Source organism: Micromonospora avicenniae, assembly GCF_900156065.1.
Taxonomy (GTDB): domain Bacteria; phylum Actinomycetota; class Actinomycetes; order Mycobacteriales; family Micromonosporaceae; genus Micromonospora; species Micromonospora avicenniae.
On sequence record NZ_FTNF01000013.1, the window covers coordinates 1 to 57,671 of the forward strand.

Below are 57,671 nucleotides of genomic sequence, written 5' to 3' on the forward strand. Positions count from 1 at the left end.
TGCTCGTCGTCCAGGGCGATGTGCGACTGGGTGCCCTGGGTGCCGTGGGGGATCAGCTTCGCGGTGTCCACGGCCGGCTTCTTGTCCGACTGCACGACCGCGACGGGCTTGGCGTCCACCGCCGGGGTGGCGGCGTGGGCGGCGATCGGGCCGCCGGCGATGCCACCGGCGAACGCGAGACCAGCGATACCGAGAATGCTCTTCCGCATGATCGTGTTCATGATCAAAGCTCCTTCAGGGGTGATGACCCACCAAGGGGGGTGGGTCAGCGCCACGAACCGGCGCTTCGAAAGCAAGGGGGGAAGTCTGTGGGCACCCGTGAAACACCGGGGGGGTGTTCACGGGGGGCGGGTGTCCCGGGGTGAGGCGGGGAGGCTTCACCGCGCCGGGACCGTGTTCAACGACCCGCAGGCCGCCATCATTCCCGGGGCTTGCCGGGCTTGCCGCTGTGACACGGGGCCGGGGGTCGTGCGGCGCGAACCGTGTTCAACGACCGCGGGCCACCGTCATTCCCGGGGGCCTTGCCATACCCGGCGGATACACCACCGGGCGGGCTGCTACCTCGGCCGTCAGGGGGTGTTCAACGCCGGCGGCCCGGCCACGATTCCGGCCCGAGGATGCCACCGGTCACACCCAGAACCCCACCAAACCACCCAACGGGGCGGATCCGGCCATCCCGCCCCGGGCACGAACCGGACACGACCGCCCAGCCACCCCCACCCGACGCATGGTCAACTCGACATCCATGAAGTCGGGGCATCCGAGCGTCTCGGACACCCCGACATCAAGGAACCCGAGTCGATCAACCATCGGGGGGGCGTCCCCACGCCTTTGCCATCACGATCGGGAGCTGGTCGTTGTGCTGGCAGTCGGCCCGCTGACAGGCGCCGACCTGGGCGGTCAGGTCGGCCACGCCGGCAAGGACCGGCAGCTGCACGAAGGTGGGGCAGCGGGCGTGGTCGGGGCTGAGTGTGCGCCCCGGCCATCCGGGTCGGCCCGGACAACGACCTGGCCGACTGCATCACCTACGACGAGCACTGACGGACGACGAACTTCGACTGTCGAGTACGAGTGCGAGCTCAGGCCAGCCCGTTCGCCTCCCGGATCACGGTGACCAGTTCGTCCACGACGCCGGTGAGGGCGAAGTCCCTCGGGGTGAAGACCCGGGCCACCCCGGCGGCCCGTAGCTGCTCCGCGTCGGGGGCCGGGATGATGCCGCCGACCACCACCGGCAGGTCGCCCCGCCCGGCGTCGCGCAGACCGTCGAGCACGGCCGGCACCGCCGCGAGGTGTGAGCCGGAGAGGACGGAGAGCCCGACCAGGTCGACGTCCTCCTCCACCGCGGCCGCGACGATCTGCCCGGCGGTCAGCCGGATTCCCTGGTAGATCACCTCGAAGCCGGCGTCACGGGCGCGTACGGCGATCTGTTCGGCGCCGTTGGAGTGCCCGTCGAGTCCCGGTTTGCCGACCAGTAGCCGCAGCCGGCCGACGCCCAACTCGCGGGCGGTCGCGGCGACCCGCTGCCGGACCGCGGAGAGTCCGGGATCCGCGCCCGCTCCGGCGGCTCCGGTCAGGCCGGTGGGTGCCCGGTACTCGCCGAAGACCCGGCGCAGCGCGCCCGCCCACTCCCCCGTGGTCACGCCGGCCCGTACACACGCCATCGTCGCCGGCATCAGGTTCGTCGTGGTAGCCGCGTCGGCCCGCAGCCGGGCCAGCGCCGCGTCGACCGCCGCCGGGTCACGATCGGCCCGCCAGCGGCTTACGGCGATCGCCGCGTCCGCCTCGACCGCCGGGTCGATCTGTTCGATCGCCTCGGCACCGGTCGCGGTCAACGGCGAGGGCTCGGTCTCGGTGAACCGGTTGACGCCCACCACCACGTCCGAGCCGGCCTCGATCCGGCGTCGCCGCTTGGCCAACGAGGCGACCAGGGCGCTCTTCAGGTAACCGGTCTCGACCGCGGCGACCACGCCCCCCATCTCCAGCACCTTGTCCAGCTCGGCCCGCGCTCCGGCGACGATCTCGCCGACCAGCGCGGTCATCACGTGCGAGCCCGCGAAGAGGTCCGGATACTCGAGCAGGTCCGACTCGTACGCGAGCACCTGTTGCATCCGCAGCGACCATTGCTGGTCCCACGGACGGGGCAGACCGAGCGCCTCGTTCCAGGCGGGCAGCTGCACCGCGCGGGCCCGCGCATCCCGGGACAGCGTGACGCCGAGCATCTCCAGCACGATCCGCTGGACGTTGTTCTCCGGTTGCGCCTCGGTCAGGCCCAGCGAGTTGACCTGCACCCCGTAGCGGAACCGGCGCTGCTTCGGGTCGGTCACGTCGTACCGGTCGCGGGTGATCTCGTCCCACAGCGCGCAGAAGGCCCGCATCTTGGCGACCTCCTCGACGAAGCGCACTCCGGCGTTGACGAAGAACGAGATGCGCTGCACCACGTCGCCCATCCGCTCGGCGGGCACCTGGCCGCAGTCGCGGACCGCGTCGAGTACGGCGACCGCGGTGGCCAGGGCGAAGCCGACCTCCTGCACGGGCGTCGCGCCCGCCTCCTGGAGGTGGTACGAGCAGATGTTGACCGGGTTCCATCTCGGCATCGTCTCGAGGGTGTGGGCGACGAGGTCGGCGGTGAGCCGTAGGGACGCTGCCGGCGGGAAGATGTACGTCCCCCGGGAGAGGTACTCCTTGATGATGTCGTTCTGGGTGGTGCCGGAGAGCATCGAGGCGGTCCAGCCCTGCTCCGTGGCCACCGTGCCGTAGAGGGCAAGCAGCCACATCGCCGGCGCGTTGATGGTCATCGAGGTGTTCATCTCGGCGAGCGGGATGCCGTCGAAGAGGGCCCGCATGTCGCCGAGGTGGGCGACGGGGACACCGACGCGGCCCACCTCGCCGACGGCAAGCTCGTGGTCCGGGTCGTACCCGGTCTGGGTCGGCAGATCGAAGGCGACCGACAGGCCGGTCTGCCCCTTGGCCAGGTTGCGGCGGAAGAGGGCGTTGGTCGCGGCGGCCGAGCTGTGCCCGGCGTACGTGCGCATCACCCAGGGACGGTCACGCTCGGGCAACCGGCCAGGTAGACCCTTCTCGTCCATGGCGGGAGTCTAAGTTACCGTTCAGTAAAACGGGCTGTGGAAAACCACACACGTCCATGTCGAGGACACCCGGGCACGGACGACGTGACGTGGCTCCGACCACCACACCCCGCCCTGCCTACGACCGGGGCCACGCAGCACACTTGAGGGCATGGATGACGAGCTGGCGATCTCCGTGCGGGGGCTGCGCAAGGCGTACGGCGACAACGTCGCGGTGGCCGGCGTGGACCTCGACGTCCACCGGGGCGAGGTGTTCGCGTTACTCGGCCCGAACGGGGCGGGCAAGACCACCACGGTGGAGATCCTGGAGGGCTACCGCCGGCGCGACGCGGGCGAGGTACGCGTGCTGGGCAGCGACCCGGCCGCACCGGCCGGCGACTGGCGATCCCGGGTCGGCATCGTGCTCCAGGGCACCGGCGAGTTCGACGCGCTGACCGTGGGCGAGGTGGTGCGGCACTTCGCCGGCTTCTATCCGGACGCCGAGGACCCGGCGAAGGTGATCGAGCGGGTCGGGCTCGCCGACAAGGCACGGGCCCGTACGCACACCCTCTCCGGCGGGCAGAAGCGCCGCCTCGACGTGGCGCTGGGCATCGTCGGCCGCCCCGAGCTGCTCTTCCTGGACGAGCCGACGACCGGCTTCGACCCGGAGGCGCGCCGGGAGTTCTGGGAGCTGATCCGCGACCTGGCCGCGGCCGGCACCACGATCGTGCTCACCACCCACTACCTCGACGAGGCCGAGGCGCTGGCCGACCGGGTGGGCGTGATCGCCGGCGGCCGGCTGGTGGAGGTGGCCACGCCCGAGCAGCTCGGCAACCGGCAGGCGGCCCTGGCGACCGTCTCCTGGCGTACCCCGGCGGGCGCGGTGGAGAGCGCCCAGAGCGCGACGCCGACGGCGCTGGTGGCGGAGCTGGCCGAGCGCTTCGGCGGTGAGGTGCCGGGCCTGACCGTGACCCGACCAACCCTGGAAGACGCCTACCTCACGATGATCGGACACCGATGAGCACCACCACGAAGCCGGCGGCCCCGATCGCCACCTCTCCGGCCCGAAGGCCCGGTGCGGTCGCGCTGGGGCTCCGGCAGGGCCGGCTGGAGATCACCCAGTTCCTGCGCAGCCGGGAGTCCGTCGTCTTCACGATGGGCTTCCCGGTGATCATGATCCTGATCTTCGCGGCGATCTTCAACGACGAGATCGCCCCCGGGGTCAGCTACACCCAGTACTTCATCACCGGCATGATCGCCACCGGTCTGATGACTGTCAGCTTCCAGAACCTCGGCATCTGGATCCCCATCGAGCGGGACCGCGGGGTACTGAAGCGCTACCGGGGCACGCCGATGCCGAAGTGGGTCTACTTCGCCGGCAAGGTGGTCATGGTGGTGGCGATCGGCGTGGTGGAGACGCTGCTGCTGCTCGCCGTCTCGGCCGCCTTCTTCGACCTCGACCTGCCGGCCACCGCCGGGCGCTGGCTCACCTTCGTCTGGGTGGCGGTGCTCGGCGTGACCGCCTGCACGCTCTGCGGCATCGCCATCTCGTCGCTGGCCCGCACCGCGCGCAGCGGCTCGGCCGTGGTGACCCCGCTGGCGCTGGTGCTCCAGTTCATCTCCGGGGTGTTCTTCGTCTTCACCGAGCTGCCCGGTTGGATGCAGCAGGTGGCCGCGCTCTTCCCGCTGAAGTGGATGTGTCAGGGGCTGCGCTCGGTCTTCCTGCCGGACGGCTTCGGGGCGCAGGAGGCGGGCGGCTCGTTCGAGCTCGGCAGGGTCGCGCTCGTCCTCGGCGCCTGGTGCGTGATCGGCCTGGTGCTCTGCCTGACCACCTTCCGCTGGACCAGCCGCCGCGACGGCTGACCCAGGCCCGCCGGGCGCCGGTGGCGCTCCCGGACCGGGGAGCCCGCCACCGGAGCCTGCCGCAGGTTCCCGTCAGTACGTGTAGAAGCCCTTGCCGGTCTTTCGGCCCAGGTCGCCGGCGGTGACCATGCGCTGGAGCAGCTCCGGCGGGAAGAACTTCTCGTCGGCGGTGTCGGCGTAGATGTTCTTCGCGGCGTGCAGCAGCACGTCTGCGCCGGTCAGGTCGGTGGTGGCCAGCGGACCCATCGCGTGACCGAAGCCCAGCTTGCAGGCGGTGTCCAGGTCCTCGGCCGAGATGACGCCGGACTCGACCAGCTTGACCGCCTCGACCACGAGCGCGGCGATCAACCGGGTGGTGACGAAGCCGGCGATGTCCCGGTTGACCACGACCACCGTCTTGCCGATCTCCTCGGCGAAGGCCCGGACGGTGGCGAGCGTGGCGTCGCTGGTCTTGTAACCCCGGACCAGCTCGCAGAGCTTCATCATCGGCACCGGCGAGAAGAAGTGGGTACCGACGACCGACTCGGGGCGCTCGGTGACCGCCGCGATCTGGGTGACCGGGATGGCGGAGGTGTTGGTGGCGAGAACGGCGTCCGACTTGCAGATCTTGTCCAGCGCCCGGAACACCTCGTGCTTGATCTCGATCCGCTCGAAGACCGCCTCGACCACGATGTCCGCGTCGGCGGCCGCCTCCAGGTCTGTGGTGGGGGTGATCCGGCCCAGCGTCGCCTCGACCTCGGCCGCCTCGATCTTGCCCTTCTCGGCGAACTTCTCCAGCGACTTCCGGATGCCGTCGACGCCCCGCTTCGTGGCCGCGTCGTCCAGGTCCCGGAGGGTCACCTGCCAGCCCGCCTGCGCCGCCACCTGGGCGATGCCGGAACCCATCAGCCCGGCCCCGACGACCGCGAGTCGACCCGCCATCTGCTCTCTCCCTCGCCTGATTGAGTGCTTGCCAGCACCCTAGTCGGCGACGCTGAACGATGGCTAAGCCGGTTGCGCTCAGATGGTGAGGTCCGGTTCCTCGGGCGCGGTGCCGCGCTCGACCTCGACGCCCAGGGCCCGCAGGTCGGCGACGAAGTCCGGGTAACCGCGGTCGACGTGGTGCACGTGGGAGACCTCGGTGATCCCGTCCGCGCAGAGCCCGGCGATGATCAGTCCGGCCCCGGCTCGGATGTCGGTGGCCCGCACCGGCGCACCGGAGAGGTACTCGCGGCCGCGTACGACCGCGTGGTGGCCGTCGGTCTTGATGTCCGCGCCGAGCCGCATCATCTCGTTGGCGAACATGAAGCGCCCGTCGAAGATGTTCTCGGTGATCAGGGAGGCGCCGTCGCTCACCGCGGCCAGTCCGATCGCCATCGGCAGCAGGTCGGTGGCGAACCCGGGAAAGGGCAGCGTCACCACGTCCACCGCGTAGGGCCGGTCGTCCATGCGGATCCGGAACGCGTCCGCCCGCGTCTCCACCAGACCGCCCGCGGCGACGAGCTTGTCGAGCGCGACCTCGAGAAAGGCCGGGTCCGCCCCGGTCACCGTCACGTCGCCGCGGGTCATGGCGGCACCGAACGCCCAGGTGCCCGCGACGATGCGATCGCCGACGGTGGCGTGCCGCGCCGGCCGCAGCGTGGGTACGCCTTCGATGTGCAGGGTGGACGTGCCGGCGCCGGAGATCTGCGCGCCCATCTCCCGCAGCATGGTGCAGATGTCCACGATCTCCGGCTCGCGGGCCGCGTTGTCGATCACGGTGGCGCCGCGGGCCAGCACCGCGGCCATCACCAGGTTCTCCGTGGCGCCCACGCTGGGGAAGTCCAGCATGATCTCCGCGCCGTGCAGGCCGTGCGGCGCGGCGGCGATGACGAAGCCGTGCTCGCCGGAGATCTCGGCGCCCATCCGGGTCAGGCCGGAGATGTGCATGTCGAGCCCGCGCGAGCCGATGGCGTCGCCGCCCGGGTGGGCCACCCGTACGTAGCCCTGGCGGGCCAGCAACGGCCCGAGCACGCAGATGGACGCGCGCAGCCGGCGGACCAGGTCGTAGTCGGCGTCGGTGCCCAGCTGCTCGGGCACGTCGATGGTCACCGACCGGGACCGGGCCACCCCGCCCCGCGCCACCATCGGATCCACCGGGTCGTCCGCGTCGAACCGGACGTCACAGCCGAGCCGCCGCAGCACCTCGCCCATGATCGCGATGTCGGTGATCCGCGGAACGTTGGTGATCACACTGCGCCCCGGGGCGAGCAGCGCGGCGGCCATCAGCTTCAGCGCCGAGTTCTTCGCCCCGACCACGTGCACCGTCCCGGCCAGCCGGGCACCGCCGCGCACCCGGATGACGTCGACGTCGTTGACCGCGGTATCACCCGCGTCTCCGGGACCGACGGTGGCCGGCCACCCGGGCGCGCCCGGCCGCACCGGAATCGTCAGGTCCGGTATCCGTAGGCTGTGCGTCATGGCCGTCCACCTCACGCGCATCTACACCAGGGCCGGCGACGCCGGCACGACCAGGCTGAACAACAACGAGCAGGTGCCGAAGACCGATCCGCGGATCGCCGCGTACGCCGATGTCGACGAGTGCAACGCGTCGATAGGCGTCGCACTCGCCCTCGGTGAGCTCGCTGACGAGGTTCGGGCGGTGCTCGGGTCGATCCAGAACGACCTCTTCGACGTGGGCGCCGACCTGGCCACTCCCGTCGAGCCGGAGCCGAAGTATCCGCCGTTGCGCGTCACCGAGGAGTACGTCGAGCGCCTCGAGGGCTGGTGCGACGAGTTCAACGCGCGCCTGAGCAAACTCGACTCCTTCGTCCTCCCCGGCGGCACCGCGGGTGCGGCACTGCTGCACGTGGCGCGGACCGTCGCCCGGCGCGCCGAGCGTGCGGCGTGGGCGCTGGTCAGCCACGACCCGGAGCGGACCAGTGCTCTTCCGGCAAAGTATCTCAACCGGCTCTCCGATTTGCTCTTTATCCTGTCAAGAGCGGCGAATCCAGCCGGAGATGTGCTCTGGGTTCCGGGCGGGAAGCGCTGACCGGCGGCCTGCACCACGTCGAGGTGTGGGTCCCCGATCTGGCCGCCGCTGAACATTCCTGGGGCTGGCTTCTCGGCGAGTTGGGCTGGGAAATCTTCCAGGAGTGGCCGGCCGGCCGCTCCTGGCGGCTCGGCGAGACGTACCTCGTACTGGAGGAGTCCCCGGCGATGAGCGGGCGGCGGCACGACCGGCTTGCTCCCGGCCTGAACCATCTCGCCTTCCACGCGGGCCCGCCAACCGCCGTGGACCGGCTGGTCGCGGCGGCGCCGGCGTACGGCTGGACGTTGCTCTTCCCGGACCGGCATCCCCACGCCGGCGGCCCGCAGTCGTACGCCGGCTACCTCACCGACGGCCAAGGCTACGAGGTAGAACTGGTCGCCACCAGGTAACGGCAGTTGATCGAAACAGCGCCTGAACGGCGCACAGCCCCCGGCGAGGGTTTCCGGGGAGCCCGCCCGGCGCAGGGATCAAGCCTGACCGCCCGGAGCCGGGTGGGCTCCCCGGAAACCCCAACGGTGACCAGCGAAGACGGCTCAGGCCGCGGGCCAGTCCTGGGCGGCCAGACGCGACGAGACCGCCCCGGGTGGGGCGGCCTCGAGCCAGGAGAGGAAGCCGGTCACGGTCGACCGTGCCATGGCGATCTCGACCGGAGCGTGGTGACTGGTACACCGGAGAATCACCCAGTCGGCGGGCATGGAGAAGCGCTCCTGCCCCTCCGGCAGCCGCCGCCGCTCCACCACGAGCCCGTCGCGGTAGAGCACCCGCTTGGGACGCAGAGCGAAGCTGAACAAGCGGTACCAGCGCAGCTCGTCCCCGACGAACCTGCCGAAACCGGGCGACCAGCCACGGCCGTCGAGCAAGGTGGAGACCCGGACACTGAGCCGGATGGTGCCACCGCTACGGGTGAACAGGGCCCGCCGAGCGAAGAGGATCAGGAGAGCGCCGAGGACGACGGCGATTCCGATTCCGATTCCCTCGACGATCTCCATCGGCGGTGCTGGTCAGCGACCCTGTGCGGTGGAGGCCGGGGTGGCGCTCTCGGCGAGGACCGTGACGCCTTCGGCGCTCACGGAGAGGAAGCCGCCGGCCACCTCGTACGACACCTGCTCGCCACCGGCGAGCTTGATCCGCACCTGACCGGGCTCGGCGAGCTGGCCGAGCAGCGGCGCGTGCCCCGGCAGTACGCCGAGCTCGCCCTCGGTCGTCCGGGCGACGACCATCTCGGCCTCGCCGGACCAGACCCTCTCCTCGACGGCTACGAGCTCGACGTGAAGCTGCTGTGCCACGCTGTCTCCTTGCTGGGCGGCGGAATGGGCAAATTCTAGTCCTGCCACCACCGCTTACCCAACGCGGGTGGCGAGAGACGTGCCGCAGCTACTTGTTCTTGTTCTGAAAACTGGGGTGCTCGAGAAGGAACGCGTCGAGCTGCTCGTCATGCAGCGCGGTGAAGAAGTCGTCCACGCCGGCCTGGAACTTCTCCCCCTTGTACGTCTTGCCGTTGAAGACGGGACCTCCGGGCAGCTTGATCATCTGGATCGTGTTGGGGCGGATGTCCTTCAGCGCGAGAGCGAAGTCCAGCACGCTGTGACCCCGGCCGTTGAAGATCAGCGATTGGCCGCCCGCGCGGATCACCCGGTCCAGCTTGATCGGGTTGGTCACCACGTCGGCGCTGAACGCCTGCCCCACCATCGCCTTGATGAACTGCTGCTGGTGACGCTGCCGGCCGTAGTCCGCGTCCGGCACGCCGTTCTTCGGGTAGCGCTGCCGGACGTAGTCCAGCGCCTGCCAACCGTTGAGGTGGTGGTTGCCCTTGGTGTAAACCGCCTGCGGCCCGATGTAGCCCTCACCGTTCGGGTTGCCCTGTCGGTGCGTGCCATCCGGCTTGAGGTGTTCGGAGCGCACCTCGCGCTCGATGTACATGTCGACGCCGCCCATCGCGTCGACGATCTTCTGGAAGCCGGTGAAGTTGACGATCGCACCCGCGTCGAACCGCTTGATGCCGGTGATCTCCTGCACCGTGGTCGCCAGCAGTTCGAAGCCGCGGGCGGCGTCCGGGTTCTGCCCCGGCACCCGGCTGCCGAACGACATCGCGGCGTTCAACTTCGTGGTCTCACCGGGGAAGTCGGCCTTCGGGAACGCGGGGATGTCGACGTAGAGGTCGCGCGGCAGCGAGAAGAGATAGGCGCGGTCCATCGTGGCGGGCACGTGCAGCACCATGATCGAGTCAGCGAGCGGCGGCGTCTTCGGATTGCGCGGGTCGATGCCCACCAGCAGGATGTTGAGCGGCCCCTTGATGTCGCTCTTGGGCGGAGCGGCGGCGCCGGCTGCCTCATCGCCGAAGAGGTCGGCCTTGCCGACGGCCCCCTCGTACCGGGCCTTGAGCGCGGCGGTGCCGACCAGGGCAGTCCCGCTGAGCACCATCAGCACGGTGCCGAAGATGGTGCAGATCCGCGCCCAGCGCGGGATGCCCCGCCAGGTGGACCGCTTCCGGCCGTTCTTACCGGCCTTCGCCACAACTGTCTCCGTTCATCACGCCGCTTCCCTTGAACCTGAAGACGGCGCGCGTCCTCGAAAAGGTTGCACCGATCCACGTTGACCAGGTGTGAAGGTGCGATGAACGCTACCTCGCATCTGCGCCTTCGCCGAAAGCGAGGAACGGAGCAGTGGGGACCGTACAGGCCGAAGGTGAACAAAAGGCCGCCCCGGCATTGCCGGGGCGGCCTTTTTCGTCAGAGCTGAGTCAGCTCTTCATCAGTTCCTCTGCCTTGCGCTCCAGGTCATCCAACCCGCCGCACATGAAGAACGCCTGCTCAGGGAAGTGGTCGTACTCACCCTCGCTGATCTTGCGGAACGCCTCGATGGTCTCCTTGATCGGGACCGTCGAGCCCGGCACGCCGGTGAACTGCTCCGCGGCGTAGGTGTTCTGCGACAGGAAGCGCTCGATCCGGCGAGCCCGGCCGACCGTCACCTTGTCTTCCTCGGAGAGCTCCTCGATACCGAGGATGGCGATGATGTCCTGCAGGTCCTTGTAGCGCTGCAGGATCCGCTTCACCTCGGTGGCCACCGCGAAGTGCTCCTGGCCGACGAACTCCGGGGCGAGGATCCGGGACGAGGACGCCAGCGGGTCCACGGCCGGGTAGATGCCCTTGTCGGAGATCGACCGCTCCAGGTTGGTGGTCGCGTCCAGGTGGGCGAACGTGGTGGCCGGCGCCGGGTCGGTGTAGTCGTCGGCGGGCACGTAGATCGCCTGCATCGAGGTGATGGCCTGGCCCCGGACGGAGGTGATCCGCTCCTGGAGCTCGCCCATCTCGTCGGCCAGGGTCGGCTGGTAACCCACCGCGCTCGGCATGCGGCCGAGCAGCGTGGAAACCTCGGAGCCGGCCTGGGTGAAGCGGAAGATGTTGTCGATGAAGAGCAGCACCTCCTGCTTCTTGACGTCGCGGAAGTACTCCGCCATGGTCAGCGCGGAGAGGGCGACCCGCAGCCGGGTGCCCGGCGGCTCGTCCATCTGGCCGTAGACCAGCGCGGTCTTGTCGATGACGCCCGACTCGGTCATCTCGGCGATGAGGTCGTTGCCCTCACGGGTCCGCTCACCCACGCCGGCGAAGACCGACGTACCACCGAAGTTGCGGGCGACACGAGTGATCATCTCCTGGATGAGCACGGTCTTGCCCACGCCGGCACCGCCGAACAGGCCGATCTTGCCGCCCTTGACGTACGGGGCGAGCAGGTCGATCACCTTGATGCCGGTCTCCAGCATCTCGGTCTTCGGCTCCAGGTCGGCGAAGGCCGGTGCCTTGCGGTGGATGCCCCAGTGGTCGTCCGCCTGGAGCGTCTCACCCTCGGTGAGGTTGAGGACCTCGCCGATCGCGTTGAACACGTGACCCTTGACGCCGTCACCGACCGGAACGGTGATCGGCGACCCGGTGTCACGCACCACCGTGCCACGGACCAGGCCGTCGGTCGGCTGCATCGAGATGGCGCGGACCAGGTTGTCACCCAGGTGCTGGGCGACCTCCAGGGTCAGCGTCTTCTCACCGCCGGAGAGCGTCACGTCCACGTGCAGGGCGTTGAACAGGTCAGGCATGGCGTCGCGCGGGAACTCGGCGTCGACGACCGGGCCGATGACCCGGACCACGCGACCGGTGGCCGTCTTGGTCTCTACTGGGGCAGTCATCACACTTCACTTCCCGACGCGGCCAGCGCGTTCGCGCCGCCGACGATCTCGCTGATCTCCTGGGTGATCCCGGCCTGGCGGGCCGAGTTCATCTCACGCGTGTACTTCTCGATCATCTCTTCGGCGTTGTCGGTGGCCGCCTTCATGGCCCGACGCCGGGCCGCCGACTCACTCGCCGCCGACTCGATCAACGCCGCGTAGATCCGCGTGTTGATGTACTTCGGCAGCAGCGCGTCGAGCAGTGCCTCCGCCTCCGGCTCGAACTCGTACGCCGGGAGCAGACCCTCGGACCGCGGACGGTCCTCGACCTGCATCGGCCCGATGATCTTCGCGACCGGGTTCTGGGTCATCAGGGAGTGGAACTCGGTGTAGACGATGTGCAACTCGTCGATGCCGAGCACCCCGTCCGCCCCGGCGCCGCCGTCCACGTCGTCCGCACCGGCCGAGAACGCCTTGATCAGCGTCTCCCCCACCGCGCGGGCGTCCGCGAACGACGGCTGCTCCGAGAAGCCGGTCCAGTTCGCCTCGATCGGCCGGTTGCGGAACCGGTAGTAGCTGACGCCCTTGCGACCGATGACGTAGAGCACAGGCTCCTTGCCCTCAGCTGCGAGCCGGGCGAGCAGAGACTCCGCCGTCCTGATCGCGTTGGAGCTGTAACCGCCGGCCAGGCCCCGGTCGGCGGTCACCAGCAGGACGCCCGCCCGCCGCACCCGCTCACGCGGGGTGAGCAGCGGGTGGTCGATCCGCGCGTTGGACGCCAGCGCAGTGAGCACGCCGGTGATGGCCTGGGCGTACGGCAGGGACGCCTCCACCCGCGCCTGGGCCTTGGCGATCCGGCTCGTCGCCACGAGCTCCATCGCCTTGGTGATCTTCTTCATCCCCTTAGCGGAGCGGATCCGCTGACGAAGAACGCGTACCTGGGCCGCCATGAGTCAGCCCTACTCCGCCGGCCGGTCGGTCGCGCTGTCGCGGTAGCGGGTAACCGTCTCGCGGTTCTCCTCGCCCTCCAGCGGCGCGGCCGGGGCCTCGTTGATCGGACGCTCGTCCTCCTTGGCCAGGAAGACCTGCTTGAACTCGGTGATGGCCGAGTCCAGCGAGCCGATGATGTCGTCGTCCCACTTGTTGTCGGCGATCGCCGCCAGCACACCCGCGTGCTTGTGCCGCAGGTACTGCAGGAACTCCGACTCGAAGCGCCGGATCTCGCCCACCGGGACGTCGTCCAGCTTGCCCTCGGTGCCGGCCCAGACCGAGACGACCTGCTCCTGCACCGGGAACGGCGAGTAGTTCGGCTGCTTGAGCAGCTCGACCAGGCGGGCGCCGCGGTCCAGCTGGGCCCGGGAGGCCCGGTCCAGGTCGGAGGCGAAGGCGGCGAACGCCTCCAGCTCGCGGTACTGGGCCAGGTTGAGCCGGAGCGAGCCGGCGACCTTCTTCATCGGCTTGACCTGCGCGGCGCCACCGACCCGGGAGACCGAGGTGCCGACGTTGATGGCCGGCCGGACGCCCTGGTTGAACAGGTCCGTCTCGAGGAAGATCTGGCCGTCGGTGATCGAGATGACGTTGGTCGGGATGAAGGCGGAGATGTCGTTCGCCTTCGTCTCGATGATCGGCAGACCGGTCATCGAGCCGCCGCCCAGCTCGTCGGAGAGCTTCGCGCAGCGCTCCAGCAGACGGGAGTGCAGGTAGAAGACGTCACCCGGGTACGCCTCACGGCCCGGCGGGCGACGCAGCAGCAGCGACACGGCCCGGTACGCCTCGGCCTGCTTGCTCAGGTCGTCGAAGACGATCAGGACGTGCTTGCCGCCGTACATCCAGTGCTGCCCGATGGAGGAGCCGGTGTACGGGGCGAGGTACTTGAAGCCGGCCGGGTCGGACGCCGGCGAGGCGACGATGGTGGTGAACTCCATCGCGCCCGCCTCCTCCAGGAGGCCCTTGATCGAGGCGATCGTGGAGGCCTTCTGGCCGATGGCGACGTAGATGCAGCGGACCTGCTTCGTCGGGTCGCCGGAGCGCCAGTTCTCCCGCTGGTTGAGGATCGCGTCCAGCGCGACGGTGGTCTTGCCGGTCTTCCGGTCGCCGATGATCAGCTGACGCTGGCCGCGGCCGATCGGGGTCATGGCGTCGACGGCCTTGATGCCGGTCTGCAGCGGCTCGAACACCGACTGCCGGGCCATCACGTTCGGAGCCTGCAGCTCCAGCTCGCGGTAGCCCTCGTTGGCGATGTCACCGAGGCCGTCGATCGGCTGGCCGAGCGCGTTGACCACCCGGCCGAGGAAGGCGTCGCCGACCGGCACGGAGAGCACTCGCTCCGTGCGCTTGACGCGCTGCCCCTCCTCGATACCGGCGTAGTCGCCGAGAACGACGACGCCGATGTCCCGGACGTCGAGGTTCAGCGCCACGCCGAGCGTGCCGTCCTCGAACTCCAGGAGCTCGTTGGTCATGGTCGAGGGCAGTCCCTCGACGTGGGCGATACCGTCACCTGCGTCCGCGACGGTGCCGACCTCCTCGCGGGAGACGTCGGTCGAGTAGGAGGAGACGTAGCGCTCCAGGGCGCCGCGGATCTCGTCCGTCGAGATGGTCAGCTCGGCCATCCTCTGCTTCCTTATGTATCAGGGGCCCGGGATACCTAGTACCGACCGGTCCGAGTGGCGTCTGTCGTTCAGGGCGCTGTGCGGCGGAGCCGGTCAGCGCTTCGCGAGCGCGTTGCGGGTCTCGTTGAGGCGGCGCAGGACGGTGCCGTCGTACAGGTCGGATCCGACCCGCACGCTCACGCCACCCAGGACGTCGGGGTTCACCGTCTGTCGCACGGATACCTCCCGACCGTATATCGCGGAGAGCCGAGCGCCCAGCCGCTGCTCTTCCTCGTCACTCAACGGGGCGGCCACGGTCACGTACGCGACCTGCCGGTCCCGCCGGTCGGCGGCGAGCTCGACCAACCGGGTGAGCGCCCCGATGAAGGAGCGACCCCCGAAGCCGGCGAGCGCGACCCCGACGAGGTAGCCGGTGACCGGCCGGGCCTTACCGGCGAGCAGCTGGTCGACCAGGGTCGCCCGCCGCTCGGCCGGCACCATCGGGTCGGAGAGCGCGCTGGAGAGTTCCGGGGAACCGGAGACGACCTGCCCGAACCGGAACAGCTCGTCCTCGACCTCGCTCAGCTCGCCGGCGGAGTCGGCGCTGGCCAGCAACGCCTCCACACCCAGCCGCTCGGCACCTTCGAGCAGCTCGGACGGCGCCGACCAGCGGCCGGAGACCAGGACGCTGACCAGCGTCAGGGCGTCCGCGCCGAGCTTTCCGCGGAGCATGCCCTCGAGCAGCCCGGACCGGTCCTCGCCGGACCGGGCCGGGTCGGAGAGCGCCCGGCGCAGCCGCGGCTCCCGCCGCAGCAGGGCGGCGACGGAGAGGATGTCGTCGGCGGTGGTGGCCACCGCCGACGCCTCCGCGCCGCGGACGTACTCGTCGAGGCGATCGGCCGCGATCTTGTACGACTCCCGGCTGGCGGCCTGCATCAGCGGGCCCCCGTGCTCTCGAGGCTGTCCAGGAACCGGTCGACGGTGCCCTTACGACGCGCCTCGTCGGCGAGCGACTCACCGACGATCTTGCTGGCCAGGTCGACCGCGATCGTGCCGACCTCGGCGCGCAGCTCGCGCACGATGGTGGCCCGTTCGGCCGCGAGCTGGTCCTTGCCGGCCTGGATGACCCGGTCGGCCTCCTCCCGCGCCTTGGCGAGGATGTCCTGCCGGATGCCCTCTGCGTCGGCCCGGGCGTCGTCCCGGATCTTGGCGGCGTCGGTACGCGCCTCGGCGAGCTGCGCGCGGTACTGCTCGAGCAGCTGGTTCGCCTCGGCCTGGGCGGCCTCGGCACGCTTGATGCCACCCTCGATGGCGTCGACCCGGGCCTGGAACGTCTGCTCCATGCGCGGGAAGACGAACTTCATCAGCACGAAGCAGAGAATGATGAAGGCGATGCCACCGACCACGATCTCCTGCCAGAGCGGAAGGATCGGGTTGTGGGTCGTCTCACCACCCTCAGCGGCGAGGAAGTACATGGAAGACCTCCCGGTCGAAGGGCGGGATTAGGCCTGGCCCTGCCACACGAAGCCGAATGCGACACCCAGCAGGGCGAGCGCCTCGATGACGGCGAAGCCGATCCAGACGTACGGCAGGGTGATCCGCGACGACTCCGGCTGGCGGGCGGTCGACTGGATGTAGGCGGCGAAGACCAGGCCGACGCCGATGCCCGGGCCGATGGCGGCGAGGCCGTAGCCGATGGCGGCGGTGCTGCCCTCTACCGCGGCGAGAACGCTAGCGTCCATTGGTGTGGTTCCTCCTGGTTATCACGCGTGACTCTCACGCGGGACGACAACGGTTGGTGCGAGTGGATCAGTGTTCCTCGGCGAGCGCGCCCTGCACGTAGCTGGCGGTCAGCACCGTGAAGACGTATGCCTGCAGCACGATCACCAGGAACTCGAGGAAGGTGAGCGCCACGGTCATCACCCAGGACAGGACCGAGATCGGCGCCAGCAGGGCGTTGGCGTTGAGCATCGCGAAGCCGCCGAGCGTGAACACCAGCAGGAGCATGTGGCCGGCGAACATGTTCGCGAAGAGACGGACGGCGAGCGAGAACGGCCGGACCAGGAAGGTCGAGAACGCCTCGATCGGGATCAGCAGCGGCAGGATGTACCACGGCGCGGGCGGAATGAGGGCCCGCTTGAAGTACCCGCCGAAGCCGTGCTTCTTGATGCCGACCCAGTTGAAGAGCACGTAGCTGATCGCGGCGAGGAAGGCCGGGAAGGCGATGTGCGAGTTCGGGGAGATCTGGAAGAACGGCACGATCGCGAAGAAGTTCGTCAGCAGCACGAAGCAGAAGAGCGTCGTGAAGTACGGCGCGAACCGCACACCCTGGTGCCCGATCATGTCGACCGCGATGTTGTTGCGCACGAAGCCGTAAATGGACTCGGCGAGCCACTGCTTCTTGGTGGGCACCAGCTGCGGCTTGCGGTAGGTCAGCAGGAAGAACAGGATCAGGATCCCGACCGCCAGCCACACCATGAACGTGATCTTGGTGAACCAGTAGTTGTTGTGCGCGCCCCACGGGGCGATGCTGGGCAGGTAGAAGTCCTCCACGCTGGGTGGGAAATTAACCTCGCCCTGTGCCAGGACGTTCGACTGTCCGAACACCGCGTCCCTTCCTATTTAGGCGTGCCGAGGTTGCGGATGACCAGGACGACGCCCCCGGCCATGCCGAGCACGATCCCGATGCCGGTGGCGATGCCCCCGGTCTCCAGCCATCCGTCAACCAGCCAGCCGATGAAGCCCCACACGAGCATGCCCGCGATCAGGTAGCTGAGCGCGGTCCAACCCTGACCGGCACCGGACGGAACATCATCCGGGCCGCCAGCGCTGGGGGGTTTCTGGTCACCGGCCATGACGGGGCGAACGATATCAGTCGAGGAGAGAAGGCTGTGCCTCACCCCCCGCACAACCTGGTTGTGTGGGACACGGGTGGGCGAAGTCGTCGCGATGCACGCTACTCCCCTTCGGCAGGCGAGAGAATGACCGATCGGGGACACATCGGCGCGCGTTCCGAAAATTGGGACGCGGGCTTCGTCAGCCCGGCGCGGGGCCGGGCCTGGACCGCAGTCAGCCCCGCGCCCGTCGGGCGTGGACCGTGGTCAGCCACCAGATGTGCACGCCCGTCCAGACCGCGACCCCGGCGGCGATGCCCAGGCACATCGGGATCAGACCGGGCCAGCCGGTCGAGGCCACGCCGACCATCACGGCGCCGATCACGGTGAACTTCGCGACGTAGAGCGCGAGGCCGAACGGCAGCACCAGCTGCGTGTTACGGGCGTCGGCCCACGCCAGCACCACAGTGGTGAGGCTGTAGCTGATCACCGTGACGGCCACCCCGGCGGCGGCGCCGAGCGCCGCGTCGGCCCCGCCGGTCACCCCGCCGACCACCGCCGCGACCCCGGCGAGCAGCACCGATGCGATCAGCAGCACCGGCAGGTGCCGCAGCCGCCAGCCCCGGTCCTCGGCCGCCCGCTCGACGCGGGCCACGGGCTCAGCCACGGGGGTACGCCGGGAACGTGGCGACCAGGTCGGCCACCTCGGTGCCGATCCGGGCGAGCTCGTCGGTGCCGCCGGCGGCCGCCGGGTCGGTCCGCACGGCCCGCGCGATGAGGCTCGCGATCTGCCGCATCTGGGGCTCCCCCATGCCTTGGGTGGTGACGCTCGGCGTACCCACGCGGATGCCGGAGGAGACCATCGGCCGTTGCGGGTCGTACGGGATCGCGTTCTTGTTCAACGTGATCGCGGCGGCGTCGCAGCGCGCCTCCGCCTCCGCGCCCGTCACCCCGACCTGTCGCAGATCGATCAGCGCCAGATGGGTGTCGGTGCCGCCGGAGACGGGGCGCATCCCCTCGTCGGCGAGCCCCGCGGCGAGCGCCTGTGCGTTGCGGATCACCTGCTCGGCGTACCCCTGGAACTCGGGCTGCGCGGCCTCGCGCAGCGCCACCGCCTTGGCCGCGACGGCGTGCATGAGCGGGCCGCCCTGCGTGAACGGGAAGACCGCCTTGTCGATCCGCTGGGCCAGCGACTCCCGGCAGAGGATCATGCCGCCGCGCGGGCCGCGGAGCACCTTGTGGGTGGTGCAGCTGACCACGTCGGCGTACGGCACCGGCGACGGGATCGCCTTGCCGGCGACGAGCCCGATGAAGTGGGCGGCGTCCACCATGAGGTACGCGTCGACCTCGTCGGCGATCTCCCGGAACGTCGCGAAGTCGATCAGCCGGGAGTACGCGGTCGCACCACAAATGATCATCTTCGGCCGGTGCGCCAGGGCCAGATCCCGCACCTCGTCATAGTCGATCAGCTCGGTGTCGCGCCGGACGGTGTAGCCCACGGTGGCGAACCACTTGCCGGAGAAGTTCACCCGGCTGCCGTGGGTCAGGTGCCCACCGTGCGGCAGGTCCATGGCGAGCACCGTGTCGCCGGGCTGCACCAGGGCCGCGTACGTGGCCAGGTTGGCGCTCGCCCCGGAGTGCGGCTGGAGGTTGGCGTGATCGGCGCCGAACAGCTCCTTCGCCCGGGCGATGCCGATCTCCTCGGCCCGATCCACCTCGGCGCAGCCGCCGTAGTAGCGCCGACCCGGGTAGCCCTCGGCGTACTTGTTGGTGAGCGTCGAGCCGAGCGCGGCGAGCACGGCGGGCGAGGTGAGGTTCTCGCTGGCGATCAGTTGCAGTCCGCCCCGCAGCCGGTCCAGCTCGCCTAGCACCACGCCGGCGATCTCCGGGTCGGTGGCGCGGAGCTGCTCGAAATCCGGCCCCCAAAAGGTGCTCGTCACGGTGTCCACGACGAAGCAGTCTATGGGGCCGCAGACTGGACAACGTGAGATGCCTGGTCACCGGCGCGACCGGTTACATCGGTGGGCGGCTCGCGCCCCGGCTGCTGGCCGAGGGGTACCAGGTGCGCTGCCTGGCCCGTCACGCCGGCCGGCTGCGCGACGTGCCCTGGGCCACGGAGGCGGAGATCGCCGAGGGCGACCTACGGCGGCCCGAGACGCTGCCGTCCGTGTTCGCGGGCGTGGACACGGCCTACTACCTGGTGCACTCGCTCGGTCAGGCCGGTTTCGAGACGGCCGACCGGGAAGCCGCCGAGGCCTTCGCCGCGGCGGCCCGGACCGCCGGCGTCCGCCGCATCGTCTACCTCGGCGGACCCCAGCCGGCGCAGGACGATGCGTCGCCCCACCTGCGTTCCCGTGCCGAGGTCGGGCGGGTCCTGCTGGCCAGTGGCGTGCCGACGGCGGTGCTCCGCGCCGCGGTGATCATCGGGTCCGGCTCGGCCTCGTTCGAGATGCTGCGCTACCTGACCGAGCGCCTACCGGCCATGACGACACCGCGCTGGGTACGCAACCGGATCCAGCCGATCGCGGTCGGGGACGTACTGCGCTACCTCGTCGGCTGCGCCGACCTGCCGCCCGAGGTCAACCGGGCCTTCGACATCGGCGGGCCGGACGTGCTCACCTTCAGCGACATGATCCAGCGCTACGCCCGGGTGGCCGGGCTACGGCGGCGGATCATCCTGCCGGTCCGGCCGCTGAGCCCGGCGCTGTCGTCGTACTGGGTCGGGCTCGTCACGCCGGTGCCCAACGCGATCGCCCGGCCGCTGGTGGAGAGCCTGATCCACGAGGCGGTCGCCCACGAGCACGACATCGCCGCGTACGTCCCCGACCCGCCCGACGGGCTGACCAGCTTCGACCGGGCGATCGAGCTGGCCCTGGCCCGGGTACGCGACGCCCAGGTGGAGACCCGCTGGTCGACCGCGAGCGGCCCGTACGCCCCGGCCGAGCCGCTGCCGACCGACCCGCGGTGGTCCGGCGGCACCGCGTACACCGACCTGCGGGAAAGCGTCGTCGACGCGCCGCCCGAGGCGCTCTGGCGGATCATCGAGGGCGTCGGCGGCGAGAACGGCTGGTACTCGTTCCCGCTCGCCTGGTCGGTGCGGGGCTGGTTCGACCGGCTGATCGGCGGGGTGGGGCTGCGCCGCGGGCGTCGCGATCCGCACCGGCTCCAGGTCGGCGAGGCGTTGGACTTCTGGCGGGTCGAGGAGATCGAACCCGGCAGGCTGCTCCGGCTGCGCGCGGAGATGCGGCTGCCCGGCCGGGCCTGGCTGGAGATGCGGGCGCTGCCGGCCGACGGTGGGCGCAGCCGGTACCAGCAGCGGGCGGTGTTCCTGCCGCGCGGGCTCGCCGGGCACGCCTACTGGGGCGCCGTGACGCCGTTCCACGCGGTGGTCTTCGGCGGGATGGCCCGCAACATCGCCCGCGGCGCGGAGCGGGAAGCCGGCGCCGTCAGTTCCCGTTCCGCGGACCGGTGAACTCGTAGGCGATCCGCTCACTCGGTGGCACGAAGTCGCGTACCGGCTGGTCGCGCAGCCCGAACGAGAGCACCTCGCCGACCGCCCGCGCCATCTGGGCCTGCACAGCCTGACCGACCGCGTCCCGGGGGTCGTCCGGATTCGCGGCCATCGAGGCGACCGCGAGCTGCGGCGTGAAGGCCACCACCGTCTCCGTCTCGTACCGCTCGGAGCTACCCGTCTTGCCGGCCACCGGCCGGCCCAGCTGCTCGCGCAGGCCCTCGACGGTCCCGCCGTCGCACCCGTTGTACATCGACTGGTCGCCGACCGGGCAGCGGGCCGCGTCGGCGGCCGCCCGTGCCACGTCGGTGTCCAGCGCCTGGCGGCAGGCCGGCTGGGCCGCCTCGACCGGCCGGCCGGACGAGTCGGTGATCGACACGACCGGCAGCGGGGCGCACCAGGTCCCCTCGGCCGCCACCGTGGCGTACGCGTTCGCGAGGTCCAGCGGCGTGGTGGCGGAGACGCCGAGGGTGAACGGCCCCCACTCCTTGGCGCCGCTCTCGGCGAGCCGGGCGTCGGACTGGGCTCGGAAGACGATGCCCAGCCGCTCGGCCATCTCCACCGCCCGGTCGGCGCCGACCCGCTCGATGAGCCAGGCGAAGTACGTGTTGACCGAGTTGCCGAAGGCGCTCCACATGTCGTGCCTGCCATCGACCGACGACGAGGAGTTCTGCGGGCACCAGTGGCCGTCGCAGCTCGCCGGCCCCGTTGCGGGGTAGCCGGTGATCAAACGGCCCGGCGCGTCGTACTCGGTCCGCAGGGGCAGGCCGGATTCCAGCGCGGCGAGCATGGTGAAGAGTTTGAAGGTCGAGCCGCCCTGGTAGCCGTTGATGGCCCCGCCCCCGGCGACCAGCTGGTTGACGGTGTTCGGGTGGTTCTTCTGCCCGTCGGGGTTCTCGGCGACGCTGTAGACGCGGTTCACCGCCATGGCGAGCACCCGGCCGGTGCCGGGCTGGACGACGGCGGTCGGCGCCGCGCGGCGGTCGCTCGTCGGGTAGATCCGCAGCACCTGCTCGACGGTGGTGCGCTGCACGGCGGGGTCGAGCGAGGAGACGATCGAGAACCCGCCCCGCCGCAGCGTCTGCTGCCGCTGGTCGGCGGTGGCCCCGAAGGCGTGCTGGGAACTCCACCAGCGGGTGAACCAGTCGCAGAAGAAGCCCCAGTCCTTGTGCTCTGCGGGCACCGCCGTGCAGTCGTTCGGCGTCTCACTGGGGCGCAGCTTCAACGGCTCGGCGTTGGCGCGCGCCGCCTGCTCGGGCGGGACCTGGCCGGACTCCACCAGCCGCTGCAGCACGTACGACCGGCGGCCGAGCGCGGCGTTCGCGTCGCCGTTGATCGGCTCGTCGGTGTGCGGTGAGCGGACCAGGCCGGCGAGCAACGCCGCCTCGGACAGGGTCAGGTCGGCCGGCGCCTTGGAGAAGAACCGTTTGCTCGCCGCCGCGATCCCGTACGCCCCGGCACCGAAGTACGCGATGTTGAGGTAGCGGGTGAGGATCTCCTCCTTGTCGAGCTCCCGTTCGAGGGCGAGCGCGTACCGCATCTCCTGCACCTTTCGGGCGGCGCTCACCTCGGTGGCCGCCTGGCGCTGCGCCGCGGAGAGGCGGGGATCGCTGCTCAGCACGTTGCGGACGTACTGCATCGTCAGCGTGGACGCGCCCTGCCGGGTCTCACCGTCGCGCTGGTTGACCGTGAAGGCGCGTGCCACGCCGCGCAGGTCCACCCCGCGGTGCTGGTAGAAGCGGGTGTCCTCGGCGGCCACGATGGCCTGCCGCATCACCGGTGCCACCTCGCGCAGCGGCACGTCCACCCGGTCCTCCTGGTAGAAGGACGTGATCAGCGTGGTGCCGTCGTTGGCGTAGAGGTTGGAGCGCTGCGCGGGCGGCGACGTGCGCAGCGTGTTGGGCAGCTCCGAGTACGGCGTGGAGAGCGCGCTGAAGCCGATTCCGAACACGAGCGCGACCGGCAGGGCCGCTCCCGCCAACACCAGACCGGCGAGCACGCCGGCGATCAACACGGTCAGCACTTTGTCGAGATGGGCCCGGATCATCAGCTTCCCCCGCAGGAGCCGGTCACGCTAGGACCCGTTCAGAATGACCCGGAATACCCCGTTTCGTCGCCGCTTCGCCCCAAACCCGGAGGAAATTCGCGAGGAGGACCGTCAGGGCAGAAGCGCCGCAGCGAGCGGCTGCACCGTCTCCTCGATCTCGTCGGCGACCCGGCTGAAGCACTGGTCACCCCGGCCCCAGGGGTCTTCCAGGTCGTCCGTGGCGAGGGGGCCCGCATCGTGGCGGGCTGCGTGCGCCGCCGCCACCAACGCCACCCCGCGGGCATGCACGGCGTCCGGCGAAGCCTCCGCCGCCGGCAGCCCGGCGGCGTCCACCGCGCCCAGCAGCCGGCCGAACTCCCCCAGCACGAAGGTGCGCGGAGCCGCGTCGGGGCGCAGCGCCACCACGTAGTCCTGCTGGTCGGCGGTCGCCGTGAGGACCAGGTCGGCGGCGTCGATGTGCTCCGAGCGGAGCTTGCGGGCGGCGAACCCCTCGGCGTCGCCGCCCCGGGAGACGACCTGCCGGGCAGCCGGCGGGTTCATCTCCTCACCCGCGTGCCAGCCGCCGGTGCCGGCGCTGTGGCTGTACACCAGCTCGTCAGCACCGGCCGGGTCGAGCCCCCGCCGGATCAACCGATCCCGTACGGCCAGCGCGAGCAGCCGCTCCGCCATCGGCGACCGGCAGATGTTGCCCATGCAGACGTGCAGCACGGTGAACGGTGGCACCTAGACCCCCTCGACGATGTCCGGCACCACGTCGCGCAGCTTCTCCAGCGGAATCGCGCCCAGGCGCAGGACCTGCGGCACCTCGCCGGTGAGGTCCACGATGGTGCTCGGCACCGGGTCCGGGCAGGGGCCCGCCTCCAGGTACGCGCGTACCGAGTAGCCCAGCTGGTCGCGGGCCTCCTCGGCGGTGAGCGCGGACGGCTGGCCCGTCTTGTTGGCCGACGAGACGGCCATCGGCCCGGTCTCCCGCAGCACCTCCAGCGCCACCGGGTGCAGCGGCATCCGCACAGCCACCGTGCCGGTCTTGTCACCGAGGTCCCACTGCAGGCTCGGCGAGTGCTCGATCACGATGGTGAGCGCGCCCGGCCAGAACGCCTCGACCAGGTCACGGGCCTCGCGGGGCAGCGAGAGGACCAAGCCGTCCAGGGTCTGCCGGGAGCCGATCAGCACCGGCGGCGGCATCTGCCGCCCCCGGCCCTTGGCGTCAAGCAGCGCCTTCACGGCGTACGGGGTAAACGCGTCCGCGCCGATGCCGTAAACGGTGTCCGTCGGCAGGACGACCAGTTCTCCGTTCTTGACCGCCTCGATGGCCGCGGCGATGCCGCGGTCCCGATCGGCGGGCGACCGGCAGTCGTAGAGCATCACGAGGAGCCAGTCTGCCACGCCGGCCCGAGGTCGGCCCGGCGGCCGTCCGCACGTCGGGACGCGGTGGCGAACCGGGGCCGCCCGGTGAGGTCCCGGTGCTCGGTCACGGCGGCGAACCGGCCGTCGGCGACAAGCAGCGCCGGCACGTCCGCGCCGTGCGTGTCGTCGTGCTCGATGCCGAGCATCCCGCCGGGCCGCAGCAGCTCCCCCGCCCGGGCGATCACCGGGCGGATCACCGACAGCCCGTCCACGCCGCCGAAGACCGCCTCCGCCGGGTCGTACCCGGCCACCTCCGGCGCCACCACCGTGTCCGCGGGCACGTACGGCGGGTTGCACAGCAGCACGTCGACCCGGCCGACCAGGTCGTCGAGCAGGTCGGGGGCGGTGACGTCCGCCGCCACCACCTCGATCGGCCGGTCCCCCGCCGTGGCCCGCTCCCCCGCGTTGCGGCGCAGCCAGTCCAGCGCCGCCGGGGAACGCTCGACCGCGACGACCCGGGCCGCCGGCAGTTCCTGGGCCACCGCGAGGGCGATCGCGCCCGAGCCGCTGCACAGGTCCACCACCAGCGGCGCGTCCCGGTCCCGCGCCTGCTCGATTCCCCAGCCGGCCAGCAGCTCGGTCTCCGGCCTGGGCACGAAAACGCCCGGCCCGACCGCCAGCTCCAGACGCCGGAAGGCGGCGCTGCCGGTGAGATGCTGCAACGGTTCGCGGCCCGCCCGGCGGGCCACCAAGGCGTCGAAGGTGGCGAGCTGGCCGGCGTCGAACCCGTCGGCTAGGGCCAGCCGGCCGCGCGGCACCTCCAGCACGTACGCGGCCAACAGTTCGGCCTCGGTCCGGGCGGCCTCCACCCCGGCTTCGGCGAGGATCCGGGCCGCCCGCAGCACGGCGGTCGATGGCCGGATCCGGTTCGTCCCTTCGGGGGGGTGTTGCGGCTCGATGGTCACGACATAATCATGAAGCGTCGCGGGGCACGTCACGAGCGGGTGCGTACAGGCGCATGCCGACAGGAGGTCGCTGGTGGGTTGGCTCGACCGGGTCGAAGACCAGGTTGACGCGCTGACGCGGTCGAGGGCGTTGCAGGAGGCGAGCCGGTCCGCCGAGGCGTACACCGTGCTGGAACATGTCCTACGCACCACAACCGATCCGCGCACCCGCGCCGACGCCATGGTTCAGCGCCTCTCCGCGCTGATCAATCTCGGCCGCACCGCCGAGTTCACCCGCGCCATCGAGGAGGCCTCGGCGGCCGTACGCGACCTCGCCGAGCCCTACCTGCACGGGCACGTCAACGCGCTGGCCGCGCTGGCCGCCCACCACCAGGGCGCGCTCGACCGCTGCGTCACCCACCTGGTCAAGGCCGCCCGCGCGCTCGGCGCCGTCGAGGACCCGGACCGCGACACCGCCTGGGGCTGGCACGACCTGGCGATGGCGTACTCCTACCTCAGCTTCCACGGCTACGCCCTCGGCGCGATCGAGCGGGCCCGGCAGCTGGGCATGGCCGCCGGCATACCCGAGGAGACGTTCGCCGCGCCGGGCATCCGCCTGCGCAACGCCGTCGCGCTCGACCACAACGGCGACAGCGACGGCTGCCTGCGGGTGCTGCGCGACGTGGCGGGCGACCTCGCCCGTTTCCTGCGCGGCGGACGGGCCGGCCAGCTACGTCCGAGCAGCCTCGCCGCGTACGGCTACGCCGCCGCCCGACGGGCAGCGCTCGGCGACGAGATCGAACACGGCAGCGACGCCGACCCCACCCGGCTGCTCGCCCACGGTGGCGACAGCGCCCGGGCCCGGGACATGCGTGAACTCGGTCACGTGTGCCTCGCCGTCGCCGCCGGCCGGCCGATCGAGGCGGTGGCCCGGCTGGACACCATCCGGGTCTCCAGCGAGACGCTCGGGGCGGCCGAGCCGGCCCGGTTGCGCAGCATCGCCCTGTCCCGCGCCGGTGACCACGCGCTCGCCCACCGGGCGGACCGGCTGGCGTTCCGGCTGGCGGCACAGCGCAACGACCGGCTGCGGGACGTCTACATCGACGGAATCGCGGCCCGGATCGACCACGAGGAGATGCGCCGGGAGGCCGCCCGCTACGAGGGTGAGGCGCTCACCGACCCGCTGACCGGCCTGCCCAACCGGCGCCGGCTCGAACGCTACATCGCCAGCGTGGTGGCGCGCGGCGAGCAGGTGGTGATCGGGGTCTGCGACCTGGACGGCTTCAAGGCGGTCAACACCCGGCACGGGCACCACTCGGGTGACCTGGTCCTCCAGCGCATCGCCGGCGTGATCAACAGAGTGATGCGCCGGGGCGACTTCGTGGCCCGCTACGGCGGCGACGAGTTCGTGGTGGTGCTGCCCGGCGCCGGCATGAGCGAGGCCGCCGAGGTGGCCCGCCGCGTCGGCGCGGCGGTGGCGAGTGAGGACTGGGAGGCGCTGGTCCCCGGCACCCCGGTCGGGGTGAGCATCGGCTTCGCCGAGGTCTCCGGCACCGGGCCGCAGCTGCGTGACGCGCTCAGCACCGCCTTCGAGATCGCCGACCGCGAAATGCTCCGAGCCAAGACCCGCCCCCACGCCTCCTAACCCCCACCCGCGCGCTCCGCGCGCCCCCAGGCCCGCCCAGCCCCGGTCTGCGCGTGATCAAGAGGTTCGCGTCAACAGGGAGATCGAACGTGACGCGAAGCTCTTGATCAGCGGGGAGGGCGGCGGGGGAGAGGGGGTGGGGGGTGGGGGGGTGGGGCGGGGGGGTGAGAGTTAGCGGCGGGTTAGTTCGGTGTCGCCGGACAGGCGGGCGGCGCGATCCGCCTCGGCCAGCGCGTCGAGCACGCCGTCCAGGTCACCGGCGAGGGCCAGGTCCAGGTTGTACGCGGTGTAGCCGATCCGATGGTCGGTGATCCGGTTCTGCGGGAAGTTGTACGTACGGATCCGCTCCGAGCGGTCCACCGTGCGCACCTGCGCCTTACGGGCGTCCGAGGCGGCCGCGTCGGCCTGCTCCTGCGCCGCCGCGAGCAGCCGGGCCCGCAGGATCCGCATCGCCTGCTCCCGGTTCTGCAGCTGCGACTTCTCGTTCTGGCAGGAGACGACGATTCCGGTCGGCACGTGGGTGATCCGGACCGCCGAGTCGGTGGTGTTCACCGACTGCCCGCCGGGTCCGGACGAGCGGAACACGTCGATCCGCAGGTCGTTCGGGTCGATCGTGACGTCGACGTCCTCCGCCTCCGGCAGCACCAGGACGCCGGCCGCGCTGGTGTGGATGCGGCCCTGCGACTCGGTGACCGGCACGCGCTGCACCCGGTGCACGCCGCCCTCCCACTTGAGGCGGGACCAGACGCCGTTGCCGCCCTCCGGCACACCCTTTGTCTTGATCGCCAGCGAGACGTCCTTCACCCCACCGAGGTCGGAGTCCTGGGCGTCGATCACCTCGACCAACCAGCCCCGGCGCTCCGCGTACCGGGTGTACATCCGCAGCAGGTCGCCGGCGAAGAGCGCCGACTCCTCGCCACCCTCACCCGCCTTGATCTCGACGATCACGTCCTTGGCGTCGTGCGGGTCACGCGGGATCAGCAGCTCCGCCAGCCGCTCCTCGAGCGCCGGCAACGTCACCGCGATCGACTCCGCCTCGGCGGCGAACGACGAATCCTCGCCGGCCAGCTCCCGCGCGGCGGCCAGGTCCGCGCGCGCCTGGGCGAGCTCACCTGCCGCCTTGTGCAGCGGCACCAGCTCGGCGTAGCGGCGACCGACCCGGCGCGCGACAGCCTGGTCGGCGTGGATGGCCGGATCGGCCAACCGCTTCTCCAGGTCCGCGTACTCGTCGAGAAGGGCGGCCAGACGCTCGCTGCTCATGCTGCGGATGCTCCTTCGACGCGGGCGGACGGACGGCGTACCGGGTGGAAACCGGCGGGCATACGGACGGCGCCCGCGTCCGGCGGAAACCGGACGCGGGCGCCGAACGTGGAGTTACTTGGCCTTCTTGGCCTGAACCTTGGCGTACTTCTGCTGGAACTTCGCGACCCGACCGGCGGTGTCCAGCACGCGCTGCTTACCGGTGTAGAACGGGTGGCAGTCGCTGCAGGTCTCGACGCTGATCACGCCGCCCTTGGCGGTGCTACGGGTCGTGAACGTGTTGCCGCAGGAGCAGCGGACCTCGGTGGTCACGTACTCCGGGTGAATGTTGGGCTTCATGTCGCCTCGGTCCTTTCGTCGGTGGTCGCCGGGTCGCCCTCGCCACCCGCCGCACGTACGACGGGCTCAGGCGTGAACCGGAACCGGTGGCCGATTGACCAGTGTGCCATGGGTGCGGCCTGGGCCCGTCACCGGGCGCACAGCTGGTCCGCCCTCGACAACACACGGCGTCCTACTGGCATTCCCGTCCGCCCGCCGGGCATTCACCGGCACGCGACCCACGTCGGTCGTGCCCCGGGCGGGGTACGACCGGGGACGGACGACGGCTGCCGGACGACGAGCGCACGGAGGTGAGCACGCGATGCCCCGCCTGATCGCGACCCGCGGGCTACCCGCCTCGGGGAAGACCACCTTCGCCCGTACGCTCCAGCCGTCCGTGGTCCGGGTGAACCGCGACGACCTGCGCCGGATGCTGCACGGCGAGCGGTTGTTCACCCAGTGGGCGGAGGCGCAGGTGACCACCGCTCAGCGCGCCCAGGTCGAGGCGCTGCTGCGCGCCCGGGCCGACGTCTGCGTCGACGACACCAACCTGCGCTCGCGAACGCTGCGGGACTGGGCCGACCTGGCCGCCCGGTACGGGGCCGAGTTCGAGGTGCACGACTTCACCGACGTCCCGTTGGCGGAGTGCCTGCGCCGGGACGCCGGGCGCCCGGCGGAGGACCGAGTCGGCGAGGCCGCGATCCGCCGGCTGCACGAGCGCTACCTGGCGGGGCGCCCCTTGCCGCTGCCGGTGCCACAGGCACGTACGGGCCGCCCGAAGCAGGTGCACCGCGCCCCGACCGGAGCACCGGAGATCGTCCTGGTGGACATCGACGGCACCGTCGCGCTGAACGTCTCACGGAGCCCGTACGACATGACCCGGGTCGGTGCGGACGAGCCGAACGAGGCGGTGATCGCCGCGGTCCGGGCCATGCACGCGGCGGGGTACGGCGTGGTCTTCTGCTCCGGCCGGGACGCCTCGGCGCGCGCCGACACGGTGGTGTGGCTGGAGCGGCACGTCCGGGTGCCGTACCTCGCGCTGCACCTGCGGGCGGTGGGCGACTCCCGGAAGGACTCGGTGGTCAAGCGGGAGATCTACGAGCGGGAGGTGCGGGACCGCTACCGGGTGGTCGGCGTCTTCGACGACCGGGCGCAGGTGGTCCGGATGTGGCGTTCCCTGGGCCTCACGGTGTTCCAGGTCGCCGACGGCGACTTCTGAGCGGGAGAGGCCCCGGCGACCGGGGCCCCTCCCCGCGTGTTCAGGCGGCGGCGCGCGCCGCCGTGGTGATGGTGGTGTCCGCGCGTACCCCGTTGACCGTCACCGCCAGCACCAGCGAGGCGCCGGGACGCAGCGCGGTGAGCCGGCCAGTCGCCGGATCGAACCAGGCCACGTGCCACGGCCGCAACCCGGTCACCGGCCCGATGTGCACGTTCGGAGACGCGGACCAGTCGGCGCTCACCGGCGCGGCCACCGGGACGGCACGCCCACCCGGTTGGGTCAGCGTGGCGGTGACCGTGACCGGGCTGCCGAGCGCGACTGCGGCCGGGGCGCTCACCGTGAGCCGGTCGGTGTGTGCGTGCACCTCGGCCGTCACCCAGCTCGGTCCCTCGGCCACCTGGTCCCGTCGGGCCCGGTCGGCCTCCGCCGGGCTGACCGGGTCGACGCCGAACTCGGTCCAGCCGGTGAAGCCGCCCCGATCGGCCGGGGTGGACGGCGTCTTGCCGGAGTTGCCGTTGATGACGTACGGCACCCCGTCCACCCGCTCGGCGTGGAACGTTCCGACGTGCCCGCCCACGAAGAGCGCGCCCTTACCCGTACGGTGCTGGAAGTCGGCCAGCCACTGTTCCAGCAGCGCCGCCTCCTTCCGGTCACCGAGCTGGCTCGCCTGCACGGGGCTGGGATCGCGCGGCGGGTGGTGGTGCAGCACCACCACCGAGCCGACCGCCGGGTCGGTGGCCGCCGAGTCGAGCGCCTCGCGCAGCATCCGCACCTGGTCGAAGCCGCCGCCGCGCAGCGAGCCGGTGGAGGTGTCCAGCGTGACGAAGCGGGTGCCCTCGTGGTCGAAGACCCGCGACGTGTCGCCGAAGACGGCCCGGAAGTTGCTGATCGGGGCGCCCATGATCTCGTGGTTGCCGGGCACGTAGTACCAGGGCAGTTCGTCCCCCAGCTCCTCGTCCAGCAGCCGCTTCGCCAGCTCGAAGTCGGCCGGGTACGCGGTGTCCACCAGGTCACCGTTGATCACCAGGAAGTCCGGCCGGGCCGCCCTGATCTCGCGCAGCGTACGGCGGGCCTGGGCGACCAGTTCGCTGTCCGGATCAGCCGCGACGAACTGGGCGTCGGACATCACCGCGAAGCGCCACGGTGCGGCGTCGACCGTGCCGTCGGTGACCACCACCCGGTCGGTGCTCGCCTCCTCGGCGGGTACGTCGACCGACGGGGGCACCTTGGCCACCAGGTCGTCGATGACGATCTCGCTGGTGTATTGAGCGTCGGCGTTGGTCTCGGCCACGTAGAAGCGCCGCACCCGCACCGGATACTGCACGCCGGCCGGGACGGGGAACTCGACGTACCGCCAGCCGGTCCAGGTGATGTACGGCCCGCGCAGCACGTGCTGGGTGTCCTGCGCGTCGTGCAGGTGCAGGCTCGGCCACTCCCCCCTGCCGTTGCCGTGGATCCACATCCCGAACGCCTGTGGCTGACCGGGGACGTCGATCCAGGCCGGCGGGTCCGCGTACGCGGCGCGGGTTCCGGTGGACTGACTGAAGTCGTACGAGAGCTTCAGGCCGGTGCCGGTGTGGCCCGGCGCCGGCGCGACGGATCCGCTCGCCCGGGCCTGGCTGAACTTCCAGGCGGACGCGTCCTCGAAGTCCGCCACCGGCTGGTCGGTCAGCCCGATGGTGACCGGAACGACGACCCTCTTCTGTCCTACCTGGACGGTTACCAGGGCGGCGCCGGTGTCGCGCAGCGCGGTGACCGTGAGATTGCCGTCGTCGTCCGGCGTGATCCGCAGCAGGTCGTGGTCGTACTCCAGGTTCAGGTCGGCGGGCTCGATCGGGGCGGTGTTCCCCTCGGCGTCGCGCCCGACCACACCGAAGCGCCCGGTGCCGTCGAGGCCGGTCAGGCCGACCCGCTCGACAGTGGTGTCGATGCCGGCCAGCGGCCCGAGCACGGTGAGGTCGAGCGATCCGGTGGCGGCGCCCCGGCGTGCGGTGACGGTCGCCGGGCCGGGCAGCAGGGCGTGGAACACGTTGTCGCCGTCCACCCGGCCGCGGGCCGCCGGTCGGGTCTGCCAGCTCGGTCTGCCGGCTGCCGGACCGTACGTCTCGTCGTGGCCGGCCGCGGTGAGCCGGCGGGTGAGTCCCGGGAAGACCCGGTCGGGCCGGCCGCCCCGGACCGGGGAGACGCCGGGCGCCGCGGTCGGGTCGCCGGCGGTCTCCACCCAGTAGCCGGTGAGCCGCCCGCTGCCCGTCGGGGCGTAGAGGGCGAGGCCGTTGGGGACGGGGCGCTCGGTGCCGTCCGAGGGGCTGTTCTCCACCTGGACGGCCGCCGCACCCGGCTCCCGGGCGAGCAGCGTCGACGAGCCGCCGCCGTCGAGGTTGAGCGCGTTGTGCGCGCCCAGCTCGGCCATCATCCGGCCCATCTCGGTCTGGGTGACGCCCCGGCTGTCGACCTGGCGCCCGTCCACCGTCAACATGATCATTTTACGACCGTCAGCGGTGAAGCCGACCGCCGTGCGCGGAGCCAGCGACGGGTCGGAGATCGTCTGCACCAGGCCGTCCCGGACCAGCACGTTGCCGCCGCCGACCGCGGCGTGCAGGTTGCCGCCGTCGGACGGTTTCGGCTGCCAGGCCACGCTGACCGGGTCACCGGGACGCAGCCCGGCGAGCGCGTCGGCGCCGGCCTCCCGGCCGAGCAGGACGGTGGTCCCGGCGGGGATGGGCCCGCTGCCCGCCGCCGGGTCCACGCGGGCCACGCGGCCGTCGACCACGGTGACCTCGGTGACCCGCGCCGCACCGGCGACCGCACGCTCCCGGGTGTACGTACCCCAGAGTGCGGTGAACACGCCGACGCCGCCGGTCTGAACCATGTTGTTGAACTGGGTGAGCGTGACCGGGCCGGCGGGCAGGGTGGCGGTGCCGTCGAAGTTCACCTCGACGACCCGGCCGATGCCCTGGCTCGTCACCGCCACCGCGTTCTGGTGCCCGCTGACCGCCGACTGGATCAGTTCGCCGTCGCGGATGCCGACGCCCTGCGCGGCTCCGGAGTTGTTGATGTCGAAGAAGTCGCCGTTGACCGCGGCGACCGCGCGGGTGCGGTTCGCGGCGGCGCGCAGCGGCTCCGCCCGGCTGACCGCGCCCGAGTTGACGTAGTCCACGGTGACGCCGCCGCTGAGGTCGGCGGTGAGGGCGTCGGCACGCAACCAACCTTCCGCGTCGTACCGATCGAACGAGGTGAGCTGGACCCCGGGGGCGACCGGACGGCTGGCCTTCGTGGTCTCCAGGCCACCCGCCGGCTCGATGCCGCTCCGGTCGCTGGCGGCCACGCCAGGCCCGGTGGCGGTCACCGCGGCGGGTGCGGCGGTGACGGGCGCGGCGGTGGCGGGTGGCGGGCCAGCCACGGTAAGCAGTGGCGTCAGCAGCAGGACGCCGGCGAGGTGGGCGGATCGTCTGCGGGTACGCATGGACGACAGTCAACCCGACAGTGAATAGAAGTTTCAAGAGCAGCTGGACCAATGGAAGAAAGCTGCACTCGTGTCCGGCGATGTCGAACTCCGGGACAGTGACCAAGCGTCACCGCTCACCAGCCGATGACATCCACTCACGCCTCCTTTGCTCTGCACCCCTATCCGCACCAGCAACGGAATGTCACCGGTGCCAGGTGACACCGGCCGAGGCCGAGCGGGCTCGGCGGACGCGACTACTGCCTGTCACCGGCACGAGCGGGGAGTAAGCTCACTCACAGTATCCGTCCCGAGTGGAGCGACGAGCCGGCGGTCCGCCGGTACAGCAGGAGGGGCACGGCCAGACGGCCGTGCCCCTCCTGTCGCCTCCTACCCGGGGATCACTCCCCCGGCGTGGACTTCGCGATCTGCATCAGGAACTCGATGTTGGTACGCGACTGCTTGAGCCGGTCCAGCAGCAGATCCAGTGCCGCCTGCGAGTCCAGCGAGTGCAGGACCTTGCGCAGCTTGTGGATGATCGCCAGCTCCTCCGGCGCGAGCAGGACCTCCTCCTTGCGCGTGCCGGACGGGTTGATGTCGATCGCCGGGAAGACCCGCTTGTCGGCGATCTTCCGGTCCAGCTTGAGCTCGGCGTTTCCGGTGCCCTTGAATTCCTCGAAGATTACCGTGTCCGCCATGGACCCGGTCTCCACCAGCGCGGTGGCGAGGATGGTCAGCGAGCCGCCGTTCTCGATGTTCCGCGCCGCGCCCAGGAAGCGCTTCGGCGGGTAGAGCGCGGTGGAGTCGATACCACCCGACATGATCCGGCCGCTGGCCGGCGCCGCCAGGTTGTACGACCGACCGAGCCGGGTCACCGAGTCGAGCAGCACGACCACGTCGTGCCCCAGCTCGACCAGGCGCTTCGCCCGCTCGATCGCCAGCTCCGCCACCGTGGTGTGGTCCTGCGGCGGACGGTCGAACGTGGCCGCGATGACCTCGCCCTTCACCGACCGCTGCATGTCGGTGACCTCTTCCGGCCGCTCGTCGACCAGCACCACCATCAGGTGGCACTCCGGGTTGTTGCGGGTGATCGCGTTCGCGATCGCCTGCAGCACCATCGTCTTACCGGCCTTCGGCGGCGAGACGATCAGCGCCCGCTGGCCCTTGCCGATCGGCATGACCAGGTCGATCACCCGGGTGGTCAGGATGTGCGGCTCAGTCTCCAGCCGCAGCCGCTCCTGCGGGTAGAGCGGAGTCAGCTTGTAGAACTCCGGCCGACGCCGGGCCTCCTCCGGCTCCATCCCGTTGATGGTGTCCAGCCGCACCAGCGGGTTGTACTTGTCGCGCCGCTGCTCGCCCTCCCGGGCGGCACGGACGGCGCCGGTGATCGCGTCACCGCGGCGCAGGCCGTACTTCTTGATCTGCGACATCGACACGTACACGTCGTTCGGGCCGGCGAGGTAGCCGGTGGTCCGGACGAAGGCGTAGTTGTCGAGCACGTCGATGATGCCGGCCACCGGGACGAGAACGTCGTCCTCGCCGACCTGCGGCTCGCGACCGCCGCCGTCGCCCTCGGAGCGCTCACCGCGGCCGCGGCGACGGTCCCGGAACCGGCTGCGCCGGCCGCGCCGGCCGCCGCCCTCGCCGTCGTCCTCGCCGTCGATCTCCCGCTCGGCGCGCTGCCCCCGGTCACCGCGATCGTTGCGGTCCGCGCGCTCACCGCGCTCGGCCCGCTCGCCACGCTCGGCACGCTCGTTGCGGTCGCCACGCTCGGCCCGCTCACCGCGCTCGGCCCGCTCGGCCCGCTCACCGCGCTCGGCACGCTCACCGCGCTCGGCACGCTCGTTGCGGTCGCCGCGCTCGGCTCGCTCACCGCGCTCGGCACGCTCATTGCGGTCACGCCCGCCGCGGCCCTCACCCCGGTCGGTACGCTCGCCGGTCTCGGCCGCCTCGGTACGAGTCTCGGCAGCGCGTGTCTCCTCGGTGCGCGCCCGGCGCCGGCCCCTGCCGCGACCCTCGGTCTCGACTGCGGCCTGCTCGGCGGGTGCCGCCTCGGCGGTACGCCGCTCGGCCTTCGGCCGCTCGGTCGTCTCCCGCACCTCTGCGTGCACCTCTTCACGGGCGGGAGCGGTCGCGGCCGCAGCCGCGACCTCGGCCCGAGGTCGAGGGGTCCCGGCGGCGGCGCCGCCCTGCCGCTCGGTGATCGCGCTGATCAGCTCGCCCTTGCGCATGCGGGCCGTGCCGGAGATGCCGAGCGACGCGGCCAGGCTCTGGAGCTCTGGCAGCAGCATCGCCGACAGACCGGTGCCGCTACGCCGCCGACGAGCGGGAGCGGCGGTGGTGGCTTCGCCAGCGACGTTGGAAACATCCGACGTCACGTCGGTGGTGTCGCTCAATGGATTCCTTCCCTCGATAGGCCGTGACTGCCCGGAGTCGACAAAGCAGGTGGCCGGGCGGCCTCGGTGCACCCGCCTCGCGTGAACGCGTCGCGGGAGTCTGTGACACAGCAGCCGGTCGGTTTCCGACTCACCAGCCTCGGTGAGCAGGTCTCGCCGTCTGCGGCGACCTGTGGAAACTGCGGTGCGGCGTGGCCTTGGCAGGGGTGGCGGGCTGACCGCCGAAAGCTTCGGGGGTGCGCCGACCCGCAGGAAGATCGCATGCTTCGCGGCTGTGCTAAGTCTAGAGCGTAATCAACTCTTCCGACCTGCGGCAACAGGGTCCCGCTCGGCGTGTCCAAGTCTACCCCGGGCGACCCGGGCACCGCTGACATCTATCGGTAACCGCAAGACCTGCCAGTCTCTTCCCGCTTCGAAGCCCTCGGGCGGGGCGCTGAGGGCCAGCACGCTGGGCCCCGCCCCACTGACCACAGCTGCCACACCTGCCTCCCGCAGCTCGCTGACCAGGGCGGCCGTGGCCGGCAGCCCGCCCGCACGGTAGTCCTGGTGCAGCCGGTCGACGGTGGCCGGCAGCAGCAACGCCGGCTCGGCGGTGAGCGCGTGCACGAGCAGAGCCGCCCGCCCCGCGCCCAACGCGGCGTCACCGTGCGGCACGGTGGCCGGCAGCGCCGCCCGGGCCACCGCTGTCAGCCCCCGCCCGCCGGGCACGAAGACCGTCGGGCGTACGCCCTCGGCGACCCGACGGGTGACCGCGCGGGCCCCGGACGGCTCCGTCCAGGCGATCGTGAAACCCCCGAGCAGGCAGGGCGCGACGTTGTCGGGGTGCCCCTCCAACTCCGCGGCGAGCCGGAGCACGGCCTCGTCGTCGAGGCGGCGCTCGCCCTCCACGACCAGGGCCCGGGCCAGCAGCACACCGGCGACGATCGCCGCGGACGAGGAGCCCAGACCCCGTGCCTGCGGGATGCGGTTGACGCACTCGACGACGAGCCCCGGCGGGTGCGCGCCGAGCCGGTCGAAGGCCGCACGCATGGACCGGACCACGAGATGGCTGTCGCCGCCGGGCAGCTCGCCCGCGCCCTGCCCGGACACCGTGACCCGGACCCCCGACGGGGCGATCTCGGCCGACACGTCGTCGTAGAGCCCGAGGGCGAGCCCCAGCGCGTCGAAGCCCGGCCCCAGGTTGGCGCTGGTCGCGGGAACCCGGACCCGGACCGGCCCGACTTCGAAGTTCTTCGGCACCGGCTCATGCTATGGCCCTGCCCCGACAGTCCCACCGTCCGCCCGACCCCTGAGATTCGATCATCGTCAGGACCGGTTCCGCCCGCACGCCTGCCGGGTTGGCCGCCGGCGTCGCTCGGGCCGGCGGCCCTGGCCGGCGCCGGCCCGAACGTCGTGCCCGGCGACCTGCCGCCGCCGGCACCGGCCCACCCGGCTCCGGGCCGATCAACGGGCCGGTTCGGGAACCGGATCGGTGAGCGAGAGCCGCCGGGTGGCGATCCGCCAGCCGACGGCGTACACCAGAGTGACCAGGCCGCAGCCGGCGAGGATCACACGCTCGTCCACCGTGTCCACCACCAGCGCGACGGCGAGCTGGCTGATCGCGATGGCCAGCGTCGCCAGCATCATGTCGGTGGCGAAGACGCGTCCCCGCAACCGGTCCGGCACCTCGCCCTGCAGGGCGTAGTTCGACATCACCCAGTTGCTGCCGCCGGCGAAGTGCGCCACGAAGACCAGCAGCAGCACGAGCGGAAACCAGCCCACCAGGGAGCTACCGAGGTAGGCCAGCCCGTACAGGGACATCGACAGGGCCAGGCCGGGCAGCAGCAACGCCCGGTTGGTGAGCGCCCGACGCATCAGGATGGGCCCGACCAGCGCGCCGGCACCCCGTACCGCGAAGAGCAGCCCGGTGCCGGCCGGTCCGGCCCCGTACACGGCGGCCAGCAGCGGGAACACCGTCAGCACGCCGTTGCCCAGGCCGACCGCCGACTTCACGGTCACCAGCGCCAACACCCGCGGCCGGTGTCCGATGTAGCGCAGTGCCTCGCTCACCGCGGCCCAGGCCCGCTGCGGCGTCTCGCCGGCCTCCCGCGGCGCCTGCAACGGCCGGCGGATCGTCGCGGCCAGGATCGCGGCGAGCGCCAGGCCGACCGCGGCGATCCAGAAGCAGGCGTACGGCCCGACCCGGTCGCTGAGCACACCGCCGAGCGAGGCGCCCACGACGGTCATGGTTCCCCACGCCGAGCCCGCGACCGCGTTGCCGGCGGCCAGTTCGTCCGGGTCGAGGACGTTGGGCAGGGCGGCCTGGGCGGCGGGCGAGTAGAAGCCCTTGGCGACCGCGATCACGCCGATCGCCAGCAGCGCGAGCCAGGCGGTGCCCGCGCTGTGGACGCCCAGCAGGAGCAGCACGCCGACCAGCGCGGCCACGTTCGCGACCATCATGATCTTCCGCCGGTCGAACCGGTCGGCGATCGCGCCGGTGAACGGCAGCAGCAGCGCCACGACGCCGGTGTCCACGGCGAGCACCAGCGCTCCCCACACTCCGCTGCCCGTGAGATTCGGCAGCAGCACCAGCAGCGGAACCATGACGAACCAGTCGGCCCCGAAGACCACCAGCTCGGCGAGGAACAGGTTGCGGAAGTTCCGGTTGCGGGTGAGGACCGACAGGGTGGACGCCACGGAGCAGGACCCTACTCCGCCTGCCGGAACGCTCCCAGGTGGTGACCCGTCCGTCCCGAATGGCGCGCCCCCGGCGGGTCGAACCCGCCGGGGGCGCGCCTGGCCGTACGCCGACTACTCGGTGGGCGGCAGCGGGGAGGTGCGGCTCTTGGGCAGCTTGAGCACCTCGAACTGGTCCGTGCCGTCGACGAGCGCCGCCGAGGGCGCGGGTCGCGACTCCACGCCGCCTTCCGGCCGGCTCCCGTTGCCGTTGCCATCGCCCGTGCGGGCACCGGCGAGCACCGGCTCCGGCACGGCCGCCGGGTCCGGCGCGTCGGTGGGCTCCGGCGCCGCGGGCGAACCGTCCGCGCGCCGCCGGCGCCGCGCACGCACCGACTCCTTGGTGTTCTCGACCATCGTGTAGAGCGTCGGCACCAGGAGCAGCGTCAGCAGCGTGGAACTGAGCAGACCGCCGATCACCACGACCGCGAGCGGCTGCGAGATGAAGCCACCCTCGCCGGTGAGCCCGAACGCCATCGGCAGCAGCGCGAAGATGGTCGCGACCGCCGTCATCAGGATCGGCCGCAGCCGGTGCCGGCCGCCCTCGACGACCGCCTCCCGCACGCCCAGGCCCTGCGCCCGGTACTGGTTGATCAGATCCATCAGCACGATCGCGTTGGTCACCACGATGCCGACCAGCATGAGCATGCCGATCAGCGCGGGCACACCGAGCGGGGTCCCGGTGACCAACAGCAGACCGACCGCACCGGTGGCCGCGAACGGGATCGAGATCAGCAGGATCAGCGCCTGGATGAGGCTGCGGAACGTGGCCACCATGATCAGGAAGACGATCGCGATCGCGACGAGCACCGCCAGCCCCAGGTCGCCGAACGCGTCCGCCTGGTCGGCGCTGACACCCCCGATGACGATGGTCGCCCCGGGCACGTCGATGCCGTCGAGGCGCTTACGCAGCTCCTCGGTGGTCGCCCCGAGGTTCGACCCGGTGGCCGTACCGGTCACCGTGACGCTGCGCTCGCCGTCGATCCGGCTCACCTGCTGCGGGCCCTCGGCACGCTCGACGGTGGCGATGTCCCCCAGCTGCACCGGCCCGACCGGCAACGCACGCAGCTCGTCGATGGTGAGCGGCGGCTTGTCGGAGAGGCGGAGCACCACGTTCTGCTGGTCGCCGTCGAGGGTGACCTGCCCGAGCGGGGCGCCCCGGAACGTCTGCGCCACCAACTGACCGACGGCCGCCTCGGTGAGGCCGGCCCGGCCGGCCTTGACCCGGTCGACCGTGACGTCGACCCGCGGCACCCGATCGGCGAGGCTCGTGGACACGTCCGCCACGCCCGGCGTACCGGCCATCGCCTCCTCGGCCGCCTTCGCGGCCCGGTCGAGCGCCTCGGGCTCGGCGGCCTGGACGACGACCTCCAGGCGGCTCGCGGACGCGTCCTGCCCGCCGCCGAAGGTGAACTCGCCGGCGTCGGGTCCGAGGGCGTCGAACTCCTTGCGCAGCGTCTCGCGCATCTGCTGGGCGTCCGTGTCGTCGCCCAGCGCGAGCGACCAGCTGGCAACGTTGTTCCGGCCACCACCCAGCAGCGGGTTGTCGCCGCCGCCGGCCGTCACCTGGTACGTCTCGACGCCGTCGGTCCGCTTCAGCACCGCCTCGACCTTGCCCGCCGCCTCGTCGGTGGCGGCCAGGCCGGTGCCGGCCGGCAACTCCTGACGGATGCTCAGGGTGTCCTGCCCGGAGTCGTCGAGGAAGTTCGTCTCCAGCTTGCCGGCGAGGCCGAACGTGCCGAAGAGCACGAGCACACCCAGCCCGACGGTGATCCACCGGGTGCGCCGGGTACGGGTCGCGAACCCGATCGCCGGCAGGTACGCCCGTTGCAGCGGACTGCGCAGCTCCTTCTCCTCCGCGGCCCGGCGCACGGCGTCGTCGTCCGGCGTGCCGCCGGACGGCTTCAGGAACCAGTACGCGAGCACCGGGATGACCGTGAGCGCGACCAGCAGCGAGGCGAGCAGCGCAACGGTCACGGTGATGGCGAACGGCGCGAAGAGCTGCCCGACGAAGCCGCCCACCAGGGCGATGGGCGCGAACACCGCGACCGTGGTGAGGGTGGACGCGGTGACCGCGCCGGCCACCTCACGTACGGCGTCGACGATCGCTTCGCGCTTCGCCTCGCCGTACCCGAGGTGCCGTTTGATGTTCTCCAGCACCACGATCGAGTCGTCCACCACCCGGCCGACCGCGATGGTCAGCGCGCCGAGGGTGAGCAGGTTGAGCGAGTAGTCACCGATCCAGAGGGCGATCAGCGCGACCAGCACCGACAGCGGGATGGAGACCGCGGTGACCACGGTGGAGCGCACCGACAGCAGGAAGACCAGGATGACGATGACCGCCATCACGAGGCCGAGCAGCCCCTCGGTGGTCAGGCTCTCGATGGACTTCTCCACGAACGGGGCCTGGTCGAAGACCACGGTCAGCCCTGCGCCGGACGCGTCGCGCAGCGCGTCGAGCCGGTCCCGGATCTCGTGCGAGATCTCCACCGCGTTGCCGTCGGGGCTGGCCGTGACCGCGATACCCAGGCTGTCCTCGCCGTTGGTCCGGGTGATGGCGGTTGCCGGCGCGAGCGTCTCCTCGACGGTGGCCACGTCACCGAGCCGGACCGGGGCCGGTCCGGGCGCGACGACGATGCCGCGCAGGTCGTCGAGGGTGGCCACCGGGGTGCCGACCTGCACCGGCAGCGCCTGGCCGCCGTCGGTGACCGTGCCCGCCGGCATCGACACGCCGTTGGTCTTCAACGCCGTACCGATCGCGGTCGGGTCGAGCTTCGCGGCGGCCAGCTTCGCCAGGTTCGGCTTGACGACCACTGTGTCGCTGCGGGTGCCGGTCAGTTCGACGGTACGCACACCGTCGATCGCCTCCAGCTCCGGCAGGACGCTGGCGCGCAGGTTGTCGGCGAGGGCACGCTCGTCGCCGCCACCGGTCGCGGCGAGCACCACGGCCGGCAGGTCGTCGGTGCTGCCCGCGAGCACCTGGGGCTCCACGCCCTCTGGCAGTTGCGCGCCGATCCGGTTGAGCGCGGTCTGCATCTTGTTGACCGTGTCGTCCAGGTCGGTGCCGAACTCGAACTGCACCTGGACGGTTGCCACGCCCTCACGAGATGTCGAGGTGACCTTCTCCAGTCCGGGCAGACCCTGGAAACTGTTCTCGATCGGCTCGACGACCTGGGATTCGACGATCTCGGGTGTCGCGCCGGGGTACGCAGCCATGACGAAGGCGGCCGGGAACTCCAGCGACGGCAGCAGTTGCTGCTTCAGCGACGGCACGGCGAACAGTCCGAACACCGTGGCCACCACCGCGATGAGGGCGACCAGCCCTCTGTTGGCGAGGCTTGATCTGGCGAGCAGCGACATCGGCCTGGCTCACTCCTAGAAAAATTTGCAGGGCATGCAAAGTGTGCCCGACCCGCTTCCCTCCCTCCGCGCCGGGTACTGACCAGTACCCCCAGCCCTCGGTGCGCCCCACACCCGCCTCGCACCCGCCTCGCACCCGCCCCGCACCCGCCTCGGTGATCAAGAGGTTTGCGTCACGCCGTTCGGCGTGTCGCACCGCAAACCTCTTGATCAACAGCGAGATAGGACGGGCCGGAGGGAGGGATGGAGGGAGGGGTCAGGCCAGGTCCAGGGAGCGGGCGGCGGAGAGGGGGTCGTTGGGGATGGTGATCGGGGCGGGGGCCGTCGAGATCGCCCACTCCGGGTCCTTGAGCCCGTGCCCGGTGACCGTGCAGACCACGGTCGCCCCGGTCGGGATCCGTCCCGCCGCCGCCTGCTGCAGCAGCCCGGCCACACTGGCCGCGCTGCCCAGTTCCACGAAGACCCCGACCTCCCGGGCGAGCAGCCGGTACGCGGAGAGGATCTCCCGATCGGTCACCGCCGCGATCAGACCGCCGGAGGCCTCCCGGGCGTCGATCGCCCGGGTCCAGCTCGCCGGATTGCCGATCCGGATCGCGGTGGCGATCGTCGACGGCTCACGTACCACCTCGCCGGTGACCAGCGGCGCCGCCCCAGCAGCCTGGAAACCGTACATCTTGGGGGCGCGGGTGGCCCGCCCGTCCGACAGCTCCTCCGAGTAACCCATCCAGTAGGCGGAGATGTTGCCGGCGTTGCCGACCGGCAGGCAGTGGATGTCCGGTGCGTCGCCGAGCGCCTCGACGATCTCGAACGCGGCGGTCTTCTGGCCGTGCAGTCGGTCGATGTTCACCGAGTTGACCAACGCCACCGGGTAGTCCTGAGCGAGCTTGGCGGCCAATGCGAGGCAGTCGTCGAAGTTGCCGTTGACCTGGAGCAGCCGCGCGCCGTGCACCAGCGCCTGGGCCAGCTTGCCCAGCGCGATCTTGCCCTGCGGCACCAGCACCGCGCAGGTCAGGCCGGCGCGGGCCGCGTACGCGGCGGCAGAGGCGCTGGTGTTCCCGGTGGACGCGCAGATGATCACCTTGTTGCCCGCTTCGACCGCCTTGGAGACCGCGACCGTCATGCCGCGGTCCTTGAACGAGCCGGTCGGGTTGGCCCCCTCCACCTTCAGGTACACATCACAGCCGAGCCTCGTGGAGAGCACCGGCGCGGGCAGCAGCGGCGTGTTCCCCTCGTGCAGGGTCACGACGGGCGTGGCGTCGGTGACCGGCAGCCGGTCCCGGTACGCCTCGATCAGACCCCGCCACATGTCGCTCTCCTCGCCTCTCCCGCCCCACCGACCAGGGGCACGCCAAGCCTGGACCAGCCTGCCGGACCGGCCCGTGCACCACCCCCCGTTACCCACCTGGCGGGACGCCGGTGCGCCAGCACCGCCGGGCACCACCCAAGCCGGTGGGCCCTCATCGCCGGGCACGCCCACGCCCGTGCGACCGTACCGCCACCAGCGCCTGCGCCCGGGCCACCACACGGCGGCCCCGCCGGGGTGGAGCCGCCGGGGGACGCGGACGCCCGCCCGGACGACGACGTGGCCTCCAATCGGGGCCCGGCAGCCGCCGCCGGCGACGAGCGCCCGTCACCGGGTCAACGAGTCACGCCTCGCCCTCGACCCGGAGCACGCTTGTCACCGACCGGACGATGTCCAGGCCACGCAGCTCGGAGACGGTCGCGGCGAGCGCGGCGTCCGGCGCGACGTGGGTGACGATCACCAGGTCGGCGTCCGCGCCGCTGCCCGGGGCCGAGCCCTCCGCCGGCCCCTGCCAAACCGTCGCGATCGACACGTCGTGCCGCGCGAAAACGCCGGCCACCGCGGCCAGCACGCCGGGCCGGTCGGCCACGTCGAGGCTCACGTGGTAGCGGGTGAGCGCCTCCCCCATCGACCGCACCGACAGGTCGGCGTACGCGCTCTCGCTGGCCGCGCGCACCCCGGCGAGCCGGTTACGGGCGACCGCCACCACGTCGCCGAGCACCGCGCTGGCGGTCGGCGCCCCACCCGCGCCCCGGCCGTAGAACATCAGTGGCCCGGCCGCCTCCGCCTCGACGAAGACCGCGTTGAACGCGTCGCCGACGCCGGCCAGCGGGTGGGTCAGCGGGATCATCGCCGGGTGCACCCGGACGTTGACGGTCTCCCGGCCGGCCGCGTCCACGCCCCGGGCGGCGAGACAGAGCAGCTTGATGGTGCACCCCATCGCCTTGGCGCTGGCCACGTCGGCGGCGGTGACCTCGGTGATCCCCTCCCGGTGCACGTCGGCGGCGCTCACCCGGGTGTGGAACGCCAGCGAGGCGAGGATCGCCGCCTTCGCCGCCGCGTCGAAGCCCTCCACGTCGGCCGTCGGGTCGGCCTCGGCGTACCCCAGCTCGGTCGCCTGCTCCAGCGCCTCGGCGAAGCCGGCGCCGGTGGCGTCCATGGCGGAGAGGATGAAGTTGGTGGTGCCGTTGACGATGCCGGTCACCCGGGTGATCCGGTCCCCGTGCAGCGACTCGCGCAGCGGGCGCAGCAACGGGATCGCGCCGGCCACCGCGGCCTCGTAGTAGAGGTCCGCGCCGCCCTCGGCGGCCGCGTCGTGCAGCGCCCCGCCGTCCTCGGCGAGCAACGCCTTGTTGGCGGTCACCACGCTCTTACCGGCACGCAGCGCCTCGACCAGCCACTCGCGCGCCGGCTCGATGCCGCCCACCACCTCGACCACGACGTCCACGTCGTCCCGCTTGATCAGGCCGAGGGCGTCGGTGGTGAAGAGCGACGGGTCCACCGGCAGCTCGCCGCGGTCCCGATTGATCCGGCGTACGGCGATGCCGGCGAGCTCCAGCGGGGCACCGATCCGGGCGGCGAGGTCGGCCGACTGCTCGTGCAGCAGCCGCACCACCTCCCCGCCGACCGTGCCGCAGCCGAGCAACGCCAGGCGCACAGGTGAGGTCATCCAACATCCAATGCGAGCAGGTCCTCTTCGGTCTCCCGCCGGACGATCAGACGCGCCTGGCCGTCGCGCACCGCGACCACCGGGGGGCGCGGCACGTGGTTGTAGTTGCTGGCCATGCTCCGGCAGTACGCGCCGGTGCCGGGCACCGCGACAAGATCTCCGGGCTGCACGTCGGCGGGCAGGAATTCATCCTTCACCACGATGTCCCCGGACTCACAGTGCTTTCCCACCACGCGGGCGAGCATCGGCTCGGCGGCCGACGCCCGGGAGGCCAGCGTCGCGGAGTACGACGCGTCGTACAGCGCGGTGCGGATGTTGTCGCTCATTCCGCCGTCGACGCTCACGTACGTACGGATGCCGTCCACGTCCTTGACCGTGCCCACGTCGTAGAGGGTGAACATGGCCGGGCCGACGATCGCCCGGCCGGGCTCGATGGAGAGCTGCGGTACGGCCAGCCGCTCGGCCTCGCACTCACTGTCGACGATCTTGCGCAGCCGCTTCGCCAGGTCGTGCGGCGCGGCCGGGTCGTCCTGCGTCGTGTACGCGATGCCGAAGCCGCCGCCCAGGTCCAGCTCGGGCAGCTCCACCCCACGGGCGTCGCGGATCTGCGCCTGCAGGGCGAGCACCCGCCGGGCCGAAACCTCGAAACCGCTGGCGTCGAAGATCTGCGACCCGATGTGCGAGTGCAGGCCGCGCAACTCCAGCACATCCTCGTCGAGGATCTTGAAGGCCGCCGCGGCAGCCGCCCCGCCCGCCAGCGAGAAGCCGAACTTCTGGTCCTCGTGGGCGGTGGCGATGAACTCGTGGGTGTGCGCCTCGACTCCGACGGTGACCCGGACCAGCACCCGGGGGCGTACGCCCCGCTCACGGGCCAGCGCGGTCAGCCGGTCGATCTCGGCGAACGAGTCGACGATGATCCGCCCCACCCCGGCGTCCACCGCCCGGGTCAGCTCGGCGAGCGACTTGTTGTTGCCGTGGAACCCGATCCGCTCCGCCGGCATCCCGGCCGCCAGCGCGACGGCCAGTTCACCGCCGCTGCACACGTCGAGGTGCAGGCCCTCCTCGTCGATCATCCGCACCACGGCCCGGCAGAGGAACGCCTTGCCGGCGTAGTAGACGTCCACGTCCGGGAACGCGGTCCGGAAGTCGCGGCAGCGCGAGCGCAGGTCGTCCTCGTCCAGCACGTAGACCGGGGTGCCGAACTGGGCGGCGAGGTCGCGCACGCTCAGGCCCGCGACGGCGAGCGACCCGTCGGCGCCACGCCGGACGTTGCGCGGCCAGAGTTCCGGCACCAGAGCGTTGACGTCGGCCGGCGTACGCAGCCAGGCCGGCCCACGGGTGCCGATCTCACCGTGCAGCGCGCCTGCCTCGTGAGCCCGCATGATTCGTTACATCCTCTCCGGTGCGGAGACGCCGAGCAGGTGCAGGCCGTTGGCGATCACGGTGCGGGTGGCGTCGTTGAGCCAGAGCCGGGCGCGGTGCAGGTCGGTGATCTCCTCGTCGCCCTGCGGCAGGACCCGGCAGTTGTCGTAGAAGCGGTGGTACGCCTGGGAGAGGTCCTTCTCCAGGTAGTGCGCCAGGCGGTGCGGTGCGCGCAGCTCGGCGGCGGCGGCTACCACGGCGGGGAACTCGGCGAGCGCCTTGAGCAGCTCGTTCTCCTTCTCGTGGCCGAGCAGCTCCGGGCGGAACGCGTCGGCGTCGCCCCGGGTCAGACCGACCTCGGCCGCGTTGCGACCCACGCCGGCGGTGCGCGCCGCCACGTACTGGACGTAGTAGACCGGGTTGTCACGGGTGGCCCGGGTCCACAGCTCCACGTCGATGTCGATCGGCGAGTCGCTTGAGTAGCGAGCGAGCGCGTAGCGGGCGGCGTCCACGCCGATCGCGTCGACCAGGTCCTCCAGGGTGACCACGGTGCCGGCCCGCTTGCTCATCCGCATCGGAGCGCCGTCGCGGACCAGATTGACCAGCTGGCCGATGAGGATCTCCAGGTTGCGCTCCGGGTCGTCACCGAAACACGCGGCCATCGCCTTCATCCGGCCGATGTAGCCGTGGTGGTCGGCGCCCAGCATGATCACGACCCGCTCGAAGCCGCGCTCGCGCTTGTCGAGGTAGTAGGCGCAGTCGGCGGCGAAGTAGGTCCACTCACCGTTGGACTTGCGCAGCACCCGGTCCTTGTCGTCGCCGAACTCCGTGGTGCGCAGCCAGGTCGCGCCCTCGGCCTCGAAGACGTGGCCCTGCTCCCGTAGGCGGGCCAGGGCGAGGTCCAGCTCGCCCCGGTCGTGCAGGTCCTTCTCGTTGAAGTACGTGTCGAACTCGACCCCGAAGTCGCGCAGCGAGGAGCGGATCTCGTCGAACATCAGCGCGACGCCCTCGACCCGGAAGACCTCCTGGGCCGCGGTGTCGTCGAGGGAGAGCACGTCGGGCCGGCGGGCCTGGACCTCGGCGGCGATCTCCGCGATGTACGCCCCGCCGTAGCCGTCCTCGGGCGCCGGCTCACCCTTGGCCGCGGCGAGCAGTGAACGGGCGAACCGGTCGATCTGCGAGCCCGCGTCGTTGAAGTAGTACTCGGTGCCCACGTCGGCGCCGCTGGCCCGCAGGAGCCGGCTCAGCGCGTCGCCTACCGCGGCCCACCGGACCCCGCCGATGTGCACCGGGCCGGTCGGGTTGGCGGAGACGAACTCCAGGTTGATCCGCTGCCCGGCGAGCCGCTCGCTGCGCCCGTACTCCGCGCCGGCCTCGACGATCACGCGGGCGAGCTGCCCGGCGGCGGCCGCGTCCAGCCGGATGTTGAGGAAGCCGGGGCCGGCGATCTCCACGGACTTGACGCCCGGCGCCTTGCCCAGCTCGTCGGCGAGGGCGCCCGCCAGCTCCCGCGGCGGCCGGCCGACCTTCTTGCTCAGCTGCAACGCCAAGGTCGAGGCGTAGTCGCCGTGTTCCGGGTTCCGGGGTCGCTCGACGGTGGTCTCCCCGGGCAGCACGGAGGGGTCCAGACCCCGTTGGGTGAAGACGGCGTGGGCTGCGGCGAGGACGACCTCGGCGAGTTCTGCGGGAGTCACCGATACATGTTATCGGGGGTAGACTCGGTCCCCGCGGCGGCGACCCGTTGTGCGTACCAGACCCGCCGGCTCCCTGACCGACCGACCTGACGAGGCACGATGAGCATCAGCACCCCGGGCGGCGAGCAGCGCCGTCCGACCGTGGTCAGCACGGGCAAGAAGCCGGCCGCGGGTCGGCCGGCGTCCGGCGCCAAGGCCGGATCCGGCAAGCCGACCGCCACCCGGTCCGGCGGAGGCAAGGGCCCCCGCAAGCCGATCGCCCCGGTCAAGGTCAGCCAGGGCCGCGCCAAGGGCCCGATCATCCTCTTCGCCGTCGTGGGCCTGGTCGCGGTCGGCATCATCGGTTTCGGCGCCTGGGCCGCGTTCCAGGGCTCCAAGCCGTGGGAGGAGCGGGCCGACGCGATCAGCGGCATCGTCAACTACCGCAAGAAGGACCCGGAGCTGGTCAAGGGCAGCAACCACCAGCCCGGCCCGATCAAGTACACGATCTCGCCGCCGGTGGCCGGCCCGCACAACCAGGCCTGGCAGAACTGCATGGGCGACGTCTACGACGCCCCGATCGCCAACGAGCACGCGGTGCACAGCCTGGAGCACGGCTCGATCTGGATCACCTACCGCCCCGACCTCCCGGCCGACCAGGTCGCCAAGCTCGCCGACAAGGTGCGTGGCAACGAGAAGATGCTCATGAGCCCGTTCGAGGGTCTGGACAAGCCGATCTCGCTGCAGGCCTGGGGCTACCAGCTCAAGCTCGACAACGCCGACGACAGCCGGATCGACGAGTTCATCAAGACGCTGCGGGTGAACGCCTCGATCGAGGGCCCGACCGCGCTGTGCAACCAGGGCATCACTGCCACCGGCACCACGCCGCATGACGACGGTGTGCAGATGCCGACCCAGTAAGGATCATGATGACGGCTCCCGCCACCCTTGACAGCTCATTCGACGCCCCGGCCGCCGACGGCGGCCGGGGGTCCCGTCCCCGCCTCGGCCTGGTGGGAATCGCCGTCGCCGTCGTGGTCGCCCTTCTCCTCGGGTACGCCGGGGGGCTGCTGACCCCCCGGCTGACCCGCCCCGGCGACGACTCGGTCGAGGCCGGCTTCGCCCGGGACATGACCGCCCACCACGCGCAGGCGGTCGAGATGGGGATGCTGGCGTTCCAGCGCGGCACCGACCCCGAGGTACGCCAGATCGGCGGCGACATCGCCAGCGGCCAGCAGGGCGAGATCGGCATCATGCAGACCTGGCTGCGCAGCTGGGGGCTGGATCCGACCGGTTCGCAGCCGCGCATGGCGTGGATGGCGGACGGCGCGGGCCTGGTCAAGAACGGCCTGATGCCGGGCATGGCCACACCTCAGGAGATGGAGAAGCTGCGCGCGGCGCAGGGCCGGGAGTTCGACCTCCTGTTCCTGAACATGATGATCAATCACCATCTGGGCGGCGTCCACATGATCGACGGCGTGCTCGACGCCGGCGACGAACCGGAGGTGCTCCGGACGGCGCAGATCATGAAGAACACCCAGCAGACCGACCTCACCAACCTCCAGAACGCGAAGAAGCGCCTCGGCGGCTGACGACCGTACCGTCCCGCCCACGACACGCCCCGGGGCGGCGCATGCCCCCGGGGGCGGGGCGGCGTGGGGGCGGGGCGGCGCGGCCCGAGGGTGGCGCCGGGACGGCGCGGCGCGGCGCCGGGGGGCGGCGCGAAGATCAACTCGGGTTCCTTGAAGTCGGGGTATCCGGACAGCTGGGACAGCCCGATATACACGCACCTCGTGTGGATCAACCAAGTTGACGGCCGTCCCGCCAAGACCCCGGACCGGCCCGGCCCGCATCGGCCGGGCCCCTGACCTCCGAGCCGGCCCGAACGGCTCGTCCGGGGACCATGCAGCTTGAACGCCCAGCGCCGGCCAGCGGCCAGCCTGGCGGTCAAGGTCGAGGTGACTCCCTAGACACACCCCGAAACGACACACCCTGAATCAACGCGGCTGGAGCATCTCCGACCCGGCCCCGCCCGGGCTTCCGGCTGCTCGGACACAGGAGGACAACCCTCACACGCTATGGGCGGTCTGCCCGATTACGTGTGTTAGAGAGTTTTCTCCACACATATCGTGACCAGTTGCGATTCGGGCTCGTTGCGCAAGACGTGGGGGTTGCACTGAGAGACGCACGGCGTTCGGTCACCAGTTGGTGCCGGCGCCACACCATCGGCGGTGACGGGGCGGTGGCAGCCGCCCGTCGCGGACAGCGGCAGGGCGAGCCGGGGATGCTCAGCCGCGAACAGGAACTCGAGCTGATCGACACCCTGCGAGGCGTCCATCCGGACCAGTTCGAACTGGGCGAGGAGTTGTGGACGCGGCAGAGCCTGACCGCCCTCATCCAGCGGCAGTTCGACCTGCCGATGGACGCCGGCGCGGTCGGGGCGTACCTGCGGGCCTGGGGGTTGGGTCCGCGGGAGCCTCGCGAGCGCGCCTGCGGGCTCTGCGTGGGCGCGGTCGAGCGCTGGGTACGCAGCGAGTACCCGGCGATCACCCGGGCCGCCCAGGAACACCTCGCCGAGGTCTACTGGATCGGCCGGGTCCGACTGCGCGGCACGATGCCCGCGGCGGACGTCGTCTCCGCCGTCTCCTCCCGCGGCCGCGTCCGGTTCATGATCACCACTCCTGACGTCGACCCGCCTTTGCCGCGCGACTTCGTCCTGCGGCTGAGTGGCGAGGAGCAGCGCACGGTGCACCTGATCGTGGATGGCTCCTGGGCCCGCAACGAGTGGCCGCGCCGGCTACCCCGACGGATCACGCTGCACCCGCTGCCCAGCTGCGGCCGCACCCAAGCCGCCTGACCCAACCCCTCCCCCGCCCTCCGGAAACGCTCGCCGCGAGGGCAGGGCCGCGGGAGTGGGTTGAGTGAGGAGAAGGGGGCTGAGCAGGGATGACACGCACGGCGGATACCGATTCGTCGTCCGTGCAGGGTGTTTGCTAGTCTTTCCCAGTCGCTGAGCCCCCGTAGCTCAGGGGATAGAGCACCGCCCTCCGGAGGCGGGGGCGCAGGTTCGAATCCTGCCGGGGGCACCACCGATTAGACACACGAAAGGCCGCTGACCAGCATTCCTGGCAGCGGCCTTTGTCGTACGCGTGGCTAGCCTGACCGCTCCCCCGCTCCTGCCGGCGACGCGCCGAGCTTGATCAGCCGCACGGCGGGTCAGGTCACACCGGTGGTGCGGAACCGGCGCTGGTACACCGAGGGCGGGATGCCGTACGCCGTGGTGAACACCCGCCGCAGCGTCTCGTCGCTGCCGAACCCGCTGCGCCGCGCGGCCTCACCGACCGTGCCGCCCTGCTCCAGCAGCACGCGAGCCGCCTCGATCCGCGCCAGCTCCAGGTAACGGCCGGGCGTGAGACCGAGCTCCTGCTGGAAGATCCGCCGCAGGTGCCGTGGGGTGACCGTCGCGTCGCGCGCCATCGCCTCGATCGGGTACGGCCGGGCCGGGTCGGCGGCCACCCGGTCGATCACCCGGCGCAGCCGCTGGTCGCCGCTCGGCGGAAGATCCTGCCGGACGGAGAACTGGGACTGCCCGCCCGGGCGCTGCATGAACACCACGAGTTCCCGGGCCACCTCCCGGGCCGGTCCGGCGCCGTGGTCCGCCTCGACGAGGGCGAGCGCGAGGTCGATCCCGGCGGTCACCCCGGCGCTGGTGAGCAGGCGACCGCTGCGTACGTAGATGGCGTCCGGTCGTACCTCGACCTGCGGGAACTCGGCCCGCAACCGCTCCGCGTGCCGCCAGTGGGTGGTCGCCGGGTGCCCGTCCAGCCACCCCGTCCGGGCCAGCACGAACGCCCCGGTGCAGACCGCGGCGAGGCGGGTGTCCGGCCGGACCAGGCGGCCCAGGCGGGCCCGGACGTCTGCCGCGTCGGGCAGCGCGGAGAGGTCGTCGGCGCCGGTGAGTACGAGCGTGTCCACCGGGTCGGCCTCGTCCAGGGTGATGTCGGCGGTGAGCCGCACACCCGAGGAGGTGCGTACCTGCACGGACCGCCAGCCGATCAGTTGCACGGTGTAGTCGGCGCCGCGCCGGGTAGCCGCGTCGAACACGTCCACCGGCCCCGACACGTCGAGCAACTGCATCCCGTCGAAGACCACCACACCCACCCGGTGCGGGCCCTGCCCGGTCATGCGCCATACCCCCTCAGGTTCCGGGGCGGCCAGCCCGCGTCCCGGCCCACATGTCCGTATCTGTGGAGTGCATGTCCCCAGGGACATGGCCGATCGAGTCTAGCCCCGGCAGCATCGGTGCCGAAGCGGGCGGCCACCAGCCGGCCCAGCACGGAAGGAAGCTCGGATGACCGAGATCATCGCCGGGATCACCATCCCGGACACACCGCTCGTCGCCGCCGCGACCGATCTGGTCCGTAAGGCCACCAACGACCTGCTCTACCACCACTCCCGCCGCGTGTTCCTCTTCGGCTCACTCCAGGGCGAGCGCCGTGGCCTCTCCCCCGACCCGGAGCTGCTCTACGTCGGCGCGATGTTCCACGATCTCGGCCTCACCGGCGAGTACGGGAGCACCGATCTGCGCTTCGAGGTCGACGGGGCGAAGGCGGCGGAGCGGTTCCTGCTCGACCACAGCCGCTCCGTCGAGGAGGCGCGCAAGGTCTGGCTCGCCGTGGCGCTGCACACCACGCCCGGCGTACCCGAGCATCTGGACCCGGAGATCGCCCTGGTGACCGCCGGCGTGGAGACCGACGTGCTGGGCATCGGCTACCGCGACCTCGACCCGGCGCGGATCGCCGAGGTGACCGCCGCCCACCCGCGCCCCGACTTCAAGCGCCAGATCCTGGCGGCGTTCAACCAGGGCGTGGCGCACCGGCCGCAGACCACGTTCGGCACGGTGAACGACGACGTGCTCGCGCACTTCGACCCGTCGTTCGTACGGGAGGACTTCGTGCAGATCATCCTCGGCAACGACTGGCCCGAGTGAGCCGGCGGGTGCCCGGCGTCAGCCCGTCTGACGCCGGGCACGGGCCCGGCGCTTGCCCTCGTGCATCGCCTGCACGCGGGCGATCGGGATGGCCCGCCCCTCCTCGACCAGCTCGGCCGGGAGCACCTGCGGTTCCGGCATCAGGTCGAGCCACGGATCTCGTTCGGCGACCAGCCCCGGGACGGTACGCACGGTGAAGTCGCCCGGCGTGACGTCCGGCAGGGCGGCCCAGTCGACGGGGAAGGAGACCGGCAGTCCCGGTCGCAGCCGCGGGCTGTACGCGGCCACGACGGTGGCCCCGCCCGCCCGGGTGGAGTCGACGAAGACCCGGCCGCCCCGGTCCTCGCGGATGAAGGCGGTCGTGGCCAGCGCCGGGTCCAGCCGCTCGGCGCGGGCCGCGAGCGCCCGGGTGGCGGCCGCAAGCTCCTCCGCGTCGGCGCCGGCCTCGACCGGCACGAAGACGTGCACCCCCTTGGCGCCGCTGGTCTTCACCGCGCCGACCAGACCGGAATCGGTGAGCGCCTGCCGTACCAGCAGCGCGGCTGCCACCGCCGAGGGGAACGAGTCCCCCTCCGGCGGGTCGAGGTCGAGCACCATGTGGGTGGGACGGTCGAGCCGGCCCGCCCGGGCCAGCGTCGGGTGGTACTCGACGGCCCGCTGGTTGGCGAACCAGAGCAGCGTCCGGCGGTCGTCGCAGAGCGCGTACGACACCTCCCGCTGCGACGCCTCCGCCCAGACCGACACCCGCCGCACCCACTCCGGGGTGTACTTCGGCAGGTTCTTCTGCATGAACGGCGCCTGCCCGCGCAGCGCCCGGATCACCGACAGCGGCCGGTCCCGCAGCTGCGGGAGGATCCGTTCGCTGACCCCGTCGAGGTAGTCGACCAGGTCGCGCTTGCTGGCCCCGTCGACGAGCGGCTGATCCAGGTTGGTCAGCGACACCCCGTCCCGGGTCTCCTCCGCCGCTCCCATCAGCCCACCTTCCCGGTCGGCGGGGCGGCGGTCAACCGGACACGACGGGACGTGTCACAGCGATCGGGGTCGCGCGACCGGACCGACTTCACTGGAGTCGAGCCGACCTGCTGACTCGCCCACCCCGACCGCACCGCAACCCGAGTCGATCAGCGGCCGCCCACCGCTGAGGGCCGGTCGCCCACCGCTGAGGGCCGGTCGCCGGCAGTTGACGCCGGGGCCGGGGCGGGCCGGGGGCGCAGGGTGGCTGCGGCGACCAGCGTGGCGGCGGCGACCAGCCCGGCGGCCACGGCGAACGCGCCTCGGTAGCCGGCGGCCAGCGCGGCCGCCTCGTCCCAGCCCTGGGCCCGCAGGCCGGCGGTCCGGCCGGCGGCCAGGGTGGCGAGTGTGGCCAGACCGAACGCGCCGCCGATCTGCTGGGTGGTGTTGGTCAGCCCGGAGGCGAGTCCGGCGTCGCCGTCGGCTGCCGCCCCCATGGCGGCCGTGGTCACCGCCGGCAGCGTCAGGCCACCGGCCACCCCGAAGACCAGGAGCGCAGGGAGCACGTCGGCCAGGTAACCGCCGTCGGCCGGCAGCCGGGCCAGCAGCAGGAACCCGACCAGCGCCAGCGTGAGCCCGGTGACCAGGACGGTCCGCACGCCGTACCGGGCGATGAGCCGGCCGGCGGCGCCGAGCGAGACGGCCGCGATGACGACGGGGGTGGGGAGGAAGGCCAGGCCGGTGGTGGCGGCGTCGAACCCGAGCACCAACTGGACGTCGAGCGCCAGCAGGAACTGGAAACCGAAGAACGCCGCCACTGCGAGGAACTGGACCGCGTTCGCGGCGACCAGGCCGGGCGTGCGCAGGACCCGGGGTGGCAGCAGTGGGACGGCCGCGGACCGCTGGCGCAGCGCGAACGCACCGAGCAGCGCGGCCGCCGCGGCGGCCGATCCGGCCGTGCGGGCCGAGGTCCAGCCGTGCTCACCGGTGCCGACTATCGCCAGCACCGCCACCATCAGGCCGGCGGTGGCCAGCACCGCGCCGGGCAGGTCGAGCCCGGCCCGCAGCCCCACCCCGCGGTCGGCGGCGATCCGGCGTACGGCGGCGAGCACGATCGCCAGGCCGATCGGCAGGTTGATGAGGAAGATGGACCGCCATCCGGCGAGGTCGGTGAGCACGCCCCCGGCCACCGTGCCGAGCGACGCGCCGGCCGCCCCGGTGAAGCTGAAGACCCCGATGGCCCGGGCCCGCGCAGCCGGCTCCGGGTAGAGCCGGACGATCATGCCGAGGCTGACCGCCATGGTGAGGGCGCCGCCGACGCCTTGGAGAAAGCGGGCACCGATCAGCACCGCCGGGCCGGTGGCGGCGGCGCAGAGCAGCGAGGCCAGGGTGAAGAGGGCGACCCCGGCGAGGAAGACCGACCGTCGGCCGAGCAGGTCGCCGAGGCGGCCGGCGAGCAGCAGCAGACCGCCGAAGGCGACCAGGTACGCGTTGACCACCCAGGCCAGGCCGGTCGGAGTGAAGCCGAGTTCGCGCTGAATGGTGGGCAGCGCCACCGCCACGATGTTGCCGTCAAGAATGATCATGAGGCTGCCGGCGCAGAGCACGAGCAGCGCGGGCCACCGGGACCGGTCGGTACGGGAAGTCATCGGACGCCTCCATGGTGCACGGTTTGTTACCGAGGCCATCGTCTGTGACCATGAGCCGGAGCGGAAGGAGGCACTGTTGTGTCCCAGAGGAACACCGATGTGTCCGTACAGCTGGACATGCCTGTGGACTGCGACGGCGAGGCAGTGGCGCCGTTCACACCGGGGCAGGCCAAGGCCTGCACCGTCCGCGAGGTGCTCGACCGGGTGGGCGGCAAGTGGAGCATCGGCGTCCTGGTGGCCGCCTCGCACGGCCCGGTGCGCTTCACCGAGCTGGAGCGGCAGATCGAGGGGATCAGCCGCCGGATGCTCACTCTGACGCTGCGCAACCTGGAACGAGACGGCCTACTGGTCCGCCGGGTCCACCCGACCGTGCCACCCAAGGTCGAGTACACCGCCACCCCGATCGCGCTGGAGCTCTACGAGTACCTGGTCGGGCTGACCAACTGGGCGGAACGGCACCGGGGGGCGATCTCCGCCGCCCGTATCGCGTACGACCGGGAGCACGGGCCGGTCTGAGCCGCCGGACCTGCCTCCCGGAGCCCGGCCGGACGCCGCCACGCCGTCCTCCGAGCGAACCCACGGCGGCTGTGGGGAAGGCCACGGTTTTCGTCTGACCGATCGGTCAGGGTCTGACCGATCGGTCAGGCATGCTGGTCAACGGAGGTGACCGGCATGCGACGGGCGGAACCGGAGACCCGCGGGGAGATCCTGGCAGCGGCGACGCGCCGCTTCGCGGCGACCGGCTACCGGGGCACTTCGCTCCAGGACATCGCCACCGAGGTGGGTTGCTCGAAGGCCACCGTGCTCTACCACTTCGCGAACAAGGAAGCTCTGCTCACCGAACTGATGGCGCCGGCCATCACGGAGCTCCAGGCGCTCGACGCCGCCCTCACCGGGTTGACCGGTCGCGCGGCGCAGCAGACCGCGGCCGACGGGTTCGTCGACCTCGCGGTGCGTTTCCGGCGGGAGATCGCCCTCATCCGTGGCGAGTTCCCCGAGCTGCTGCGGCAACCGGAGTTCGCGCACATCCAGCGGATCTCCGAGCGGCTGCGGGACGCCCTCGCCGGCAACACCGACCGACCGGCCGCGCAGGTCGCGGCGCTGGTGCTGCTCGCCGGCATCTCCGAGACGTGCGCGGAGTTCGTCGACATGCCCGACGCCGAACTGCGTCCCGCGCTGCTCGCGCTCGCCCGGCGAGCTCTCGAACCCGTACCTGAACACCCGACCCAGGACAAGGAAACCTGATGGCGACCCTGCTCTACCGGCTCGGCCGGGGCTCGTTGCGTCGGCGGCGACTCGTCGTCGCGATCTGGCTCGTCGTGCTCGTCGGCCTCGGCCTGGCCGCCGCGTTCCTGCGCGGCCCGACGGCGAGCAACTTCACCATGCCCGGCACCGAATCCCAGCGGGCCCTCGACCTGCTCTCCCAGCAGTTCCCGGCCGCCAGCGGCGCCACCGGGACGATCGCGGTGAAGGCACCCGCGGACGGCCAGCTGGCCACGCCGCAGGGGCAGGCCGTGGTCAAGGAGATCATCCAGGAGGCGACCGCCGTACCGGGCGTGGTCGGCGCGGTCGACCCGCTCGCCGTCGGCGCGGTCTCCCCCGACGGCCAGTACGCCCTGGTCCAGGTGCAGTTCGCCGGTGGCGCCGACGAGGTGGACGACGCGCAGCGCGCCGCGTACGAGAAGGTCGGCGCGAGCGCCGAGGCGCAGGGCTGGCAGGTGGCCCCCGGCGGCGAGGTGCTGGGCGGCGAACCGGAGGTGGGTTCGACCGAGGCGATCGGTGTGGCGGTGGCAGCGGTCGTCCTGGTCGTCACGTTCGGTTCGCTGGTGGCGGCCGGGATGACCATGCTCAACGCCCTGATCGGCGTCGCCGTCGGCATGGCCGGGCTCTTCGCGCTCAGCAGCACCGTCGAGCTGACCAGCACCGCGCCGATCCTCGCGCTGATGCTCGGCCTCGCGGTAGGTATCGACTACTCGCTGTTCATCACGTCCCGCCACCGGCAGAACCTGCTCGACGGGCTGCCACCGGACGAGGCCGTCGGCCGCGCCGTCGGCACGGCGGGTTCCGCCGTCGTCTTCGCCGGGGCGACGGTGGTGATCGCGCTGGCGGGGCTGGCCGTGGTCGACATCCCGTTCCTGACCGTCATGGGTCTCGCCGCGGCGGGCACGGTCACCGTGGCGGTGCTCGTCGCGATCACCCTCCAGCCGGCGCTGCTCGGTTTCGCCGGCCGCAAGGTGCTCCCCCGACGCCTGCGCGGCGCCACGCCGGTCGACGGCACGCCGGCCCCCGCCCGCTCCGGTTTCGGGTTCCGCTGGGCCCGGCTGGTCACCCGGCTCCGCGTACCGGTGATCCTG

The 57,671-nt window shown here is 71.7% G+C and carries 48 protein-coding genes, 1 tRNA gene and 1 pseudogene (1 of these 50 running past the window's edge); 15 read left to right on the plus strand and 35 right to left on the minus strand.

What is annotated here, in order from left to right; genetic code table 11:
- Both BXA10_RS19750 and BXA10_RS19755 read right to left on the minus strand, forming a co-directional pair.
- A pseudogene (locus tag BXA10_RS19750) lies at positions 1-221 on the minus strand (hypothetical protein); the annotation flags it as partial.
- Between the two features lie 858 nt (positions 222-1,079).
- Positions 1,080-3,086: a protein meaA gene (locus tag BXA10_RS19755; protein WP_076471900.1), complete on the minus strand. Its 2,007-nt coding sequence runs from the start codon at positions 3,084-3,086 to the stop codon at positions 1,080-1,082.
- Positions 3,087-3,237: 151 nt separating this feature from the next.
- On the opposite strand from BXA10_RS19755, the gene BXA10_RS19760 reads away from it, so the two are divergent.
- Entirely contained in the window at positions 3,238-4,086 is an 849-nt protein-coding gene (locus BXA10_RS19760) for an ABC transporter ATP-binding protein (protein WP_076471901.1), read from the plus strand.
- On the plus strand, positions 4,083-4,928 hold the full coding sequence (locus BXA10_RS19765) for an ABC transporter permease (RefSeq protein ID WP_076471902.1): 846 nt from the start codon (positions 4,083-4,085) through the stop codon (positions 4,926-4,928). Before BXA10_RS19760 ends, BXA10_RS19765 begins: the two co-directional genes overlap by 4 nt.
- A 72-nt stretch (positions 4,929-5,000) precedes the next feature.
- On the opposite strand, the gene BXA10_RS19770 is transcribed toward BXA10_RS19765, so the two are convergent.
- Complete coding sequence (locus BXA10_RS19770) at positions 5,001-5,849, minus strand: 3-hydroxyacyl-CoA dehydrogenase family protein (protein WP_076471903.1); 849 nt, start codon at positions 5,847-5,849, stop codon at positions 5,001-5,003.
- Positions 5,850-5,927: 78 nt separating this feature from the next.
- Complete coding sequence (gene murA / locus BXA10_RS19775; RefSeq protein ID WP_076471904.1) at positions 5,928-7,367, minus strand: UDP-N-acetylglucosamine 1-carboxyvinyltransferase; 1,440 nt, start codon at positions 7,365-7,367, stop codon at positions 5,928-5,930.
- Here murA and BXA10_RS19780 point away from each other — a divergent pair.
- Positions 7,366-7,938, plus strand: coding sequence for a cob(I)yrinic acid a,c-diamide adenosyltransferase (locus BXA10_RS19780; protein ID WP_076471905.1), 573 nt, complete (start codon positions 7,366-7,368; stop codon positions 7,936-7,938). The genes murA and BXA10_RS19780 overlap by 2 nt on opposite strands.
- On the plus strand, positions 7,914-8,327 hold the full coding sequence (locus BXA10_RS19785) for a VOC family protein (protein WP_076472244.1): 414 nt from the start codon (positions 7,914-7,916) through the stop codon (positions 8,325-8,327). Before BXA10_RS19780 ends, BXA10_RS19785 begins: the two co-directional genes overlap by 25 nt.
- Positions 8,328-8,471: 144 nt before the next feature.
- Here BXA10_RS19785 and BXA10_RS19790 read toward each other — a convergent pair whose 3' ends face one another.
- From BXA10_RS19790 to BXA10_RS19850, 13 genes are all read right to left on the minus strand, one after another.
- A complete protein-coding gene (locus BXA10_RS19790) occupies positions 8,472-8,927 on the minus strand; it encodes a DUF2550 domain-containing protein (protein ID WP_076471908.1) in 456 nt (151 codons plus the stop codon).
- Between the two features lie 12 nt (positions 8,928-8,939).
- Positions 8,940-9,224 carry a F0F1 ATP synthase subunit epsilon gene (locus BXA10_RS19795; protein WP_076471911.1) on the minus strand — a complete coding sequence of 95 codons (285 nt, stop codon included), beginning with the start codon at positions 9,222-9,224 and terminating at the stop codon, positions 8,940-8,942.
- An 88-nt stretch (positions 9,225-9,312) separates the two neighbouring features.
- A complete protein-coding gene (locus BXA10_RS19800) occupies positions 9,313-10,452 on the minus strand; it encodes an LCP family protein (protein ID WP_076471913.1) in 1,140 nt (379 codons plus the stop codon).
- A 226-nt stretch (positions 10,453-10,678) separates the two neighbouring features.
- Positions 10,679-12,115 carry a F0F1 ATP synthase subunit beta gene (atpD, locus tag BXA10_RS19805; RefSeq protein ID WP_076471916.1) on the minus strand — a complete coding sequence of 479 codons (1,437 nt, stop codon included), beginning with the start codon at positions 12,113-12,115 and terminating at the stop codon, positions 10,679-10,681.
- Positions 12,115-13,044, minus strand: a complete 930-nt coding sequence (locus BXA10_RS19810; protein WP_076471918.1) for a F0F1 ATP synthase subunit gamma — start codon at positions 13,042-13,044, stop codon at positions 12,115-12,117. Before BXA10_RS19810 ends, atpD begins: the two co-directional genes overlap by 1 nt.
- Positions 13,045-13,053: 9 nt before the next feature.
- Positions 13,054-14,703, minus strand: a complete 1,650-nt coding sequence (gene atpA, locus BXA10_RS19815) for a F0F1 ATP synthase subunit alpha (protein WP_076471920.1) — start codon at positions 14,701-14,703, stop codon at positions 13,054-13,056.
- A 93-nt stretch (positions 14,704-14,796) separates the two neighbouring features.
- Entirely contained in the window at positions 14,797-15,618 is an 822-nt protein-coding gene (locus tag BXA10_RS19820; RefSeq protein WP_076471923.1) for a F0F1 ATP synthase subunit delta, read from the minus strand.
- Positions 15,618-16,157: a F0F1 ATP synthase subunit B gene (locus tag BXA10_RS19825; RefSeq protein WP_076471925.1), complete on the minus strand. Its 540-nt coding sequence runs from the start codon at positions 16,155-16,157 to the stop codon at positions 15,618-15,620. Before BXA10_RS19825 ends, BXA10_RS19820 begins: the two co-directional genes overlap by 1 nt.
- Before the next feature lie 27 nt (positions 16,158-16,184).
- Positions 16,185-16,424: an ATP synthase F0 subunit C gene (locus BXA10_RS19830; RefSeq protein WP_076471928.1), complete on the minus strand. Its 240-nt coding sequence runs from the start codon at positions 16,422-16,424 to the stop codon at positions 16,185-16,187.
- A 67-nt stretch (positions 16,425-16,491) separates the two neighbouring features.
- Positions 16,492-17,289, minus strand: a complete 798-nt coding sequence (gene atpB, locus BXA10_RS19835; protein ID WP_076471931.1) for a F0F1 ATP synthase subunit A — start codon at positions 17,287-17,289, stop codon at positions 16,492-16,494.
- Positions 17,290-17,300: 11 nt separating this feature from the next.
- Positions 17,301-17,537, minus strand: coding sequence for an AtpZ/AtpI family protein (locus tag BXA10_RS19840; RefSeq protein ID WP_076471934.1), 237 nt, complete (start codon positions 17,535-17,537; stop codon positions 17,301-17,303).
- A 214-nt stretch (positions 17,538-17,751) separates the two neighbouring features.
- Complete coding sequence (locus tag BXA10_RS19845; protein WP_076471937.1) at positions 17,752-18,183, minus strand: hypothetical protein; 432 nt, start codon at positions 18,181-18,183, stop codon at positions 17,752-17,754.
- A complete protein-coding gene (locus BXA10_RS19850) occupies positions 18,176-19,465 on the minus strand; it encodes a serine hydroxymethyltransferase (protein WP_217696815.1) in 1,290 nt (429 codons plus the stop codon). Before BXA10_RS19850 ends, BXA10_RS19845 begins: the two co-directional genes overlap by 8 nt.
- Positions 19,466-19,500: 35 nt before the next feature.
- Here BXA10_RS19850 and BXA10_RS19855 point away from each other — a divergent pair, with 35 nt between their 5' ends.
- Positions 19,501-20,988 (plus strand): SDR family oxidoreductase, encoded by a 1,488-nt coding sequence (locus BXA10_RS19855; RefSeq protein WP_076471940.1) that lies wholly within the window; start codon positions 19,501-19,503, stop codon positions 20,986-20,988.
- Here the strand turns inward: BXA10_RS19855 and BXA10_RS19860 are convergent.
- The 4 genes from BXA10_RS19860 to prmC form a co-directional block, all read right to left on the minus strand.
- Positions 20,963-23,074, minus strand: a complete 2,112-nt coding sequence (locus BXA10_RS19860; RefSeq protein WP_076471942.1) for a transglycosylase domain-containing protein — start codon at positions 23,072-23,074, stop codon at positions 20,963-20,965. The genes BXA10_RS19855 and BXA10_RS19860 overlap by 26 nt on opposite strands.
- A 111-nt stretch (positions 23,075-23,185) precedes the next feature.
- Complete coding sequence (locus BXA10_RS19865) at positions 23,186-23,797, minus strand: arsenate reductase/protein-tyrosine-phosphatase family protein (protein ID WP_076471945.1); 612 nt, start codon at positions 23,795-23,797, stop codon at positions 23,186-23,188.
- Positions 23,798-24,439: an L-threonylcarbamoyladenylate synthase gene (locus BXA10_RS19870; RefSeq protein WP_076472249.1), complete on the minus strand. Its 642-nt coding sequence runs from the start codon at positions 24,437-24,439 to the stop codon at positions 23,798-23,800.
- The gene (gene prmC, locus BXA10_RS19875) at positions 24,439-25,386 is read right to left on the minus strand and encodes a peptide chain release factor N(5)-glutamine methyltransferase (protein ID WP_076471948.1); all 948 of its coding nucleotides are present in this window, start codon (positions 25,384-25,386) and stop codon (positions 24,439-24,441) included. Before prmC ends, BXA10_RS19870 begins: the two co-directional genes overlap by 1 nt.
- A 73-nt stretch (positions 25,387-25,459) precedes the next feature.
- Here prmC and BXA10_RS19880 point away from each other — a divergent pair, with 73 nt between their 5' ends.
- Complete coding sequence (locus BXA10_RS19880; RefSeq protein WP_076471951.1) at positions 25,460-27,010, plus strand: GGDEF domain-containing protein; 1,551 nt, start codon at positions 25,460-25,462, stop codon at positions 27,008-27,010.
- A 171-nt stretch (positions 27,011-27,181) separates the two neighbouring features.
- On the opposite strand, the gene prfA is transcribed toward BXA10_RS19880, so the two are convergent.
- Together prfA and rpmE are read right to left on the minus strand one after the other, a co-directional pair.
- Complete coding sequence (gene prfA, locus BXA10_RS19885) at positions 27,182-28,270, minus strand: peptide chain release factor 1 (protein WP_076471953.1); 1,089 nt, start codon at positions 28,268-28,270, stop codon at positions 27,182-27,184.
- A gap of 114 nt (positions 28,271-28,384) precedes the next feature.
- Entirely contained in the window at positions 28,385-28,609 is a 225-nt protein-coding gene (gene rpmE / locus BXA10_RS19890) for a 50S ribosomal protein L31 (RefSeq protein ID WP_076471955.1), read from the minus strand.
- A gap of 301 nt (positions 28,610-28,910) precedes the next feature.
- Here rpmE and BXA10_RS19895 point away from each other — a divergent pair, with 301 nt between their 5' ends.
- Positions 28,911-29,807: a phosphatase domain-containing protein gene (locus BXA10_RS19895; protein ID WP_076471958.1), complete on the plus strand. Its 897-nt coding sequence runs from the start codon at positions 28,911-28,913 to the stop codon at positions 29,805-29,807.
- A 40-nt stretch (positions 29,808-29,847) separates the two neighbouring features.
- Here the strand turns inward: BXA10_RS19895 and BXA10_RS19900 are convergent, their stop codons facing one another.
- The 9 genes from BXA10_RS19900 to argS all read right to left on the minus strand — a co-directional run bounded on the left by BXA10_RS19900 (position 29,848) and on the right by argS (position 47,748).
- Positions 29,848-33,270, minus strand: a complete 3,423-nt coding sequence (locus BXA10_RS19900) for a phosphodiester glycosidase family protein (protein ID WP_076471960.1) — start codon at positions 33,268-33,270, stop codon at positions 29,848-29,850.
- Positions 33,271-33,650: 380 nt separating this feature from the next.
- Entirely contained in the window at positions 33,651-35,645 is a 1,995-nt protein-coding gene (gene rho / locus BXA10_RS19905) for a transcription termination factor Rho (protein WP_076471962.1), read from the minus strand.
- 294 nt (positions 35,646-35,939) lie between these two features.
- Positions 35,940-36,884, minus strand: coding sequence for a homoserine kinase (thrB, locus tag BXA10_RS19910; protein ID WP_076471965.1), 945 nt, complete (start codon positions 36,882-36,884; stop codon positions 35,940-35,942).
- Positions 36,885-37,088: 204 nt separating this feature from the next.
- On the minus strand, positions 37,089-38,321 hold the full coding sequence (locus BXA10_RS19915) for an MFS transporter (RefSeq protein WP_076471968.1): 1,233 nt from the start codon (positions 38,319-38,321) through the stop codon (positions 37,089-37,091).
- A gap of 114 nt (positions 38,322-38,435) precedes the next feature.
- Positions 38,436-41,720, minus strand: a complete 3,285-nt coding sequence (locus BXA10_RS19920; protein ID WP_076471970.1) for an efflux RND transporter permease subunit — start codon at positions 41,718-41,720, stop codon at positions 38,436-38,438.
- Positions 41,721-41,976: 256 nt separating this feature from the next.
- Complete coding sequence (gene thrC / locus BXA10_RS19925) at positions 41,977-43,026, minus strand: threonine synthase (protein ID WP_076471973.1); 1,050 nt, start codon at positions 43,024-43,026, stop codon at positions 41,977-41,979.
- A 340-nt stretch (positions 43,027-43,366) separates the two neighbouring features.
- Positions 43,367-44,680 (minus strand): homoserine dehydrogenase, encoded by a 1,314-nt coding sequence (locus tag BXA10_RS19930; protein WP_076471975.1) that lies wholly within the window; start codon positions 44,678-44,680, stop codon positions 43,367-43,369.
- A gap of 8 nt (positions 44,681-44,688) precedes the next feature.
- Positions 44,689-46,074 carry a diaminopimelate decarboxylase gene (lysA, locus tag BXA10_RS19935; protein WP_076471977.1) on the minus strand — a complete coding sequence of 462 codons (1,386 nt, stop codon included), beginning with the start codon at positions 46,072-46,074 and terminating at the stop codon, positions 44,689-44,691.
- 6 nt (positions 46,075-46,080) lie between these two features.
- Positions 46,081-47,748 carry an arginine--tRNA ligase gene (gene argS, locus BXA10_RS19940; RefSeq protein ID WP_076471980.1) on the minus strand — a complete coding sequence of 556 codons (1,668 nt, stop codon included), beginning with the start codon at positions 47,746-47,748 and terminating at the stop codon, positions 46,081-46,083.
- A gap of 99 nt (positions 47,749-47,847) precedes the next feature.
- Here argS and BXA10_RS19945 point away from each other — a divergent pair, with 99 nt between their 5' ends.
- The 4 genes from BXA10_RS19945 (at position 47,848) to BXA10_RS19960 (ending at position 50,816) form a co-directional block, all read left to right on the plus strand.
- Complete coding sequence (locus BXA10_RS19945; RefSeq protein ID WP_076471981.1) at positions 47,848-48,648, plus strand: thioredoxin-like domain-containing protein; 801 nt, start codon at positions 47,848-47,850, stop codon at positions 48,646-48,648.
- An 8-nt stretch (positions 48,649-48,656) separates the two neighbouring features.
- A complete protein-coding gene (locus tag BXA10_RS19950; RefSeq protein ID WP_076471984.1) occupies positions 48,657-49,319 on the plus strand; it encodes a DUF305 domain-containing protein in 663 nt (220 codons plus the stop codon).
- 572 nt (positions 49,320-49,891) lie between these two features.
- The gene (locus BXA10_RS19955) at positions 49,892-50,584 is read left to right on the plus strand and encodes a winged helix-turn-helix domain-containing protein (protein WP_076471985.1); all 693 of its coding nucleotides are present in this window, start codon (positions 49,892-49,894) and stop codon (positions 50,582-50,584) included.
- Positions 50,585-50,741: 157 nt separating this feature from the next.
- Positions 50,742-50,816, plus strand: a tRNA-Arg gene (locus tag BXA10_RS19960).
- 127 nt (positions 50,817-50,943) lie between these two features.
- Here BXA10_RS19960 and BXA10_RS19965 read toward each other — a convergent pair.
- Positions 50,944-51,912 (minus strand): GlxA family transcriptional regulator, encoded by a 969-nt coding sequence (locus tag BXA10_RS19965; protein ID WP_076471988.1) that lies wholly within the window; start codon positions 51,910-51,912, stop codon positions 50,944-50,946.
- Positions 51,913-52,078: 166 nt separating this feature from the next.
- Between BXA10_RS19965 and BXA10_RS19970 the strand changes: the two genes are divergently transcribed.
- Complete coding sequence (locus tag BXA10_RS19970; protein ID WP_076471990.1) at positions 52,079-52,717, plus strand: HD domain-containing protein; 639 nt, start codon at positions 52,079-52,081, stop codon at positions 52,715-52,717.
- Positions 52,718-52,735: 18 nt separating this feature from the next.
- On the opposite strand, the gene BXA10_RS19975 is transcribed toward BXA10_RS19970, so the two are convergent.
- Positions 52,736-53,689: a DNA polymerase domain-containing protein gene (locus BXA10_RS19975; RefSeq protein ID WP_076471993.1), complete on the minus strand. Its 954-nt coding sequence runs from the start codon at positions 53,687-53,689 to the stop codon at positions 52,736-52,738.
- Positions 53,690-53,838: 149 nt separating this feature from the next.
- Positions 53,839-55,317, minus strand: coding sequence for an MFS transporter (locus BXA10_RS19980; RefSeq protein WP_076471995.1), 1,479 nt, complete (start codon positions 55,315-55,317; stop codon positions 53,839-53,841).
- 117 nt (positions 55,318-55,434) lie between these two features.
- Between BXA10_RS19980 and BXA10_RS19985 the strand changes: the two genes are divergently transcribed.
- The 3 genes from BXA10_RS19985 to BXA10_RS19995 all read left to right on the plus strand — a co-directional run.
- Positions 55,435-55,833, plus strand: a complete 399-nt coding sequence (locus BXA10_RS19985; protein WP_076472252.1) for a winged helix-turn-helix transcriptional regulator — start codon at positions 55,435-55,437, stop codon at positions 55,831-55,833.
- A gap of 156 nt (positions 55,834-55,989) precedes the next feature.
- Positions 55,990-56,562: a TetR/AcrR family transcriptional regulator gene (locus tag BXA10_RS19990; protein ID WP_076472254.1), complete on the plus strand. Its 573-nt coding sequence runs from the start codon at positions 55,990-55,992 to the stop codon at positions 56,560-56,562.
- Positions 56,562-57,671, plus strand: the 5' portion of a protein-coding gene (locus BXA10_RS19995; RefSeq protein WP_076471998.1) for an MMPL family transporter. The gene runs 1,080 nt beyond the window's last position; the window shows 1,110 of its 2,190 coding nt (coding positions 1-1,110); the start codon lies at positions 56,562-56,564; the stop codon falls past the right edge of the window. The genes BXA10_RS19990 and BXA10_RS19995 overlap by 1 nt, the downstream gene beginning before the upstream one ends.

Excerpts from the sequence above, each read along its gene's own strand:
- BXA10_RS19840 (WP_076471934.1), bottom strand. The coding sequence starts at position 17,537 with ATGGCCGGTGACCAGAAACCCCCCAGCGCTGGCGGCCCGGATGATGTT.
- BXA10_RS19790 (WP_076471908.1), bottom strand. The coding sequence starts at position 8,927 with ATGGAGATCGTCGAGGGAATCGGAATCGGAATCGCCGTCGTCCTCGGC.
- BXA10_RS19760 (WP_076471901.1), top strand. The coding sequence starts at position 3,238 with ATGGATGACGAGCTGGCGATCTCCGTGCGGGGGCTGCGCAAGGCGTAC.
- prfA (WP_076471953.1), bottom strand. The coding sequence starts at position 28,270 with ATGAGCAGCGAGCGTCTGGCCGCCCTTCTCGACGAGTACGCGGACCTG.
- BXA10_RS19900 (WP_076471960.1), bottom strand. The coding sequence starts at position 33,270 with ATGCGTACCCGCAGACGATCCGCCCACCTCGCCGGCGTCCTGCTGCTG.
- BXA10_RS19765 (WP_076471902.1), top strand. The coding sequence starts at position 4,083 with ATGAGCACCACCACGAAGCCGGCGGCCCCGATCGCCACCTCTCCGGCC.
- lysA (WP_076471977.1), bottom strand. The coding sequence starts at position 46,074 with ATGCGGGCTCACGAGGCAGGCGCGCTGCACGGTGAGATCGGCACCCGT.
- BXA10_RS19975 (WP_076471993.1), bottom strand. The coding sequence starts at position 53,689 with ATGGGAGCGGCGGAGGAGACCCGGGACGGGGTGTCGCTGACCAACCTG.
- atpD (WP_076471916.1), bottom strand. The coding sequence starts at position 12,115 with ATGACTGCCCCAGTAGAGACCAAGACGGCCACCGGTCGCGTGGTCCGG.
- BXA10_RS19920 (WP_076471970.1), bottom strand. The coding sequence starts at position 41,720 with ATGTCGCTGCTCGCCAGATCAAGCCTCGCCAACAGAGGGCTGGTCGCC.
- BXA10_RS19895 (WP_076471958.1), top strand. The coding sequence starts at position 28,911 with ATGCCCCGCCTGATCGCGACCCGCGGGCTACCCGCCTCGGGGAAGACC.
- rpmE (WP_076471955.1), bottom strand. The coding sequence starts at position 28,609 with ATGAAGCCCAACATTCACCCGGAGTACGTGACCACCGAGGTCCGCTGC.
- BXA10_RS19780 (WP_076471905.1), top strand. The coding sequence starts at position 7,366 with ATGGCCGTCCACCTCACGCGCATCTACACCAGGGCCGGCGACGCCGGC.
- atpA (WP_076471920.1), bottom strand. The coding sequence starts at position 14,703 with ATGGCCGAGCTGACCATCTCGACGGACGAGATCCGCGGCGCCCTGGAG.
- BXA10_RS19985 (WP_076472252.1), top strand. The coding sequence starts at position 55,435 with ATGCCTGTGGACTGCGACGGCGAGGCAGTGGCGCCGTTCACACCGGGG.
- thrC (WP_076471973.1), bottom strand. The coding sequence starts at position 43,026 with ATGTGGCGGGGTCTGATCGAGGCGTACCGGGACCGGCTGCCGGTCACC.
- BXA10_RS19970 (WP_076471990.1), top strand. The coding sequence starts at position 52,079 with ATGACCGAGATCATCGCCGGGATCACCATCCCGGACACACCGCTCGTC.
- BXA10_RS19965 (WP_076471988.1), bottom strand. The coding sequence starts at position 51,912 with ATGACCGGGCAGGGCCCGCACCGGGTGGGTGTGGTGGTCTTCGACGGG.
- BXA10_RS19860 (WP_076471942.1), bottom strand. The coding sequence starts at position 23,074 with ATGATCCGGGCCCATCTCGACAAAGTGCTGACCGTGTTGATCGCCGGC.
- BXA10_RS19755 (WP_076471900.1), bottom strand. The coding sequence starts at position 3,086 with ATGGACGAGAAGGGTCTACCTGGCCGGTTGCCCGAGCGTGACCGTCCC.
- BXA10_RS19870 (WP_076472249.1), bottom strand. The coding sequence starts at position 24,439 with ATGCTCTACGACTGCCGGTCGCCCGCCGATCGGGACCGCGGCATCGCC.
- BXA10_RS19990 (WP_076472254.1), top strand. The coding sequence starts at position 55,990 with ATGCGACGGGCGGAACCGGAGACCCGCGGGGAGATCCTGGCAGCGGCG.
- BXA10_RS19950 (WP_076471984.1), top strand. The coding sequence starts at position 48,657 with ATGACGGCTCCCGCCACCCTTGACAGCTCATTCGACGCCCCGGCCGCC.
- BXA10_RS19830 (WP_076471928.1), bottom strand. The coding sequence starts at position 16,424 with ATGGACGCTAGCGTTCTCGCCGCGGTAGAGGGCAGCACCGCCGCCATC.
- BXA10_RS19770 (WP_076471903.1), bottom strand. The coding sequence starts at position 5,849 with ATGGCGGGTCGACTCGCGGTCGTCGGGGCCGGGCTGATGGGTTCCGGC.
- BXA10_RS19945 (WP_076471981.1), top strand. The coding sequence starts at position 47,848 with ATGAGCATCAGCACCCCGGGCGGCGAGCAGCGCCGTCCGACCGTGGTC.
- BXA10_RS19825 (WP_076471925.1), bottom strand. The coding sequence starts at position 16,157 with ATGTACTTCCTCGCCGCTGAGGGTGGTGAGACGACCCACAACCCGATC.
- BXA10_RS19980 (WP_076471995.1), bottom strand. The coding sequence starts at position 55,317 with ATGACTTCCCGTACCGACCGGTCCCGGTGGCCCGCGCTGCTCGTGCTC.
- murA (WP_076471904.1), bottom strand. The coding sequence starts at position 7,367 with ATGACGCACAGCCTACGGATACCGGACCTGACGATTCCGGTGCGGCCG.
- BXA10_RS19810 (WP_076471918.1), bottom strand. The coding sequence starts at position 13,044 with ATGGCGGCCCAGGTACGCGTTCTTCGTCAGCGGATCCGCTCCGCTAAG.
- BXA10_RS19820 (WP_076471923.1), bottom strand. The coding sequence starts at position 15,618 with ATGCAGGCCGCCAGCCGGGAGTCGTACAAGATCGCGGCCGATCGCCTC.